The organism is Dehalobacter sp. CP, from assembly GCF_047652685.1.
Classification (GTDB): Bacteria; Bacillota; Desulfitobacteriia; order Desulfitobacteriales; family Syntrophobotulaceae; genus Dehalobacter.
Genome location: NZ_CP157399.1, coordinates 661,491 through 719,161, shown reverse-complemented (window position 1 = coordinate 719,161; position 57,671 = coordinate 661,491). Strand labels below are relative to the sequence as shown.

Here is a 57,671-nt window from a genome sequence, read left to right as displayed (position 1 = left end):
AAAGTTTTGGGCTGACATCATAACATATTCTAAAATTTTCCTCCATAACTATGCTCTGATCTTTCACCGCTATCATATTAAAGCCATGAGGAGGACCTTCTAAATAAACCCGATCGCATGGTATTAATTCAATTGGACTTTCCCCCATGTTCACGTTAGAATTATAATCTCTTATAGCATATATGTGGCCATATCCACACGATTTAAGAAAACAGACTATATCACTATTTTCTAAACCATTATCCCAGTTAACATAATTTTTATGGACTTCAAAAACTATCGTCGGAACAGAAGGATGCTGCTTTAATAGATTGGAAGCCCCACGTAAAACATTTTCTTCTGCACCTTCTATATCCAGCATTATTAAATCAACCATGCCAATACCTTCTCTTAGAATGTAGTCATCAATTGAAATTGTTTGTAATCCTTGGGCTGGTTCAGAATTTTTTTTGTCAAAGGATACCTTTTGAACAAATGCATAAGAATCTTCCCCTACTAAATTAAGTTGACTATTACTATCACACCACAACGGTTGATTCCAAGACCTCAAATTATTCAATTCATTTATTTTTGCATTGTGATTTAATCGTTCAAACTGATCGGAATTCGGCTCAAATGCGTGACAAATTCCACCTTTAGAAGAGAGCTCCTTGCACAAAATAATTGTCTGATCTCCGAAATAAGCGCCGCCTATAATTACATTGTTAGCTTTCTTAGACAAATGTATCAATAATTTTGTGGTTTGCGGCTCCCAAACATGATCTGGCAATTTTGGTTTAGATAAAATAAAATCTCTTGCGATTTTTGTCCTATAGAAGAAGTCGAAAATCAGACCATTTTGTAATTGCTTTCTTATTATACTATTACTACAATACATTTCATCTAGGATCGGACCAGTAATCTCTTCTCTAATATCTCCTTCATATTCAAGGTAGTCTTCAACTTTCCTACAAAGATCAATAACACTTTCTCTTAATAATTCATTTTTGGAAATCCGTTTAAATGCATCGTTTAGTTTCATAATAATATCTCCTTAATCGTTTAATTTTATATCGATATATAGATAACATTTTATCAATATATTTCTAAAATTTTAGATCTTGGATAATATTTAAAATACAATTTTTCTCAAAGGAGGCTTAGAATTGAATGCATCATCGTTGGCTGATATTGAAGATTTCTTAGTGCGTTCAAATACAGTCTTTACAATACAAGAATGGCAAAAATTCAGTATAAGGTGGTTAGTAATGTTATGAATCTTTCATTGGAGTACAAGGAATTCCAGCAGTATGTACTGCTACAACTATCTCATTTTTTCCCTGACAAAAAGACTGTTGACCTTGATAAATATCATAAAGCATTTGACTTAGCTCTAGATCGTATCGATTATTGTTTTAAGCATATTACTTTAAATTCATACTGTAACAAAGGTGAATGTTATCTCAATCATCTTCATTCCGACCAATATGCTGTATTTCTTTGGCTTTTGTCCAATTCGGTCTGGAAAGAAAACGGGGATGAAAATCTCGCGGCAAAACTTTTCTATTTGAACAAGTCCCTGCATAGTTTCAACTGTATGTATGACACAAACCTCCCCGATATTTTTTTGTTTATACACCTGATCGGGACGGTACTCGGAAAAGCAACCTACTCTGATTTCCTTGTTGTCACTCAAGGTTGTACAGTTGGTGCACACCATGGCATATATCCGCAGCTTGGCAAAGGTACATCTCTTTTGCCCAACTCCTCGGTTATTGGAGATGCGCATATTGGAGATTATGTTTCCCTTGGTATAAATACACTCGTTTATGAACAAGACATTCCCGATCGCCATGTTGTTTTCCGGGATGATCTAGGTGCCATCCATACCAAATCAAGCGACAAGCCCTGGTCACAGCAATTCTTCCATTTTGATTTTTCTTAAGCCTCATAATCTGGATAAGATGAATCCCTTACAGAGATCGATGATATTGGAAGCGGCCATTGGATGTTAAAAGACGTATCATCATACTTAAATCCGCTTGCATGGTCCGGATGATAATACTGCGTAATTTGATAAAAAACCTCTGTTTCGTCCTCTAAGGTCTGAAAACCATGTGCAAAGCCTTCAGGAACATAAAGCATGTTTCTGTTTTCCACAGATATTTCGACCCCAAGCCATTGTTTATAAGTTGAGGAAGAACTTCTTAGATCAACAATCACATCAAAGATACGGCCTTTTGTACATCTTACCAATTTTGCCTCTTCATATGGATGTGTCTGAAAGTGCATTCCCCGCAAAGTCCCCTTGCTATAGTTATAGGAAATACTGCACTGGGCCAGGTTTGGATTTAATCCTCGTTCTGAGAATTCCTGCGAACACCATGTTCTGGCAAAAAAACCCCTTTCATCGTGCAAAGGATCAATTTCGATTAAAAAGGCGCCCGGAAGTTTGGTTTCCTTGAAAATCATTCAGAACACCTCAATCCTGGGGATAAGAATGACAAATTTTGCCCCCCAGTTTTTTGCATAAGCCAACTGTTCCATGATTTCGTTCTTTAAATTCCAGGGCAAGATAACAATATAGTTAGGCTTCGTCTCCATAATTCTTTCCGGAGAATAAACCGGAATATGTGTTCCAGGCAAATAGAGTCCTTGCTTATAGGGATTAAGATCAACCGTATATTCAATCGTATCTGTTCCCATTCCGCAATAATTTAACAATGTATTTCCTTTGGCGGGTGCCCCGTAACCAACAATTGTGCACCTTTGTTCTTTGATCCCTTTAAAAAATTGCATAATTTCTTGTTTGATTTTTCTTACATCCTTAGCAAAACGAATATAAGTTTGAATATCATTTAAACCGGCATCCATTTCTTTCTGCAGTAATTTGGTGACGCTATTCATTTTCATTCTGAATACGTCTTCGCTATGTTTGACATATACCCGTAAGGAACCGCCATGTGTAGGAATTTCCTCGACATGAAATACTTCTAACTCAACATGTTCAAAGACTTTTTGTACAGTCAACAGCGAAAAATAAGAAAAATGCTCATGATAAATGGTATCAAATTGATTTTCATTAATAAGTTGTAAGAGATGCGGGAATTCGAGCGTAATCATACCGTTCGAATTTAAGAGTATCTTTAAGCCCTTGACAAAATCGTTCAAATCAGGAACATGTGCCAAAACGTTATTGCCAATTAGAAGGTCCGCTTTAACCCCCTTTTCAACCAGGTGTGTGGCTAAATTTTCACCGAAAAACTCTGTTATAATCGGAATTCCTCTTTTTTCAGCTTCCAAAGCCACATTTTTGGCTGGCTCTATTCCCAATACAGGTATCCTGTGTTTGACAAAATACTGTAAAAGGTATCCATCATTACATGCAATTTCTACCACTTGCGTTTGTTGATTGACTCCGAATCCGTGGATCATCTGTTCAGTGTATGTCTGAGCATGCCGCAGCCAGCTTTCTGAAAATGAACTGAAATACGCGTAATCTTCAAAAATCGCTTGAGGAGACTCAAATTCCTGCAATTGAACAAGATAACACGCATCACAAACATATGCGTGCAGCGGATAAAAGTATTCTCTCTTATTAAGATTTTCAGGTTTAATAAAAGCATTAGAAAGCGGAGATTCCCCCAGATCGGCGAAAGTATGAACCAATGGTTCCCCACAAGACCGGCATATCACTTTACTCAACCCTACTCTCCCCTCAATTTTTCATATTTCTGAATATATTCCAGACTTATTTGTCTTAAATTATCTCCGGACGCATAAGCCTGGTACCAGTCGACCGTCCATTTTATAGTGTCCAAAATATCAAGCTTTGTTTCCCAGCCAAGAAGCATCCTGGCTTTCGAACTATCCAACTTCAACACCTGTGTTTCATAAGGTGCTTTGCTTTGGTCATATTCATAGCGCAGACTGGTTCCCCATTCTTGCATCGCTAAATTCGTCAATTCCCCTACTGTTACCACATGACTGTCGGGAGGGCCAAAGTTCCATGGCTCCCCATACTTTATGCCGTTCATAAAGAGTTTCTCTGCCAACAGGATATATCCCGACAGAGGCTCGAGCACATACTGCCAGGGTCTTATCGCCAATGGATTTCTAATGACCGGTTTTGCATTATCAATGATCGCCTTCACGATATCAGGAACTAATCTTTCCTGACTCCAGTCTCCACCACCAATAACATTACCTGCCCGGACAGAAGCAACAGAAATCCCCAATTCGTTCAAAAAGGACTGGCGAAAAGAACTTGTAATCAGCTCACTGCACCCTTTGCTGCAGCTATAAGGGTCACGTCCTCCGATTGGATCGTTTTCTCTGTAGCTCCAAACCCATTCCTTATTTTCGTAGCACTTGTCGCTCGTAACATTGACGATTGCCCGTACGCTGTTGCACTCCCTGACAGCATCCAGAAGATTGACCGTTCCCATTATATTAATTTCAAATGTTTCCCTGGGGTTTCGATATGATTCCCTCACAAGTGACTGGGCTGCTAGATGAAAAATGATTTCGGGCTTAAAATCCGCGATTACTCTTTTCAAGTGTTTTATATCGCGAATGTTCCCAGAGACAGAAGCCATATGATGTTCCAGGTCAACTTGCGTAAAAAGATTCGGCTGGGTTGGAGGCTCGAGGGCATATCCTAAGATTTCTGCGCCCTTGTTTTGCAGAAGCAAAGATAACCATCCGCCCTTAAACCCGGTATGTCCGGTGATCAATACTTTTTTGCCAATCCAGAATTGATTATTCATTGCCAAGTCACCCACGGGGCCTGCCCACTGTTCCATAAGTCTTCGAGTCTTATCTTGTCCCTTAAAGTATCCATGGGAAGCCAAAAACCATCATGTTTAAATGCAAATAGTTTCTTTTCTTTGGCCAATTCCTCCAAAGGCTCGGTCTCCCAGGCTGTATCATCGCCGGAAATGTAGTCGAATATTTCAGGTTCGAGCACAAAATAGCCGCCATTGATCCAGCTGTCTTCCCCCTCAGGCTTCTCTTTGAATTTCCTGATTCTATTTTTATTCGTACTAAATTCTAGCATGCCATATCTTGCAGGAGGATTAACCGCTGTTAACGTAGCCTTCCCTCGCTGTTCAAGATGAAATTGAATCAACTCCTGAATATTTACATTACATAATCCATCACCGTAGGTAAAGCAAAATGTTTCTTGACCGACATAGTCCCGAATTCGCTTTAATCTTCCTCCAGTCATTGTATCTTGACCTGTATCAATAAGCGTTACTTTCCACGGCTCACTCGTATTGTTATGAATATGCATCTCGTTGTTTTTTAAATCAAACGTAATATCAGATTGGTGCAAATAATAATTTGCAAAATACTCTTTGATGACATATCCTTTATAGCCAAGGCAAATAATAAACTCATTAATACCATAAAAAGAATAGATTTTCATAATATGCCAAAGAACCGGATGCCCTCCTATATCAACCATAGGCTTAGGCCTTACTGTAGTTTCCTCTGATAGCCTTGTTCCAAGTCCGCCAGCAAGAATAACACATTTCATCGCTATTCCCCCAAATATTAAAATTGATATTCTACGCTAACCAAAGGCTTAAAAAATACCTGTTGGCTTTCATCCTCAATTTCACAACATCTCTGGCCTGTTCAGGAAAGACATCCGCTAAATTATCCATAAATACTTTGTCATCTCCCTCAACTTCATTCGTGTCAATGGTTACTTTCTTAACTTGAACGCCTAAAGCCATTAATTCTTTTTCCATACTGACAAGATCAAATACCTTGACATATCCGTTTTGGGCAATAGCTGTTTCCATTCCTGCCATCATACTTAATAACAGATCATAACGCATTGTATTATTTACGGATAAAATGATTTGTCCGTTTTCTTTTAATAACGTCTTCAAAGTTCCAATCAAATCAATAAATTGATCATAATATTGGGCTGGTTCCCCAATGACAACATAATCAAACTTTTCATTCGCGAATTTTTTGCTGATATCGCGATAATCTCCACAAATTGCGCTTTGACAGATCGACTCCAGATCGGTCATATATTTGTACGCTTTGCTAAATGCAAAAAGCTGTACATCCTGCTGTCCTTGATTTCTTAACTTATTTTTCAGCTGTAAGATTGTCGCACCGCATCTTGGATCAATCCCAAGAATTTTAATGTTTTTTTTCCCCTTAGCCTCTTCATAATCAACAAGATTAAGCAAATCAAAATCGTAATGAACATCTGTCCAGGCATCAAGATTATATTTATCTATAAAAAATTGACGGCTAATCTCCAAAGACTTGTTTTCTTTATGCCCTGCACCCGTGGTAATCGATCCAAAATGGAACGTGAAGGTATCAGCGGCAAAAACCAGTTTATATCCCGCTCTGCGAATTCTGAAGCTTATATCGTCATCGGCAAATTCGCCAAAGTAAAATTTCGGATCGTAATAGCCTACGAGATCTAGGACTTCTCTTTTCACAAATAACACTGTTGGCATCAGCCGAACGCGTTCTTCCCATTTATTCGCATCAGAATGATTAAATTTTTTCGCAAATATCTGCATTTCCTCAATATTCTTATACTCACCAAGGATCTGCTGAAAATTACTGATATTGCTTGCTCCTGGAGCTACATAGCCAATTTTCTCATCAGATTCCATGCATAAGATTAGATTTTTCAGCCAACCTTGTGTAAATATAAAATCATTACAGACACCGGCAATATACTTACCTTCAGCAGCCTTCAACCCAATATTGAACCCATTGACTGGTCCCACATTATTGTCCAGATGGATTTTTTTCTTATTGGGTAAGCTGTCAAAGTACTCCTTTGTACCATCAAACGAACCATTATTGACCGTAATTAATTCAAAATCAATTCCTTCAGAATATTGATAAATGCTGTCAATGGCTAGCTTTGTATAATCGAGATGATTATATCCCAGAATGACAATACTCACTAAAGGGTTTGCAGCATCATTGTACATAGATTAACCTCCAACATTTTTATCAAATCAACATGTTCTTACATTGGTTTCGCTGTATTGGTCAATTATCCTCCATATCAGCTTTAAATTGAGCAATTTCCGGATCATTCGGGATAATTTCCTCATAGCCCTGAATAATTTCCCTGGCCTCTTTGAACATTCCGTTCTGAATAAACTGTTTCAGATTGGCTTTCACAATCCGCGCATACTCCTGCATTTCAGCGCTGACTGCAGGCTGCGCCTGAACGTCTATTTTTTTCGTCAGCCTGTCCAAAAGCACTTCTATCCCTTTTTTCATGTCAGGATACTCAAGAAGTGCTTTTTTCAAGTACCTTACATATTGGGCCTGGTCGGAATTTTCTACGAAATGGGCTTTATCAAGACAGTAGAAGAATTTTTCTTCCTTATTGGCCAGAAGATAAGGTTTGTCATTTTCAAATAGTTCCGGCCTATAGATTCTCCTGATATAACCGATACCCTCATAGATGTATCTGTCCAGTACCTGATCGTACTTTTCTTCATCAAGGTTTTCTGCTTGAAGCATGATCCTCCGCAATATTTTGTAAACCCTTTGTTCTTCAAGGGTGGAATCTTTGTCCTGACTCTGCAGATAGGCATCACACAACACAGCAAAATCCAGATATTTTTCATTCAGATATTTGAAGAACAAATCCAGTTCCTGCTCCTGAATTTCAAGGTCAACACTATGTAAGGGGAGCTTTCTCTGCATAACGAAGTAGAACACATCGCCATAATAAAACCCAAGCTCATCAAGCGGAAGGCTCTTCATCTCATCCAAAAGCTGGTTAGGCACGTTCTCCTGCCCCCATAACCTGATTCTGTTTAACAAGCCATACTCCGTATCTTCACGTTGGAAAAGCCGGGCTGCTTCCTCCCGCTTTATTTCGTCCTCACTAAGCAATAAAGTCTCTAAAGCTAAACAGAAGCTTTGTCCCAAGTCTTTTTTAGCAAATCTGTTTATTTTATCGTAGAAGCATTTTATTTCCCGGTACTTTTTAAGACTTAGGTAAAGTGAAATTTGATGAGGGACAGCCTTTTCAATCAGTTCAATAGATTTAAGCTTCTCCAGTGCTTCCAGCGCATCTGTTTTCTGGTCTATTTCCTTATACATTACAGCTAAATCATAGTAAACATCGTCTTTATGAGAAAATGAATTTGAGATAATTCTCGGATCTTTCCCTCGAAACTGATCATAATTTTCCACATAGTATAAATACTTCTGGTAACTTGCAATTGCTTCCTGGTATTTTTTCAACATCCCCTGGGCTTTGGCGAGACAAAACCACAAGTCAATGGCCCATTCCCTGTATTTCAGACCTTCCTGCGCTAGTTCTACAGTTTTCTTATACTCCCCGCTATCGTTGTATAGCATAGCAAGGGTACTATATACATAGAAATAATCCACCGGGTTCAGGTTCTTTCTTTTGGCTGTTTCATAAGCTCTGACCGCAGGTTCCAGAGCCTCTTGATGGTTTTTAAACGTAGCAATCGTGTTGGACAAATAAAACAATAAGCCGACATTATCCGGATCCTCTTCGATAGCATGCCGCAAAATAGGCTCGTAAAGTTTGAGCTTTCGTTCCCTAAGCTCCGGATCATCGGCCGGATAACCATAATGCAGCAGCTGGGCGCCAAGGACTGCCAGCGGTGGTTCGAAGATCGGCTCTTCATGAATAACACCTCGAAAACCAAATTTTGCTGTTTTGCGAAATAAACGCGTGACTACGCCAGTCCCAACTTTACTGGTATTATTGGTTTGAAAAATATTATCGATCTGGATCGCCGCCGCATTAATATTCTTAGAAACTTTTGATGTGATAAATTGAACGATTGCTTCATATCCTCTCAGCTCTTCATCGGCATCCACAAACATAAACCAGTCCCCCCGGGCATACTGCACCGTTATATTCCTCATTTTCGAATAGTCATCTTCCCAAGGATGAAAGTATATTTTATCCGTGTATTTTCTGGCGATTTCCACTGTCTGATCCATTGAGCCCGTATCCACAATGATGAGTTCCGAAGATACTGCGTTTAAAAGTGGCTTAAGGCTTTCTAAACATCTTTCCAGATTTTTTTCCTCATTTTTTACCATCATACCGATGCTTAATTTCAAAACGACCCACTTCCTTTAGCAAATGTCAGTCATCAATTCTTAAATAATTTTTTCACTAGTTCCTGCCCCCAGGATATCAAAGATTTAGCGTTTACATGATACTAAATATAATATCGGCTATACTCCTGTCTTTCTGGAGAATAAATTCTGTTAAAAAGCAAATCAATACCCAGAATCAATATTTTTTAAATCCCTGGCTTCAGATCCGCAATACGGGTTAAAGCAGGTTTATATCCTTCTGATGTAGCTCTGGTATAATATTCTTTCGCCTTGACCATGTCACCGGTTGTTTCATAGTACACGCCCAGATTATAGGCTGCCAGGAAACTTCCCGTTCCGGTCATTGTACTGTACTTATCGGTCTCTCCCAGTTGAAGACAGGTTTTATACTCCCGTTCAATCTCCGGAAACAAGTGAATATATTTGTTCACATCTGAAAAAACAAGCTCCATATAGAAAAGAGCGCATACAAAATGAAAATCCGGATAATCGGCAAACTGCGCTCTTTCTTTTTCGATCATGCCGAGTCCTTTAAGTAGTTTCCCGGTGGCAAGAATATTGTAAAGATAGTCAATCACAACAAGATCTCTATAGCCTGCGTTTAGACCCAGAAATTGATAGCATTTTTTGAAATAGTTGTTTGCCGTCTGATATTGGCCGGATAATTTGTATTGCTTGGCTGTCTGGTAAAGAAGATAAGGGTCACAAGGATGATCGTCCAATTCGAGAAGCAATAAACGTAAATTTCGGCCCGTTTTGTCCGTTTCGTAGTAGCCGTCATGATTCACTTCGATTTCCGTATTGACCCGTGGAAGGTTTGATTTAATTTGCTCATGAACTCTGCCTTCAAAATAAATTCCTTTCGGGATCAACCTGGAAACCCAAGTGCTGGAAGTTCTTATTTCATGATCCTGCCTAATCTTACTGACCACTTTGATTCTGCCGATGGCCTCAGGCTGCTCGATAAAGTGCCGAATACTCTCTTTCGTTCCCTGTGTAAGTACTTCATCAGCATCGAGGATTAGATTCCAATCCCCTGCTGCGTAACTCAGCGCAAAATTCCGGGCCTTGGCAAAGTCATCCTCCCAAACATAATCGCATACTTTAGCACCATAAGCGTGAGCAATTTTTTTCGTATCATCCGTGGAACCCGTATCCGCAACAATCATTTCATCAACAAGATGTTTAACACTGTCCAAACATCTGGCTAAGACCTTCTCTTCATTTTTAACAATCATGACCAATGATAGCTTTCTCATCTTGCTCACTTAACTCCAAAAATTTATCTTTTAACGAGTAACCAAAAATTTTTATTAAAAATCAAACTCTCCAAAAAAGAGAGTTTTTTATCGTATGCTCTTTATTCTTTATCCCTGGGCAAATTCCCCTTTAGCATTTGTTTCAACTGCTCGGATAAATCCGCTTCCGGAAGTTTGGATGCAGCGGAAGCCTTCACATTTTGATTCTGCACTTCTTCATAGACTTCGCTACGCAGAATCTTAATATCTTTGGGTGCTTCAATGCCAATCCTGACCTGATCTCCGACTACCGCAACCACCACAACTTCAATATCGTCGCCGATCATAATTCTTTCATTGATTTTCCGTGATAAAACCAGCATCAGTCCACAGCTCCTTCTTCATCGTTTTTTGTAGCGATAGAATCCTGCTGTGTTGGAAACAGCGGCTGTCTGGATGAATGAATCTCCTCGTTCAGAATCAATTGAACCCCTTTACCAGTCCTCGGATTCAAAATAAGAGGAGCACGCAGGTTAACAGTGGACTGAACCAGATCATTGGCGTGCACCGTAATGATACTCCAAACATCCACCTGATCAGAGGTTCCAATCTCCAAAATCTCTGTTTCACGCGGGCTCAAGTCCACTTCAGGCAAATAGTCCGGGAAAAAGAGTTGTGACCGGACCAAGAAAAAAGCAATTTCCCGGTTGATGGCAGCTTCCAGCCGAGCCAGAAAAGTATCCTCTTCGATATTCAGGAAAAATTCTTTTAACTCTTCAAATCCCGGTATTCCATCAGGGAAAAAGATAACTGATTCAATTCCTTTGCCATCCATTGTCTATTCTTCCTCCTTGGTATGTTTCATACTCATCTCATTTTCTTTTTCATTCTCATTGTTTGATATCAATGGCTTGTCCTACCGCTTTGATTTCGAGGTAGGCTTGCTGCTCAATAAAAGAACGAACAAACGGATACTTGAAGCCGTCTATCGATACCTCGCCTAAATCGGTGGAATAGTGAACATCACCCTGCTGAAGATTAGAATGAACTTCAGCTGGGGTATACTGAATCTCAATGGGTGCAAGCGAAGCAATCGTGACCTCGTTCTCGGGCGGGACCATCGCTTGAAATACCACTTGTCCAATCGGCACATTATTTTCAATCTCGCCTATTTGACGCCCCATTTGAACGATCGTTTCCAGGTCCTGTTGGAATTCAGCATCGGCATTCGCTTTAAGGCTTTGGTGCATAAACCAGATCCCTCCAAACCCCATCGATTCGCGCATTGAGCTGGAGTCAATTTCGAGGTTCGGTTGTGATGTTCGAACCTGAACATTCGGATTAATTTGATCGATCTGTAAATTAGGCTGCTTTTTATTCAGTTCATAACTGGCATCATTAATATTCAAGCCGATCCTAGCAAACTGCTGGTTAATTTGCAGGGTAATCATACCGGCACCTCCCGGCAATCATTTTTTTGAAGAGAGCACGCTTTATCGGAGAAAATCAACCAAAGAAGGCTGGATAATTTGGGCACCGACCGACAACGCCGCCCGGTACGTATTCATGGTGGAGTTATAATCCACAATCGCTGCTGCCAGATCCGTATCCCGAAGGTTGGACAGGTTCGTCTGTGCATTGATAATACTGGTTTCAAGGTTGTTATTGATTGTTTCTACCCTGCTGATCTTCGCTCCGAGTTCTGCTCGGCCATCGATAAACGAGCTTAATAGCGAATCAAGATCAGAGATGGAATTACCGACTGCGGCGTAATCACCATTATTCAGTGCCGTTGAAAAATTATTCAGCGCTGTAAAAAAATCGCTGACCCCGGTCGCAGGATTGACGCCAAAAAGCTGCTGGCCATTGATCGAAATATCAAAACTGACATTGGCGCCCAGTTCGACGGACAGTGATTCGGTATTGCCTGTCCAAAGGCCCGTTCCCGGCCAGGGGGCTGTGTCCGTATTTGTTCCGCTGAAAATATAGCGCGAACCGACTTGGCTGTTGGCCATGACGCCGAGTTGTTCAATAATCTGATCAGCTTCCTTCTTAATTTCACCCAGATCTTCCGGGGAATTGGTCTGGTTGGACCCCTGGACCGCAAGCCCTCTTAACCGCTGCAGCATCGAAGTCATGTTGGCAGTTACCGATTCAACACTGGACATATAGTCAAGTGCCTGGCTGGCATTGTCCTTCCATTGCTTCATCGATGTAATATTTGTCTTCAGCCCTAGAATAGCCGTAATTTTGGACGGATCATCCGAGGGTTTCGATATTGCTTCGCCTGTGGAAATGTTGTTCTGGAGATCAATCATCTTATTGCTGGATTTTTGCAGATTTGACAAAAGGTTGCTGCTGAGAATATTATTCGTTATGCGCATCGCTTATTCCTCCTATTTCGTGACACCCATACCCAGAAGTGATTCCAGCATGGTATCCAGCACTGTCACAACTCTGGCTGCCGAACTGTACCCTTTCTGGAACCTGATCATATTGATCATCTCTTCATCCAAAGAAACCCCTGACAGCGCTTCCCTGGAATTACTGAGCTGCGTGGCAAGTACACTCTGGCCTTCAGCCATTCTGGTGCTTTGTTCCACGTCAGAACCAAGCTCTGCCGTTAACCCTTCGTAGTAGTCCAAGATTGAACTGGCTCCCAGCGCAGTGATGCTGGCCGGCACGGAAGCATAAGTCGTCAGACTGTCCCAGCCTGATGACAGTGACGAGATGGCCAGGGCAATACTGCTGTCACCGGACGAGACTCCCGTAGCATCCGCAATCCCGGTCGCAATGAGATTGACGTCATCCTGAATGTCTTGATTCACAATAATATTCGCGGCCGTTATCGGGCTGGTTAAATCCGAGCTGGTAAAGAAGTCCAGTCCCGTATCTGTCGTGAGTCCCTGACCTGACTGGTGAAGCGCATTGACTGAATCGGCAATAACTATAACCAGTGTATTCAAATTGCCCCTAAATTCGCTCAGATACGTATCCCGCATTTCGATGTCGGCCTGAAGAGAACCCATGCCGCTCCCGAGATCAACCTCAGCGGCAGTTTTTGTCCCATCTGCGGAAGCTTCCCACCACACCTCGCTAAAACCTGTGGCTGCATCTGTCGGAACCGGGTTTTCCTGCAGGTGATATGCTGAGCCGTTTGTGACGAGCACACTATCGGCAGCAGTAGAATTCCCAATTCTCACCGTATAATTTCCTACGGATCTGTCCGTAAAATTGGGATCCAAGGACTCCTCAACGGTAACCGGCACAATTTTGGATAGTTCATCAACAATTTGGTCTCTCTGGTCCTTTAAATCATTTGGGTTGTCCCCTCTGATCTCAGCATTCCGGATTTGATTATTCAGCAGCTGTATCTGATTGGAAAATGTATTAATCTTCGTGATCGTTGTATCAACGCTGTTATTAAGGTCATTCTGCAAAGAAGTGATCTGCTGATCAATATTATGAAAAGTTTCCGTGAGCGATACTGCTTTTTCCCTGACAACGATACGAGAGGCACTTTCCTCCGGAGAATTAGCCAGATCACTCCAGGCATTCCAAAATTCCGACATATCGGAGCTAAGGCTGTAATTCGAAGTTTCATTAAAAAACTGCTCAGTCAGACTTAAGGTTGCTTCCTTTCCAGACCAATATTCGTATTGTGATGTTTCCCTGCGGTACTGCTGGTCGAGATAGGCATCTCTCACCCTTGTGATATCCCTTAAAAAAGAACCCGTACCAATGCTCAAATCCTTGCTGTTAGCAGTAATCGTCAGCGGTGTTGTTGCCTGCATATTGGCGATCTGTCTCGAATAGCCCGTGGTACTGGCATTGGAAATATTTTGACCGGTTGTATCGATGGCCGCCTGAGATGTAATTAAAGCTCTATAGGCCGTTTCCAGTCCCATAAATGTTGAGTACATACCCGTTACTCCTTTTTCATCAAGTCCTTGAGCTTATTGTAGAAAACCTTGTCGTGTTTGAATCTTATGAACTAAAAGTTAGATGCTCTTATTAATCAGATTATTTTGACTGAATTCATTTTTTACACCTTTATTTGAAGGATTTGAGTATGTTGTATGCTTTTGTCCCGTTAGAAGTCTCAGTGTAAAATCGGCAATACTCAAAGCACTTTTAAGCAATTTGGCATTGATCTCATGTAAATTTTTAAGTTGGCTGATGACTTTTTCGAATTCCTGGCCAATCGGCTCAAAGCCCGGAGAATATTGAATCAGATCCATTAAGGTAATATCCTCTGCTTTCTTGCCAACCTCTTTACCAAAAAATTCCGCCCAGTAAAGTCTTTCCTCTTCCAACTGTCCGACTTCGAGCAGAATTTTTTCTTCCTGAGCGGTGATGCTTTCTATTCTCTCAATAACATTGTCCACGAGCGCTTTCTGCTTTTCCTGTTCTAATTCGACCAACTGCCGATAGAAAGCAATTTGCTGTTGTAGGTTATTTTCCAGACCTGCTACATATTCTGCCACTTATTTTCCCTCCATCCCGCTTGGAGAAAGAATTCCTTCTGCAATAGAAGCTGCATCAAGATTAAATTCACCATTGGCGATTTGTTCCGAGATTGCCCTGACCCTATCATCTCTGATGTCCGGCATTTCTTTCATCTTTTGCAGCAGCTTTTGAAAAACTTGCGCATTTTCAGATACGGCCAACTGATCCTTTTCTAAAACCGTATTGACCTTACCAGGCTGCGATACCCGGGTCGCAGCCTGGACACTACCGACGGGGGAAATCGAAGTACCATCTATTTTCATCACATTCACCAACCTGACTGTTTTATCTTTTTTAGTTTTATACAGTTTTCTTATCGTCCAGCAGCCCAGTAATCTGAACAACCTCCATGGATCATTAAGGCCGATTATCTCTTAATATCTCTTAATCTTTCCTAATATCACGATATTATGCCCATTTATAAAGTTTGGAATAATCTTTCTCGTGTCATTATCCGGCAGAATGCTGTATAATATTGGTTGGCTCAATAAAAAACGATCAGAAGCCCTAATGTTTTCGGTTAAGAATTACGTTATTAATAGTGTATAAACGTATGAAGGATTATCTGCAAAGCAGTCATTAATGAAGATTACACAGGAGGAACATCGGTCAATGGATATAACTACCATCTTGGGGCTTGTCCTGGGATTTTTCGGTATCTTATTCGGTTTTGTCTTAGAGGGCGGGCATCTTGGTTCTTTGTTTGCTGTATCTCCCATATTTATTGTTGTTTTCGGCACACTGGGCGCTACGGTAATCGGTATCCCTTTAGACGAGCTTAAGAAATTGCCCAAATGGGTAAAGATTGCTTTCATGAATCAATCCTTCGGTGTGGAGAAAGCCTATTTCACCCTGGTTCATTTTTCCGAGAAAGCCCGTCAGGAAGGACTTTTAAGCCTTGAGCAGGAATTGGAAACCGTCGATGACAAATTTACCAAACAGGGCATGCAGTTGGTTATTGACGGTACAGACCCGGAAATCACCAGAAGCATCCTGGAATCAAATATTGCTGTTTTGGAAAACAGGCATAAGGTTGGGATCACCTTTTTCGAGTCCGCAGGCGGTTACAGCCCGACTTTGGGGATTATCGGAACAGTTATGGGTCTGGTTCACGTTCTTGGCAATCTGACGGATCCCGACAGTCTTTCCGGTTCGATTGCCGCAGCCTTTATTGCTACCCTCTACGGTGTTTGTCTGGCTAACCTGGTCTATCTGCCGATCGCAGCCAAGCTGAAAATAAAAAACCAAATGGAAGTACAGACCATGGAAATGATTCTTGACGGGATTATTTCGATTCAATCCGGAGAGAACCCCGCGATCCTGAAAGAAAAACTCAAAACTCACCTCGGTTATATGCCCGAGAAAGAAACTAAATTTGAAGGTGCATTTGAAGCCAGTGAAGTGAATTATTAATAAAGTACTAAAAGCATTAGAACAGAAGCGGTGATAAAATGAGAAGGCATAAAACACAAGATGGCCACCCCCCTGGTCAGGAACGGTGGCTTGTCACCTACTCGGACCTCATTACGCTATTAATGATTTTTTTTATTGTGATGTATTCGATGAGTCAGGTTGACGCCAGTAAATTCAGGGCAATGGCCCAATCCCTGAGCATAACGCTTGGTGGTGCGGCACCTTCTGCGGTTAACCTGTCGGAAACACAGGCCGGGGATTCTTTCATTGAAAGCGGGAGTACTGAAGATTCAACTTCGACAGGCCAGGATGACCAGCAAGGAATCGAGCAGGAGACCACCCCTTCAGAAGGAACCGGTCAAGGAGATACGGACTATCAGGAAAACCTTACGATCGAGGGCATCAAAGCCAAACTGGACCAGTTTGCGAAAGAAAATGGAATTGAAAATAAGCTCGTATCATCCATTGAGGAACGAGGCCTGGTCATCAGTATTCAGGACACCTTGCTGTTTAACAGCGGCTCGGCAGAAATATCAACGAATTCACGGGCCATCCTGAAAAAAATCAGCACGGTCCTGTCCGCCTCACCGAATTTTATAAAAGTAGAAGGACACACCTGCAACCTGCCAATCCATACCGCAGAATTTCGAAGCAATTGGGAACTGTCCGTACTCAGGGCGACCAATGTCGTCCATATTCTTGTCGACGACGGTGAGATCGATCCCCTTCGGCTGTCAGCAGCAGGGTACGGTGAGTACCGCCCGGTCGCCGATAACAGCACAGAACAGGGAAGAATCACCAACCGCAGAGTCGACCTGATTATCCTGCGTTCCAAGTATGATCTGCTCGAACCGGGCAGCAGCAGTAGCAATACGGCCACAGGTGCCGACAGCAACGGAAACAGCAGCAACTAGCAGGTCGATTCTAAATGAATGATTACCGCTTTAGTAAGCCAGGCTTTTGATGGCCCTATAGATAATATTGCACGTCATTTCCAGTTTTTCTTCGTTGACTGCGGATATTTTGTCTTCCGGCGTATGATTGTTCACCAGCCACTCCTTGCCCAGAATGGTTACCGCAGGGATGCCGGTGCCTGTAAAGGATATTTCATCGCTATGATGGCTGCCGCCAGAAACATGCTCAAGGACCGCCCCATTTACCCTACCTGCTTCTTTCATGGTCTCAATCAAAGTCTGAGAGCTTTCACCGGCTGACCAGAGAATATACTCTCCTACGGCACCATTGCCGACCGTATCAGCGTTAATAACCGCCTTTATTTCGGAGAGCGGGATCAGAGGATTCTGTATAAAATATTTGGAGCCCAGAAAGCCCATTTCTTCAGCGCTCCAAAAAGCCACTGCAATATTGATTTTAGGCGCAAAACCGTCCTGTGCTTCCTTCACCAGCTGACGCATGACTTGAAGAATGCAGCCTACACCAGAAGCATTGTCATTCGCACCCGGATAGACTTCCCCGTTATAAATACCAAGATGGTCAAAATGGGCAGAGAGGATAAGTGTCTGTTCCGGGTTACTCCCGGTAATACCAGCTAAGATATTGGCCACCGGGACCCGAAGTGTATCCGTTTCATCAGGTCGAAAGAGCGCTCTGCCGTCAATCATCTTTTCTTTCATCGAAGGAATTGAAAAGAGCTGCCAGTAGTTGTCCGCGCTAAAAGACTCCAGCAGCAAGGCCTTGAATTGTCCTTCCAGGTAAACAAGTGATTTGGTCTCTCCCGCAGTTCCCGCCCGGCGGCCTTCGAGATTGGCATGAGACAAGTACTGGACATCTTCGATGGCTTTTCTGGAAATCGCCTTGGTTGAGGGCACCCAAACAGTGCCTTCGCCTGAAGCAAACTCAATACTGGAAGACGGAATTCCCAGAAGGCTTCCGAGTTTCTGCCCCCAGGCCCCAGGCAGGACCGTCCAGGGGATAACAAATGCTGCCATTCCGGCTGCAACTTTTAGAAAAGTCCGGCGTGATTTCATATTTTATAATCCTTTCACGGAGGGAGTAACATGTCACTGAAAATCAACAGTTCCACCCAAAAAAATAACTTTGGGATTGACCTTCATCAAACTTCAGAAAAAAAGGAAAGCAGCTTCAGCAATATTTTATCACATTCCCGTCAACTTCAAAGCCAGGAAATGCAACTTTTTCTGGAACGTCTTGAAAAGCAGGGGCAAAAGCTCTCTGAGAACAGATCTTTGGAAAATCTGACGGAATTTAAAACCATGGTCAAAAGTTTTCTTCAGTCAACCTTTGGAAAAAGCAGAAATATGCAGGAGGAAACCTTTTGGGATTACCGAGGCCAGCCGAAAGTCATGGCCAGGGTAACGAAGATCAACAAGGCACTGGAAGAATTGGGTGAACAAGTACTCTCTTCTCAGTCTGAACCTTTAAAAATCCTGGAAAAAATCCATGAAATTAAAGGACTTATTATCGATCTATTCACCTGATATTAAAAACGAGTTGGTCTTTACAATATTTTGGAAAGTTATTTAAAAACGTTGTACCAGCGAAAGGAGTAATAAAAAGAATGATGAACAGCACTGGCATGATTACGGATTATCCTAGATTCGTTAAATCTTTCCAAAATGTCAGCGGTCTTGACTTGAACTATTATAAAGAAAACCAGATGAAAAGGCGAATCCTGAACTTCATGAGCACCAGGGGGTATCAGGAAGATTATACGGACTTCCTGAAAGATCTCAGTCTTAAACCTGACCTCTACGATGCGTTTTTTAAACATCTGACCATCAATGTCACGCAGTTTTTCCGCGATGTCAAGCAATGGGATGTCTTTAGGGAAAAAATTATCCCCGACCTGTTAAAGACCAGATCTTCCTTGAAAATATGGAGCGCGGGCTGCTCAGCAGGCCAGGAAGCGTGTACCATGGCGATCATCATGGCAGAATATTTTCCTGGAATAAACTTCAGTATCCTAGGAACAGATATTGACATCAACGTCTTAAAGCAGGCCCAGTCGGGTATTTATGACGAGCGTGATTTCGCCAGCACCCCCCCCCATCTTCTCGATAAGTACTTCAACAAGTCTGAAAAGAAGTTCCAGATCAAAAACACGCTGACCAGGAATCTGACTTTCAAGGCGCAGAACCTGCTTACCGACAAGTTTGACCGAGGCTTTGATCTGATTGCCTGCCGCAATGTCGTGATCTATTTTACCGATGAAGCGAAGGATGTGCTGTACAAAAAATTTGCAGACTCCTTGAACCCGAAAGGGATACTTTTCACAGGCTGTACAGAGCATTTATTCGGCCAAAGCCAGCACGGCCTTAAATCCGTTTCCTCGTTCTTTTATCAAAAATTATAAAAAAGCTGCTCCCCTCTAAAATCTTACTAAACCTTAAACGAGAGCACAAACCGAATAAGATGCTGCTAATAGTTTACAAACTCTTGGCAGCATCTTTTTGAATTCATCCCAGCGGGTTTATGCTGTCAGGTTTATCCCACCAGGCTCGGTTGTCCCGATACCATTGAATCGTATCCCGAATTCCCTCGTTAAGATGATACCGGCATTGCCAACCCAGCTTCGTTTTCAGCTTCGTGCTGTCCAGCGCGTATCTCCAGTCGTGTCCGGGCCTGTCGGCTACCTGAACCAGCGCATCCGCCGGTTTACCCAGCATGTTCAGTATGGTCCGGGCCATCTCTAGGTTCGATGTTTCCTCCCCGCTCCCAATATTATATACCTCTCCTGGTTCCCCGTCCGAAAGTATCTCCGCAAGCGCCGCACAATGGTCCAGTACGTGGATCCATTCACGTTTATGGGACCCATCCCCATAGACAGTCAGCGGCATATCCTGTAAAACCTGAAGGATACTATGCGGAATAAATTTTTCTTTATCCTGATTGGGTCCGTAGTTATTGCAGCACCGGGTCACGATCACCGGAAAGCCGTAAGTTCTGGCAAAAGCCCTGGCCATTAAATCAGCAGCTGCTTTGGAAGCCGAATATGGGCTGTTTGGACGAATCATGGAATGCTCCGAAAACTGTTCTGCCTCATTATCAAGACTTCCGTATACTTCATCGGTGGAAACCTGAATAAAGCGTTTTCCCGTAAAGCCGTTCTTCTCCCAATGTTCCTTGAAACAATGAAGCAGCGTTAAAGTCCCCATCAAATTGCTTCGGCCGAAAACCAGAGGATCGGTAATACTTCTGTCCACATGCGATTCGGCAGCAAAATTAATCACATCATCGGGGTCACATTCCTGAATAATGCGTTTGACCTCTTTCGCAGTACTGATATCCCCCTGCGTAAAATAATACCTTGGATGAGCTGCCAGGTCTTGAAGATTTTCCACCTTTCCTGCGTAAGTCAGTTTATCAAAATTAATGACGATAACATCCTGGTTGCGCTGCAAAATATATTTAATAAAATTGCTTCCGATAAAGCCTGCGCCACCGGTAACCATAAGAACTCTCATATTCTACACCTCAAATTATATTTTTTCGGCCAGCTCAACTGGCAAACTAGAGATCGATCTGACAGTGGTCCCCAAGAAAAAAAGTACTGACTAAAGAGCTGTTTTCGGGGCTGCCTTGAATGGAAACCTGGTTTCCGATTAAGCTTCCGCTGATTTTCTTGGAGACATTGGCAAGTTGCGTATCCTCTAGGATAATACAATTTTCGATCTCACATTCTGTAATCCGGGTTCTCCTGCCCACTGTCGTATACGGTCCGATAAAGCTGTCCGTAATGACAGCATCATCGTCCAGATGAACTGGCCCCTGAATAATACTGTTCCGAATGGTCACATTGTTTCCCATTTGAACTTTTTCGGCCAGCGCTGCATCAAACATCAAGCGATTTGCTTCAAGAATGTCGTCTAATTTTCCTGTATCCTTCCACCATCCCCGGACCAGATCGCAAGTGACCCTGGCCCCGTTTTTCAATTGATTTTGGATTGCATCGGTAATCTCAAGTTCTCCCCGGCGGGACGGTTTGATTCTGTCAATCGCTGCAAAAATGCTGTGGTCAAAGGCATAGACCCCTGTGATGATCAAGTTACTGATATACTTCTCAGGCTTTTCGTAAAGCGCTGTTACAAATCCGTCTTTCACCACCGCAACCCCGAATTGGGAAGGATTGCTGACCGTATGAAGCAATACGCTGGTGTTGGCCTTTTGCTGGTAGAAATTTTGAATGAAGCTATCCAGCTCCATATTGAAGATGTTGTCTCCAAGGATCATCACAAAATCATCGCGGCCAAGAAAGTCGGCCGCAGTCCGAACAGCATGGGCAAGCCCCAGGGATTTATGCTGATGAATATAGGTGATTGCCGTGCCCCACGCTTCTCCGCTGCCGACCGTTTTTTTTACTTGTTCCTGCGTATCCCCAACGATAATCCCAATATCATGGATACCTGCCCTGGCTATCTTTTCAATAAGATAGATCAGTACTGGTTTGTTGACCAAGGGAAGAAGCTGTTTCGCCTTGGAATAGGTCAGCGGTCTGAGCCTTGTTCCTGTTCCTCCGCTTAAAATCAGAGCTTTCAAATTATTCTCCTGCCTTTAACCGGTAAGATTTTCTATAAAGAGAGGGTTGTCTTTCTAATATAATATTGCGCAAGAACCGCAATGGTGTAACCACGGACAACTCCTCCCATATAATAAAGTGATAGTTGCCCTATCAGAACCTAAAGGGATGATCAAGTAAAAAGACGATTAAGTGGAGGGAGATATAGGAATGGTAGCGCCGCTCCTAAGCTATGTAACCTTTAACCGCCTGGGCCAGACAATCAGGAGCCTTTCAAGTGTCCTTGAAACGCCGGAAAACTTTGAATTAGCAATTGTTGATAATAATTCCACAGACGGGACCTGGAAATATATCCAAAGTCTGAAGGATAGTCGGATTAAATTCAAAACAAGGCTACCTGTCAATCTAGGGCAGGTCTACGCCTCAAATCTGAATCTGTCTAAGAGAAGAGATGATCAATATTTTATCGCTGTCGATCAGGATGTTGTGATTGAAAGCAAAAATTGGCTGACCTACATCCTAAGGGTGTTTAAAAGTACTCCGGATATCGGCTTACTCAGTATTCATGCCGGTTTTCCGCCCCCAAATATGCCCCCTACTACCCCTGTCATCAAAAATGATTTGGTTTATCTGGAATTGACCAAAAACAGGTCTGATTATTTGCAGGATTATATTCCCGGCAGCATCCTGGCCTTGAGCCCTAATCTTATCTCTAAAATTGGCTTTTGGAGTGAAGAAAATAATTTTGGCAGCAGAGAGCTGTTTCTAAGGGCTAATCATTTTACAGCGTTTAAAACAGGAATTCTGATGAACGTGAACATTTCTATCCCGCAACAAGTAACTTGCGGCAAATGCCCCGGTCAGTCCTTCTGCCGTCTGTCAAAAAACGGAGAGACCAAAACCGGAGAAACCTGTTTTACCATCTACGAAAAATTAAACCAAAATAAATTATTTCGAGAACAATACCGCTGGAAATTTGACGAAACAGTTAAGGATCTGCAGAGCGGTGCCCGTTCCCCATACTGCACTTCATTATTCAGCTGTAACTCCACTGCGGAGGAAAACTACAACCTTGACTGGGCAACCGAAAACTTTCAGTTCTATGCATCCAAAGCCAACTGAATATTTGCCAGGGGAGAAAAAAATGTTAAACAATGATGATTTTTCTGAACCGGTCTATGTTACCGAACCTTTGCTTCCAGACTTGGCGGAGACTTACAGCATGCTCGAAATAATATGGCAAAGCAGGCAGCTCAGCAATAACGGGAAGATGGTCCAAGAACTAGAAAGAAAACTGACTGCTTTCCTGGGTGCCCAATATTTATCGGTTTTTGCAAATGGCACGAATGCCTTGCAAATTGCGTGCAAGACCCTGGATCTGTCCGGGGAAGTCATCACGACACCGTTTACCTTTGCCGCTACGGCCAACGCGCTGGCCTGGAATCATCTTACGCCAGTCTTCTGCGACATTGAAGAAGCCACGTTTAATATTGACGCCGACCGTATCGAGTCCCTGATTACGGATAAAACAACTGCCATCCTGCCGGTACACGTTTTCGGCCATCCGTGCGAGGTCGAAAAGATTGACCGGATTGCGGCAATGCACAACCTGAAAGTACTTTATGACGGCGCCCACGCTTTTGGTGTGAAAATAAAGGGTAAGCCAATTGGCGCCTATGGAGATATCACCATGTTCAGCTTTCATGCCACCAAAATCTTTCACACCGTCGAAGGCGGCGCACTTATCTTTCGGGATCAGGACCTCCAGCAGAAAGCCAAGTGTTTGAGAAATTTTGGTCTAAAAGAAGACTACAGTGTGGACGAACCCGGTATAAACGGTAAACTGAACGAATTACAAGCCGCTGTCGGCATTTTGCTCTTAAAAGAAGTGGAAGCTGAAATAGCCCAAAGGAAATATCTTACCAACCAGTACCGGCAAGTGCTGGCTGATGTCCCAGGCATAACCGTCTCCCAGGAGGCTGAAGAAATTACAGCCAATTATCCGTATTTTGTTATCCGGGTTGATCCGACTGCGTACGGTATCTCCCGGGACGATCTCTATAGCCGATTTTCAAGCTTCAATATTTTTTGCCGAAAATATTTTTACCCGCTCTGCAGCAATTTCAAGTGTTTTAAAGGTCTTCCTTCATCCTCCGCAGACAATCTAGCCACAGCCAACAAAGTCGCGGAAAGTGTTCTGGCTCTGCCACTTCACGGAAGAATGTCAGCGTCCGACGTTCAAAAAATAGGCGGCATTATCAGAAAAATAAGAAAAGAAAAATAGAAGACAAATAGACTGAGACAAAAAATCAATAAATGAATTGAGCGTGTGATCATTGGCCATAAAAGATCTCGTCATTTTTGGAGCCGGCGGCTTTGGCCGGGAAGCTACCGAACTCGTCGAAGATATCAATACAGAAAAAAAGCAGTGGAACCTGCTGGGCTATATCGACCAAACTCCAGCCAAACAAGGAAAGGTTATCAATAACTATCCTGTTCTGGGTAACCTGGACTGGCTCGAAAAAAACACAGGGCACCCTCTCTGGATTGTATGTGCGATCGCCAGACCGACGGATAAATACCGTCTAATCGCCAGCCTGTCCAGTTTTCAGCTATATTTTGCCAACCTGATTCATCCCGCTGCCCGAATAAGCCGCTCCGTTCAATTGGGCTGCGGCAATATCATCTGCTGGAATAGTTTTCTGTCGACGGATGTCAGGATAGGCAGTCACGTAGCCTTAAATCCAGGCTGCAGGATTGGTCACGATACGGCTGTCCAGGACTACTCCTCTTTATACTGGGACATCACCCTGGCCGGAAACGTGCAGGTTCATGAAGGTTGTGAAATCGGTTCCAAAACTGTGGTGATTCCCGAAAAAGAGATTGGCAGGTGGAGCATCATCGGGGCTGGCGCTACCGTCACCCACGATATCCCGGAATACTGCACGGCCGTCGGCGTCCCTGCCCGACCGATTAAACATTTAAAAAATTTGGTTGAGACCCATTCACCTAAAGGACTGATGATATGAAGGAACTTTCTTCTATTTTGATCAAAACTGCGATACAGCTTGTTATCGAAGCCATTAGTCAGGCCCAAACCTCTGCCCCGCAAAAACGCGTTAGCCCCTTCCCTGTTCAGGAAGCCGCTGACACTCCTGCTGTGGAAATTTCTCAACAGGCGGTTCCAAAAAACATTGACTGGGAAGAATTAGACGACGCCACCATCCTTCAACAGATTCTGGATCCTGGGATCCTGGAAGAAATCATTGAACCTTCTGTACAGAACACGATAGACAGTAGCTCCCCTCCTCCTTTTATCAGCTATGTTACCTTGAATCGTCTCGGGCTTACCATGCAGAACCTAAACAAGATTTTGGATTCGGACGAAGATTTTGAAATGCATATCATCGACTGCAACTCCAAAGATAATACCTGGAATTATATCAAAAGCCTTCAGGACAAAAGAATTAAATCCAAAACACGCTTTAAGGTTAACCGGGGACCGATCTATGTCCTGAACTACAACCTCAGAAAAAGAAAACCCAACCAGTATTTCTTCACGATTGACAGCGATGTCTATATCAAGACCAAAAACTGGCTGACCAGGTATATGGAAATATTTGAAGCTTTTCCGGAAGTGGGTCTCTTAGGAATCATGCGGGATAACCCTTATCCGAGATTTCTCCCTCCCGTCATTCCTCAGGTCAAGAATGATCTGTCCTATCTTCAGCTGAGAAATGCCGGCATTGATGTAATCATGGATTTTATTCCGGGATGTCTTCAGGGGTTACGGCCCGAGCTCATTGACCGGATCGGTTATTGGAATGAGGAATGCGGGTATGGCGATGCTGAATTATCACCAAGGATTGTGCATTATACACCTTTCAAAGTCGGCTTTGTCACGACCGTGGAAATTGATATGACCCAGTTCATCGGCTGTGACAAGTGTCAGGCCCAAAACCTCTGCACGCTGAACAGAAGCATAAAGACCTGCTTTATGCTGGCCAAGCAAGCCAACAGTAACGAAAGCTTTGCCAAAAAGGCTAAATGGAAATACCTCGAAGTATTTCAAGAGCTAGCCGATGGAAAAAGAACAGCCTATTGCGCCTCACTTTTAGACCCTGCATCCCGGGAAGGGAATTTGTACCATGATGCCTGGGCACTCGAGAATTTTGAATATTATTTGAGAAGATCGAATTGATCTTTACAAAATATGAACGGAGATGCTATACTTCTTTTCTAGACACAATCCGGTTGATCAGGATTTTTTAGATTTCAATTAAAATATAATATGGTTTTTAATGTGTTGAGGCAAACTTCACGAAAGTGAAGGACGCTAAAGTCATGGGTCTAAATCAGGGAATTTGAAATGCATGCAATACAAAATGAATGGAATCCAAATGCATTTCCAGGATATTCTGACAGGATTGCCAGACTACAAGGATTTTGAACTTCTCAGGGGAGAGCAGTTCCTTTTATGGATCTGCTCTTTTTATTTCAACTATTTTGTATATTCTAACCGGTTAGGCCAATAAAAATTGACCACACTAATGATGGAGGTGTACGATTCATGACCTTGATTCTGACCCTTGTTATTTTTGTAGCTACGTATGCACTGATCGTAACGGAGAAAATCCCGCGGGCTGTCGCCGCGGCCCTCGGTGCCTGTCTCCTGATTCTTTTGGGTGTATTCCCGCAGGAAACTGCTGTGGAACACATCGACTGGAATACGCTGGGCTTACTTATCGGCATGATGATCATTGTCGATCTGACCAGACGTTCCGGTGTCTTCGGCTTTCTGGCTATTTGGGTCGCCAAGAAAGTCAAAGGCAATCCAATCAGACTGCTGATCTCTTTGGCTATACTGACTGCCGTTTTATCGGCTTTTCTGGATAACGTGACGACTGTTTTGCTGGTCGTTCCGGTTTCCATTGTGATTGCTGAAACCTTGAAATTAAACCCAATACCTTTTTTGATTACCCAGATTCTAGCCAGCAACATCGGGGGAACCGCGACCCTGATCGGTGATCCGCCGAATATCATGATTGCCGGACCGGCAGAGCTTACTTTTATGGATTTCATGGTGAACCTGGCACCTGTGGCGATTGTGATCTTGGCTGTTACCCTATTGGGCTTTTATTTTCTTTATCGCCAAAAGCTAAAGACCGACAAGGAATCCATCACCCTGCTGCTGTCGCAAAATGAATACGACTATATTAAAGACTGGGCCCAGCTCAAAAGAAGCCTGGCCGTACTCTCTCTGACCATTGTCGGTTTTATGCTGCACGCCGTCATCCATGTTGAGACCGCTACGATTGCACTGGCCGGAGGCATGCTGCTCATGGTGCTGAGCCACGAGGAACCGGAAGAAGTATTTCTGGCGATTGAATGGCCGACGATCTTCTTCTTTACTGGATTATTCGTTTTAGTCGGAGGATTGGTCGAAGTCGGCGTCCTGGACAAGATTGCTGAATGGAGCCTTGGGCTTACCGGCGGTGTGCCGGTCGTCATGGCGATGCTGATTGTCTGGCTTTCCGCTATTTTTTCAGCTTTCGTCGATAATATTCCATTCGTGGCCACCATGATCCCGTTGATTCAAAAAATCGGGGTCCTCGGTGGGCTGACACCGGAACAACTCCAGCCGCTGTGGTGGTCTCTGGCTCTGGGCGCCTGCCTGGGCGGAAACGGCACCATTGTCGGTGCCTCGGCCAACGTCATTGTCTCAGGGATTGCCGAAAAAAACGGCTATACGATCAGCTACAAAAAATATTTCCTGATCGGATTTCCGTTCATGCTTCTATCCATTGTGATCGCCTCGGCGTATATTTTGCTGCGGTACTATTAGATTCTTTCTCTCTCTTCAAAATGAGTATGAAGCAATCTGTGGGCAGTGTCACTGAAAGGCTGTCCCAGATATTCCTGATAAATTTTCTGGATTTCTGAATTCTCATGAGATTTTCTGATCTTTTTATTTTTATCTTCCTGATAGATGGCTTCCTGACGCTTGCGGACAATTTCAAAATTGCCGTGATGGTAGGGCTGCCCACCTCCGGCAATACAGCCTCCGGGACAAGCCATAATTTCAATGGCTTCGTACTGATTCTTACCGTCCCTGATTTCCTCGAGCAGAGTCCGGGCGTTTCCGAGCCCGCTGGCAATGCCTATCCGTAGCATCTTGTCGCCGATTTGAACTGTGGCCTTTCGCAAGCCTCCATCTCCCCGGAGCTGCTCGAACTCAACTTTCTGTAATTCTTCACCGGTCAGCCACTCATAAGCTGTCCGGAGCGCAGCTTCGATGACCCCGCCGCTGGTTCCGAAGATCACTGAGGCACCTGTGGTTTCACCCAATGGTTTGTCATATTCACTCGAAGGCAGATTGATAAAATCCAGACCGGCTTCTTTGATCATTAGGCCAAGTTCCCGGGTCGTGACGACAATATCGACGTTATTATGCTCATCCTTAGTTAGTTCCGGACGCTTGGCCTCAGCTTTCTTGGCTATACAGGGCATGACGGAGACCACTACAATATTGTCCGGGTCAATGCCATTCTTCTCGGCATAATAAGTTTTAACGATTGTACCGAACATAATATGCGGTGACTTGCAGGTGGAAGGCACTTCCAACAATTCAGGGAACTGATGCTCAATAAATTTGACCCAGGCCGGACAGCAGCTCGTGAGTATCGGAAGTGTTTTATTGTTCTGCAGACGGTAGATCAGTTCTGAGGCTTCTTCCATAATTGTCAAGTCCGCTCCAAAATCCGTATCGAAAACTGCGTTAAATCCGATACGCTTTAAGGCGGTTACAAGCTGGCCGGTTGCAATCGTCCCCGGTTCCATATCAAATATTTCTCCGATGGCTACGCGGATAGCCGGAGCAGTTTGGACAATCACATATTTATCCGGATCATTTAAAGCTTCCCATACTTTATCGGTATGATTAATTTCCGTAAGCGCTGCTGTAGGGCATACCTGAACACATTGCCCGCAGTAAGTACAAGAAGACTCTACCATCGGAATATTAAAGGCAGGGCCAACGAAGGCTTCAAATCCGCGGCCGATCCCTGACAGGATACCGCAGGTTTGGACCTTATTGCACATCGTTTCACAACGCCGGCAGTAAATGCACTTGTTGGCGTCTTTGACGATCGCCTCACTGGATACGTCCTTCGGATAATTCATCCGTTCACCTTCCCAGCGGATATGCCGGACCCCTAATTCTGCGGCTAAGGCCTGAAGCTCACATTCTCCGTTTTTGGGACAGGTAAAGCATTCATTGGGATGATTCGATAACAGGAGTTCAACCGCCATTCTTCTGGCTGTAATTGCTGTAAGCGTATGCGTGAGTACTTCCATTCCATCCGTAATGGTGGTTACGCACGCCGGGACAAGTTTATTCCGGTTTGTCTTCTCATCGATTAGCTCAACCATGCAGACCCTGCAGGAAGCCGTCTGATTGACCATTTTGATATCATGCAAATCCAGATGACATAAAGTTGGAATCCGAACTCTTGCTTTATGGGCGGCTTCCAAAATGGTGATGCCTTCAGGGACCCGTAGATATTGATGATTAATTTTAAAATCAATCATTTTTTTAGCAGGATGCGTTTGTTGAACGTGGGTCATGGTTAGCCTCCTTATGATTTCAGACCAATTTTATTCTTTGCTTGATAATGGCCTTCCCCTCGAGGATGGTCGATGTCTTTGATCAGGGCCAGGTATTCGTCCCAAAAATATTTCATGGTACTGATGACCGGGCTGGGCGCAGTCTGACCAAGCCCGCAGAGCGAACTACCTTTAACCATGTAAGCGAGCTGTTTGATGGCATCTAAATCCGCCATCGTTCCTTTGCGGCGGGTAATTAGATTCAGCTTTTCATATAACCGCTTGGTACCGATCCGGCAGGGGGTGCAGCGGCCACAGGATTCATCCATCGTAAACTCCAGGTAAAACTTGGCGATATTGACCATATTATCGGTTTCATCCATGATGATCATGCCCCCTGATCCCATCATGGAACCGATACTGAGCAGGTTATCATAGTCTAAAGGAATGTCCAGGTGTTTCTCCGGGATCACGCCTCCGGACGGTCCCCCTGTTTGAACGGCTTTGAATTTGTGGCCGTTGGGGATACCTCCGCCAATTTGAAAGATAATTTCTCGTAAGGTTGTTCCCATGGGGACTTCGACCAGGCCAACATTCTTGACTTTACCGACCAGCGCAAAAACCTTGGTCCCTTTACTTTTCTCAGTGCCAATGGAAGCGAACCAACTGCTCCCTTTGAGGATAATCGGAGAAATATTGGCAAACGTCTCCACATTGTTTACACAGGTCGGACAGCCCCAATATCCTTCTTCCGCAGGATAAGGCGGTTTAAAATTTGGCTCACCGCGTTTTCCTTCACAGGAGTTAATGAGCGCTGTTTCTTCCCCGCAGACAAAAGCCCCGGCTCCATATTTCAACTGGATATCAAAGGAAAAAGACGTGTTGAAAATATTTTCGCCCAGGAAGCCCAATTCTCGGGCCTGCCGCAAAGCAATTTGTAGCCTAGAAATTGCCAACGGGTATTCGGCCCGAATGTAAATGAATCCAGTGGCGGCGCCAATCGCATAGCCACCGATCACCATGGCCTCTAAAACGGAATGAGGATCGCCCTCCAGGATGCTCCGGTCCATGAAGGCCCCGGGGTCACCTTCGTCTGCATTGCAAATAATATATTTGTCCTTGTTTTCTTGATTCTTTGTAATTTCCCATTTGAGACCTGTGGGGAATCCTCCGCCGCCGCGGCCTCGCAGCCCGGATTTTTTTATTTCGTCTATGACCTGATCCTGGGACATTGTTGTCAGCACTCTTCCCAAGGCCTCATAGCCTCCGACCGCAATATAATCCAAGATATTTTCCGGGTTAATCAGACCGCAATTGCGCAGGGCAATTCGGTACTGTTTCGGATTTTTTGCTGTTTCTGACATCATAGCCTCCAAACAAATTTACGTACTTTGTAATCTGCGCCCGCTTCTACACCCGGTCAAAGTTTATTTCCAATGAGAGATTTTCAACTGCTTTGCCGTGTTTAATATGCTGCTCCATAATTTCCAGAACCTTGTCTTTGGTTACATTGCCATAGAGAACCGGTTGTTCGCCCTGTTTATTTACCTGAACAGTTGGTTCCGAGTGACAGCAGCCAATGCAACCAACTGGAACAACTTTAGCATTGGTTATGTTCTGGGCAGTGATCTCATCCAAAAAAGTATTGTAGGTCTCCCTTGAACCTGATGAGATGCCGCAGGTGCCCATCCCCACAAGAATTTTGATTTGTCCTTCCGGCTTTTGGCCGCCTTGTCCTATATTTATATTTTTTTGGTATTCTTCTTTAATTCTTCTTAAGTCCTCCAACGAACCAACCTTCATACCTGTATCTCCTTCCGGCGGTATGATTCGAGGATGGTATCCAGGTCCTCTTCTCTCACCCGGCCAAATACTTTGTCATCAATCATCATAACGGGAGCCATGCCGCAAGTGCCGATGCAACGAACATCTTTCAGACCGAAAAGACCGTCAGGTGTAATTTCATTGGATTCAATACCAAGCTTTTCTTTCAGTCTTTCCATAATTTTATCCGCCCCTTTAACAAAGCAAGCAGTCCCCATACAGACACTGATCGTATGTTTTCCCCTTGGCTTGGTTGTAAAGTAGGAATAAAAGCTGACGACTCCGAATACTTCCGCTCCCGAAATTCCTAATTTCCGGGCAATAAAAAGTTGTACATCCCTCGGTAAATAACCGAAAATATTCTGGGCCTTATGTAAGATTTCAATCAGAGCGCTTTTCGTTGTTGGTAAACTGTTAATAAAAGCTTCCAGTTCCTCGAATTTTTCTCTGGGCAGATTTTCATTGGTTGGTTCCATAACATCGATTGCCTGTGGCTTAGTCATAGCAGGTACACGATCCTTTCCGATAACAGCAATGATTTTTCTGATCGTTTCAAGACGTGGTTATTTTCAGGGCAAAGAACTATTCAGTAATAGTTTGGAAAAATAGCATAGATTTATTCAGACAAGAGCGCGGGCATAAAATAATGCAATGAACTTCTGCATGTTCATTGCATTTCTGGTCAGCCATTATCTTGTTTTCTTCATTACTCATATCGTCATTCTCAAATTACTTACATTATTATAGAACGTATTACTCATATACTATCCGTATTCCGTCTATTTCCCATTATACTGACACAGCGGATAGAAAGATCTGCTCTCCAAAGATCATTGCGGTAAATATTCCGAGGGACAGAAACGGTCCGAAAGGAATCTCTGATTTCGGCGATCTTTTTTTGACTGTGATCAGTAACAGCGCAGTAAGACCTGCATACAACGAACCAAGGAACAACGCCAACAGCACCGGCGGGCCCATAAAAAGCCCTGCTGCAGCCATCAGCTTGATATCTCCTCCGCCTAGGCCATCGGGGAAAAACAAGCTCAGAAGAAAAAGCGGTACGGAAGCCGCAAAAAAACCAATGACCCAAGTATACCACACAGCTCCAAAATACACGCTCTGATAAACGCCGTGCAAAACACTTAATCCCAACAAAAAAACGACCAGCTTATTCGGAATCACCCTTTTCTGCCAGTCAATAAACGACACGACAATCAGCACAGACAAAAGCATTGCCAGAAAAACACTTTCCAGGCTCAGTCCATTGGTAAACCAGACAATCAGGTACAAGACCCCGTTCAGCAGTTCGACTGCGGGATAGACCGGGGAGATCGGGCCCCGGCAGTTTTTGCAGCGCCCCCGCAGAAAGAAGTAGCTGAAAACAGGGATGTTCAGATACCACGGAATCAGCGTATCACAGTGCGGGCAATAGGATCTGCCACTGACAACGCTTTTTCCTATTGGAATCCGGTAAATGCACACATTCAGAAAACTGCCGATGACCAAACCATACAGCAGCACAATGAAAGAAATGATAATATTTCCGATCAAGACAGTACCACCTTTTTAATGTTGGAATTAATTAAAGGCCTAATGCGGATAAACAATCTCAGCCACAGTCCAGGAGATAATCAGCAATCCTACGAGTATTGGCAGAAACACCAGGATCGCTCTTTCCTTTCTCCCAACAATTGCCGCAATTCCGGCAATAAAGCCTGCTAATCCCAATGCAGCTACTGCAAACGTCGGCAAAGGCAGTGCGCCCATCATTTTCAGCATGATCAATACAATAAAAGCAATGCTCAGTCCAGCCGACCATCGGCCGGAACGGGATTGGGGCCATAACTTTGTCTTCATATGATCGTCCCTTCCTGTCACTTAATACCTTCGACCTTATTATTGTATATGCTCAAAAATTATTTTGATCGTTTTTAATCATTGATAAATAAGCTGTTTATCATTTAGCTGTTTAACTATAGAACTTAACTTTTAAAAGAGATGTTTAGCTAAAAAACACGTTCACAGCGACGCCCCAAAAACTCAGGATATAATTCACGCCAATCAGAATCACCAGAAAAACCAGGATCGACCGTTCTTTGTTCCTGATAACAGCCTTCAGTCCAATAACGGCCGCTGCGATGCCCGCGGCAAAGATCAGAACGGTAATGACAACCTGCAGGGGATTATGCGAGATCAGTTCTAAGCCGGAGTACCCTTCCTTGTATGGAAGTACGGAACCCACGACAAACAAAATCCAGCTGACAATCACCAGAATGAAGGATTTTCTGCCGGACTTGCTTTTGGGTAAAATCGTGATTCTCATGACATTCACCCCTTTTTATAAAGAAAACTTGGCTGATGCCAAGTCTTTGGCGGCTGCTTAGTTGCACTTAGATATACCAGAAAATAATTATACTTTCTGATATACCCATAAAACCTACCTTGTTAGCGATTAGAGTTGGTGGCTTCAATATTAATATACCATGGCTTACTGATATCACCTATAGGCTTTCCGTTTATTCCCACTCGACAAGTTTTTCTAATTACTAAACATATTTGTTTAACTTCTATTTAACTTAAGCTGCTTTTTTCTTTGTTCTATCCGGATTATTTTTCGCTTCTGGAATTTTCAGTATCAAAATAGTATCATTAGTAGCAATATTTATACTATGCTCGCATACTTTAGATTCAGCAATCGTTATGGCAACGCTATGTTCACAGTCGGTAAAAGTGTTGGTATACACACATCAAAATACTGAGACAACAGCTTATGTATACACTATATAGCATTATAACGTCCCTTTCTCATTCTGGCAAGACGGGCCTAGCACATGCCGACGGAGATTTTCTGCAAGCCGGCGATGTGAATAATCTGGTGTTCCGAACGCTGATGTAATAAGAGCTAGGCTTAGTAGAATGAGAGGTGTGCAGTGAAATTATCGGTTTGTCGTTAGTTGTCGAGGTTCCTAGAGATCATTGAAGCCATCAGCTTCAGCACGCGGGTTCGATTCCCGTATCCTGCTCCACATCATCTGCACAGATAATACAATGAATCCCACCTCCATTAGATTAGAGGCGGGATTTTTGTTCTCTTGTGTTTGCAAGGGGTTAGCTGGTTGTGTTCCTCAACTCAAAAATACCTTTAAAAAACGCAAATCCACTTAAATAAAGCTTCTAACATTGGAAACATATCTCCAATGCGAAAGAAATTATGTTAAAACAGCAGAGAAACTTTTTATCCACCGTAACTATCTCTTATACAGAATTGAAAGAATCAGCGAGTTAACAGGGCTGGATTTGGATTCTCCCGATATCAGGCTTCATATTCTAATGTCTTATCGGATCGAACGATTGAGTAAAATGAGCTAAAGTGTATTAAACCGCAAAAATCCGTAGAAACAAAACTCTTGGTAATAACTGTATGACGCCCCGGAATTGATGATTCCGGGGCGTTATTCCCATGATAAGAACGATATCAGCTCCATAGAACCCTCATGCCGGTTCTATGATCACCATTATTACTGCTTTTTTAGCCAAGCAGCAGCTTCCTCAAAGCTTGCACAATAATGAAAATCGATTAAAGACTTGGTATATGTTCCCAATTTGTTTAAAACTTGCTTCTGTATAATATTTTGAGGTAAAATTTGTGCTATCTTAGTAAACCCGGCTCTGGCTGCTTCGGGAATGTAAACTTCTTCCAGCCATTTTTGGTCGTCTGGTCTTATTGTTGTAAAATTTCTGTTATCTGTTAAACATTTTTTTGCTCGGTACTTTAAGCCACATTCTATGGTTTTTTCGAATGCTTCCCTGAGCTGCTCGCTGCTCATATAACCCTTAAATATTACTACAACAGCACGATTAACTTCATCCCAAGATATTTCAACATACTTTTCTGAAAAATAGATCATAACAAAACCTTCTTTCTTACCAATTCTGTTGCTTTAGATTTGCCAGGGGTATGGCATACCTCTGGCAAATCTATGAAGGTTGTTTCCGCGTTTTAGTCAGTAACTATTCGTTTACTGTCGCATGCTTCGGTTTCGGCAAAGGATTGACAAAGATAAATACAATACTCGCTACTGCAAGTCCAATCATGCACCATACCATCGGCATCGCAAGCATATCTCCGGTAACAGCACCGACAAAAGAGATAAAGTAACCTGAAAAGAAAGCAAAGATATTGACGGCAGCCAACAAGACAGATGTACTGAGCGCGACTTCCTGGGGACTGGCAATCATGCCGGCGATCATATAACAGGCCGGCAATACGATAGAGAATGAAGCGCCGACTATACCCATGCCTATCGTAACGATAACGATATTTCCGGAATAGATGACCAGCGCATAACCAACCGCACCGAGCAGCAAGCCTAACGCCACGACATATTTCTTAATGGCTTTGAACAAAGGACCATAAACAAAGCCGCCACCCATACCGCCCAGGGTGAATACCGACAGCACCATACCGGCAACAGCAGGACCGCCTAAATTATTCTTTTGCAGAAATCCGGATATGAGGATGGCGGACGGGAATATTAAAATGATATAGATGCCGAGTAATAATGCTGTCAGCAAAATGCCTCCGCGAATTCTGACCTTTGGTTTCTCCGCTCCCGCAGGCTGTTCAACCTTGGGCGGTTCTGTCAGGAAGATCAGAACAAGGATCAAAGAAAGAATACCCAACGCGTGTGAATAGAAACTGTATTGCCAGCCGATTTCAGCCAGTGCGCCGCCCGCAAACTGCATGACGATCGCGCCCAAATTCATGACCATTGATCCGATTCCCAACATGGTTGCTCTTTTGTTACCCTCGTAGACACTGAGAACAAGCGCATTGCCCATAGGTGTAATGAAGCCGAAGCCTATACCGAATATAGCCCTTTCGATCAGAATGACGGTCATACTATTTGCAAATACAGGCGCAAGACCGCCTACAAGATAAAATAACATACCAATGATTATTATAGTTTTGTATTTAACTTTATTCCCTGCCAACGCACCAGCGATCAATGATGCCGGAATCATCAGCAAAGACGGCAACGTTGATATTAAGGCTATTGTCGACATGGGCACGTTGGGAAACGCCGCCGAGATACTGGCCAGTGCTGCCGAAACATTACCGGCCGACATGGTAATGACATATACCGACATAATTGCAAATGCGACGATAAACGGACTTTTCTTTTCTTTTTCTGATAGCATAATTTTCCCTCCATTTTATTGTTACATATATTTCAATGTAATTCTTGTTAGCTGTCAGCAATCTTTAGAACATACGGTATTTAAGCCACTCATCCCTCAATGCGCCCAATCGATCATCCCCAACGAAGACGCTGTTGCCACGTTCGTTAATAATTGAAGGCCATAAGAAAAATCCTGGTTTTTTGTACTCAGTCAAGCAACGCCTAACCTCAGCGCGGATCATCTCTTCGTCTGCGCCAATATAGGACGGGGGTCCCGACGAATCCCAACCGCCTTCAATTGCAAGCTGTCCCCGGTATTTATCAAGAATCCCGGCCAGATCATTCATTGGCTGCGCAGACTGCCAGACTCTCACACCTATTTCGACCATATCCGGAATAATCTCTTCGCATTTCCCGCAGTCATGAATATTGAAAAGCACGCCTCGCTTCGTCACAGCCTCCGCCATTCTTGCCCAATAAGGTTTTATAAGCTTTCTAAATGTCTCCGGGGACATGAACAATCCGCGCGCTGTAGCATTGTCATCTCCAAGACAATAAATATCCGGGTTGTAAGCATCGATTAATTTGTTAATATAGGCGATCTTATATTCGGTAACGGCTTCAAAAAAGTCCATGCACGCCTGCGGTTCCATCACAAGAGCGCAAAGTGCTTCTTCAAAGGTCATAAAAGACACCAGCCGCTGAAATGGTCCTAAGCCATCCATAATTTCAACGAGTTTCTCTTCCCCGCCACTCGGCGGCCTCCTATTTTTTTCCGCTTCAGCCATAGCCTTAAAGTCCATAGAGGCGACATCAGGGATTTTTACGTGTTTTTCCCATTCTCTAACGTCGTCAAACAACATAAATCCTGGCTTTGGTATACTGCCTTCTTTCGTTGCTACCCAAGGAACGCCAAAAATATCAGTACCATTTCTCATTAACGGCGCTTCCTGATCAAGAGAAGCCATACCGGCTAATTGAACATCTTCGTGAGAAAGCGGCACATATTCCGGCTTTCCGCCGTAGATAGATTCCAGCGCATTCTGTTTTGGGGTCATCATAATTTTCCCTCCGTCATATTAATTCTATTGTCGATCAGAGTTTCGAGTACCTTTTCGTCTAAATCACACGGATAATAGGTGAAGCGTTAACGGAGACAGTGAGTGCGTTAACGGCATCGACAATTCTCTGTTTCCCAAATTCGACGGCTAGAGCGATATCGCTGATTTTCGAAATATGTCATTCCTCCTTTGATTTTTCAGGCAATTTTTTTCCTGCAAGTCTAATATGTTTGCTGCATGACGTTATGATTCGCCATCCAGCATTACCTGTAAAATATTAGCACCAATTTCCTCTATACCACTTACGCAATAATAAATCGCATTTCCATTGATTTCACGCGCGTCTTTCTCCACCGCTTCCGCTTCTTCCGGACTCACAAGATCCGTTTTGTTTATAAGTACTGTATATGCGCGCTCAGCTGACCAATAATCAGATTCTCCAACGGAATGCGCAGCCGCTGCCAGCGGCCTGCATCAATGATTACAGTAATCTGAGCATTAACTCTAAGGTGTGTAGGTAGGGCCTCCGAGACATTACTCGGAAAAGCGACACCAGTTGTTTCAATGATAAGCCATTCAGGATCAAGTTCATTTTGTATTTCCCGAATCCCCGAAATGAGATCATTTGCCAATGAACAGCAGACACAGCCCGAAAAAATGTCTTTTACTTTATATCCGGTCGACCTCAATAATTGATCATCAATGCCAACTTGTGAAAAATGCGGATATTCAGTATAATTTAATAATAACCCGGTGTTGGCTTATATGCTATATATCGAAACGACAATTGTTGAGGTGTCTTTCATTTAAGAAACTGTATCGCGCGTACAGTGAATATCGGGAGGCTGTATGAAACTGAATATTTGGATGCTCGCACAATGGCTGAAGGAATATGACCCCATTCTGACCGTGACTGGCGGCGCTGATGAAATCGAGGGAATGCAGTTTTTGTCCAGTTTTGCCCCGAAGGGCCGTCGGCATATCTATATCGGCAGGGCAAAGGATTTTTTGAGCGGGAATACGTCCGAAGAAGTTTTGCTGACACATGGCAACGACGTCATCAGTTTACGGTCCTTGGATATGGACGAGATATCCAGCAAGATCATCGATTGCTTTGAGTTTTATAACAATTGGGAAAGTATGGTTTTTGAGAGCGCGCAGCTGGAGCATCCCGAGCAGCGCATAGTGGACGCCTGCAACAACCTGATTGGCCCGATCTTAATTGTAGACCTGAAGCTGAATCTCATTGCATATTCCAAAAACTATAAACCCGGTGAAATCAACCAGTTTTGGGACGAGTATATCCAATTGAACAAGTCCTCCCTAAAATCCATACACATGATGAATTCCAGCAATTCCATAAAGCTGATTCCCGTTCGGCATAATCGACTCGTATATGAGGAACCCGTGGCTGCGCCTTACTCCTACGGAATCATGGTCAGCTACTGCGATAAAGACGACAACCTGATTGGGCAATGCGTGTTATGCATGAATCACCCGATCACGCCGCGTGAGCTATGCCTGGCCAAAACGATCGAAGCTGCGCTTGCCTCGATCGCTCAGAACACGACTGGCAGCACTTTCATTAATTTCGCACAGTCGATCATATTCGAAGCCTTGTCCTCAGGGAGCCTGGCGGAATACAACCAAAAAAAGCTCATTGCACTGATGGATTGGGATGAGGATGTCTCTTATCAGGTGACCATTTGCAAAATAAACGGAGCGCCAACGAACGGCAACCTTATGACGTATCTCAGTGGCCTGAGCGAGTGCTTTAAAAAGACGATCGGTCTTATTTTTCAGGAACAGCTCGTTTTCTGTCATCAGGCGGACGCATTTGCAGAGGACCAGCTGTTATCGACAATTCCTGGTGCGATCCCGTTATTTGTAGGTGTGAGCCCCCAATTTGTCAACCTTGGAGAGGTGGCGATTTACCACAGGCAGGCATCAATCGCGGTAAAACGAGGAATTGAACAAAACAAAAGCTTGACACACTTTCGCGACTGCGCGATCGATGTGCTCGTTTTCGAACCGGACAGGGATTTCTGCCGCCATTGCGTCCATCCTGGGGTCCGGTACCTAAAGGATTACGACGACAAATATGGGACGTCGTATAGCCTGACGCTGCGCAACTACCTGCAGTCTGAGCGCAGTTATTTATTGACGGCTCAGCAGCTGTTTATCCACCGCAACACTGCTGTATACCGCCTTGAAAAAATCAATGAATTGTACCGTTTTAATCTGGATGACCCAGAGGAACGGGAGCATATTCTATTCTCCTTTCGCTTGCTTGGATACTAACGGATGATTTTGCTACGGTCGGGGACTGCGCACAGGCCCGCAATCTCGTGTTCGCAACTGGGAAGGTTTCTTCGTTGCGTTGCATCTGTAATCTTCTGACTTTTGCAAATAAGCGAGGACAGTCAGAGTGACCGTCCTCGCTTATTTGCATATTAAACACAATTGTGATGGAATCTCCGAAAACAGGAATTATCAGACGGCAAAATCACCCAAGAAGAATATGCCGAGTGGAAACTCAACTGGCCTGACACCACTGATGATTGCTGCAAATTCCAGCCCAAGAAAAATTGGAGAAAAACATAAAAACGTCCTCTGGAAATTCGTCGTTTCCAGAGGACGTTTTATCCTTCTGTAATTTGTAGGTGGTTACGAAGTTAGTATCAAATCAGCATCAACACTGATTTCGCCCTTTAAAATAATCAGTATTCTCAAGGCTTCCTGGACTTCGCGCCATTATTCCCACTCAATCGTTCCGGGGGGTTTAGAGGTAATGTCATAAACCACGCGGTTCACACCGTGGACTTCATTGACGATCCTGTTCGAGATGACTTCGAGCAGTTCGTACGGCAGCTTTGCCCAGTCGGCCGTCATCGCATCGTCACTCGTGACCGCCCTTAAGACGATGGGATAACCGTACGTGCGTCCATCTCCCATCACGCCGACACTACGGATAGAGGGCAACACCGCAAAGTATTGCCATACCTCCATGTGGAGTCCGGCTTTAATAATCTCTTCCCTGACAATTGCATCCGCTTCTCTTAAATAATCCAGCTTTTCCGGCGTGATTTCGCCGATGATACGGATTGCAAGCCCCGGGCCTGGGAATGGCTGGCGCCAGACAATCTCTTCCGGCAAGCCAAGTTCCAGTCCGACTTCCCGGACTTCATCCTTGAAAAGCATCCGTAAAGGTTCAATCAGTTCAAACTGCATATCTTCAGGCAGCCCGCCAACATTGTGGTGCGTTTTAATGGTTTCAGCTGTTTCGGTGCCGCTTTCTACAATATCCGGATAAAGCGTACCCTGTACCAGAAAATCAATCTGGCCTAACTTACGGGCTTCATCTTCGAACAGCCTGATAAATTCATTGCCAATCCGTTTGCGTTTTTCTTCCGGTTCGGAAATTCCTTTCACCTTAGCCATAAAACGTTCCGAAGCATCGACGAAATCCAGATTCAGGTGAAACTTTCCAATAAACGTATCCTTGACCTGCTCCGATTCATTCTTGCGCATAAATCCATGATCGACATAAATACAGGTTAGCTGATCCCCGATCGCTCTATGAACAAGTACTGCGGCGACAGAAGAATCGACCCCGCCGCTTAACGCGCATAAGACCTTTTTATCTCCGACTCTCTTCCTGATCTCCTGTACCTGGGATTCAATAAAGGATTCCATGGTCCAGTTGCCTTGGCAGCCGCATACCCTGTACAGGAAGTTTTCAAGCATTGCCTGTCCTTCCGGGGTATGTTTGACTTCCGGATGAAATTGAACGCCGTAAAAGTTCTTTTCCGGACAGTAGATTCCCGCAACCGGCGTATTGGGAGTAAAGGCAGCCCGGATGAAACCGGCAGGCAGTTCCAGAACTGAGTCCCCATGACTCATCCAACACTGACGAGCACCTTTGAGTCCGTGCCAGACCCCTTCATTATATTCAATCGTGATTTCTGTTTTCCCATATTCATGGGCCTGTGGTCTCTCCACACGTCCGCCAAGCTGTACGGTCATCAGCTGCATGCCATAACAGATTCCGAGGATCGGTATCCCCAGTTCATAGATTGCAGGATCAATGAAAGGCGCGCCCTCCTGATTAACACTGGCAGGACCTCCCGAGAAAATAATTCCTTTCGGGGCCATGGCTTTAATCTTTTCTATAGGGGTCTTATATGAAATCATCTCTGAATATACTTTTGCTTCTCTGACCCGGCGCGCAATCAGCTGATTATACTGTCCACCAAAGTCAAGAACCAACACCAGTTCATGTTCCATTTGCATCATCCTTTCAACATTTCAGTACTGAGAATTATGATATGATTTTTCTTAACTGGCAGTAAAATGGAGCAATCTCTTTTGATTTTATTTCTCATAAACCTCGGGCTTCAAAACGCCAATATACGTTAGGTTCCTGTACATTTCGTCATAATCAAGCCCATAGCCGACTGCAAACTCATTTGGTATCACAAAGCCATTGTAATCAGGCTGAATATCGACCTGTCTCCGCTCCGGCTTGTCCAGAAGCGTGACAATCTTGAGGCTTAAGGGTTGTCTCCTGAGAAGGTTTTCCTTCAAGTATTTCAGCGTAAGCCCTGTATCAACAATATCCTCAACAATCAGGACGTGTTTGTCTTCGACACTGGTTTCCAGATCCTTCAGCAGTCTGACGGCTCCTGAAGAACGGTTGGAGCTCCCATAGCTTGAAACGGCCATAAAATCATATCTCAACGGAATTCTGATTTGTCGGATCAAATCTGCAAAAAAAGGCACAGCCCCTTTAAAAATACCAATGGTCAGAAGATCCTTGCCAAAATATTCGTTGGTAATCTGTTCACCCAGTTCGGCCACCCTTTTTTTTAGCTGTTCCTCGGTTATCAGCACCTTCGCAATCTTTCTTTCCATTTCTACCACTCCATTAAGCTATTACCACTGAATTATATCACAAGTTGAATAGGATAAAAAAGAAGGTACTGCAAAAACTGCATACGAACAGCGTTTTTGCAGTACCTTCTTTTATGAAGCCAAACATTTACTCTGCCGTTTCAGGCGGCTGGATTGAAATCTTTCTTCCGATATCCTTAAATTCCAGGATCAGGGTCATCGGTTCTCCGGTTTCTTTGTTTTGCGCTCTCACTTCAACCTGCGTTACAGTTTTGGTGCTTCTGGTGATATAGAGCGTGTACTCAAAACTGGTCCATAGGGTTTCCATCATCTGATTCTGTACACTTGGTTTTAGCGTGCATACCCAGCATTTCTTGCTGTTTAGTTCTTTCTCTCCTTTAAGCATCACCTCACCGATCTCTTTCAACTGCAGACTGGCCAAAGGGTTAAGCTCCACCAGAAAGACTTTTTGGGCAACTGATACATCGCTGAATTTTACCCACGCTTTGCTGAAAGGGTCCTTGTTGTAGAGAACATCACCCACCTTAATCATTTCAACTTTGCTTCCCGCCAGCTGACCCTGAATCTGAATGTTTTCACCGCTCTTATAGCCGGTAATCCTCGTCAGTAACCGCGCTTTGCCATCCACTGTCTGCTGCTGCGTTAAAGCATAAGAAAATGAATTGGCTTTGTTCAGGTTTTCCAGGCCCAGGATAACCAGCTGCTGCGGATCGGGCTGACGCATTATGGTAATCATTCCTCCAATGACGAACAAAAAAATGATGATGGAACCAACAATAATTTTCTTTTTCATGCCTTGCCCTCCTGGCGGAGTTCTTACTTAATATTATGACCGGCTAAATCAAGGTATTACTGGTAATTCCTGTTTAAGCTGAATTATTGATTATACGATTGCATATTGGCAAATTCGAAATCAATGGATCAAATGCCGGGAGCCGCCATATCCACACCGGAAATTTGATGTCGGTGGCCGTTGTCTACGGTCGTGTAGAAATCCCAATTATGCGCATGCCATCCATTCTTTAGCGGAATTGAAGCGCTCGAAACAGCTTTGTAGTAATGCGTATGTCCATGCTCATACAAAACAAAATTTTCTGAATGATGAACATGACTATCACCGGTTGGAATAGCTATTCCCGAAATATCCAAGCATTGATGAGAATGCCCGTAATCGCAGGATGTATGCGTTGAACTTCCATGATTATGGTTTGGCGGGCTTTTCGCAGTTTTCACCATAAAAGATAACCTCCTCTTTCGATAAAATATTTTCAGAGGAGATTTTTTGAGCATATTCTATTCTTCCATTTTTAACCAAATAAGTATTTAAGGTGCCCTCCCGCTTTTTATATGACTAAATTAGTAGGCCAAGTTCCTCTGCAAAGTTTTTTTGCGAGGAAAGATTATTTGGCCATTCCTGACCTGTCCCCGAAAACAACGAAGATACCCAAAGACGTTCACCGAACTCTCTAAAAAGACCATCCATCTCGGGCAGTCTACTTAATTCTTAAGACAAACATTTTAAGTCTAAACTTGTATAACTAGCATATATACTACTACAAATATATTTAGAATAATAAATTTCTAAAGGTAAAGCAACCAATTCTTCTTGAGAGGAGGAATTGGACTATGACAAAACTCTATCAGACAATGATGATCATTTTTGGTTCCTGTTCCCTTCTTGTAAGCCTGATCGCTTTGATTATCCAAATAATTAAACTATGTATCTAATTAAAAACTTGCCTAGATCTAGCCTTATGTGTAAAAAGTAGCCGCCTACAAATCAAACTACTTTTTACACCAAGCAATATGGTTGCTTTACCCATCTATAGGGAAAATTCCTTATAGATTTTTTGTTCACAATTTTATTTTATGAGACTGATTAACCATTTATGATAAGGCATAAAAAGAAAGAGGCCTCCCAAAAGTTCAGCAAACTAATGAGAAACCTCTAACCGAAAGATTTATTTTACTCCCGTATTATCTCAGGAGAACATTTTTATCCTCCCAATGTTAGCAAATTGTTGGCACAAGTTATATTCGTATCCCTAACGCCTTGATATTCCAAAGCATCTTGGCGTTTTCTTACATCATGCCACCCATGCCGCCCATACCACCCATGCCGCCCATGGCAGCTGCCGGATTTTCTTTCTCAGGCAGGTCGCAGACGAGGCACTCTGTGGTTAAGAGCATAGCGGAGATCGAAGCTGCGTGCTGCAGAGCCGAACGGGTTACTTTCGCCGGGTCAACGATACCGGCTGCAATCATATCCTCATAAACTTCAGTCATCGCGTTGAAGCCTACGCCCCTAGAGCTGTTGCGGACTTTTTCCACAACGACGGAACCTTCGAGACCAGCATTATTAGCAATCTGTCTGACAGGCTCTTCCAGTGCTTTACGGATAATAGCCACTCCGGTTTTCTGATCGCCGGATACGTCAACGTTATCAAGTGCAGCAATTGCATCCAGATAAGTTGTGCCGCCGCCGGCAACAATGCCTTCTTCGACTGCGGCGCGAGTAGCTGCCAGAGCGTCCTCAATGCGCAGTTTCTTTTCTTTCATTTCAGTTTCGGTAGCCGCTCCAACCTGGATGACAGCAACGCCGCCGGCCAGTTTAGCCAGACGTTCCTGGAGTTTTTCTTTGTCATAGTCGGAGGTTGTTTCTTCAATCATTTTCTTGATGGATTCAACACGGGCACTGATAGCCTGTTGGTCGCCGTTACCATCAACGATGGTCGTTTCTTCCTTGGTTATTTTGACCTGACGACAGCGTCCGAGCATATCCAGCGAAGTATTTTCCAGTTTGAGGCCGAGGTCTTCAGTGATGACCTGTCCGCCGGTCAGAACAGCAATGTCTTCGAGCATCGCTTTGCGGCGGTCTCCAAAACCGGGAGCCTTAACGCCTACGGCCGTAAAGGTTCCGCGGAGTTTATTGACAATCAGGGTAGCCATAGCTTCGCCTTCCAGATCTTCAGCGATGATCAGGAGCGGTCTGCCAGCCTGAACTACTTTTTCCAGAACAGGAAGGATATCTGCAATCGCACTGATCTTCTTGTCGGTGATCAGAATGAACGGATCGTTTAAGATAGCTTCCATTTTATCGGTATCGGTGATCATATAGGCGGAAACATACCCGCGGTCAAACTGCATTCCTTCAACAACTTCCAGTTCAGTGGTCATGCCTTTGGCTTCTTCAACAGTGATAACACCGTCTTTGCCGACCTTTTCCATAGCCTCGGCAATCAGACTGCCGATCGTTGTATCGGAAGCGGAAATCGAAGCAACCTGAGCTATGGCTTCTTTGCTTTCTACAGTCTTGGCATTTGCTTTAACGTCAGCAACAATCGCTTCTACAGCTTTTTCAATACCGCGTTTGATTTCCATCGGATTGGCGCCGGCAGCAACGTTCTTCAGACCTTCACGAATAATGGCCTGAGCCAGAACGGTCGCTGTGGTCGTGCCGTCACCGGCTACATCGTTCGTCTTGGTAGCAACTTCTTTAACAAGCTGTGCTCCCATATTTTCAAACGGGTCTTCCAGATCAATATCTCTGGCGATCGTCACACCATCATTGGTGATTAACGGAGAACCAAATTTTTTATCCAAAACAACATTGCGGCCTTTGGGTCCCAATGTAACGCGGACAGCTTCCGCAAGCTTATTGACACCACGCTCCATGGCATGGCGGGCATCTTCGTTAAAAATGATTTGTTTAGCCACCTAAATGTTCCTCCTTTAATTCTATCAAAAAATACTTTCGAATGTTATCTGATAAGTAATACTAGGCTGTTACTTAGCCAATGACTGCCTGAATATCGGCTTCTCTTAAAATTAAATATTCGTTTCCGTCATATTTAACTTCAGTGCCGGCATATTTAGAATAAATCACGCGGTCGCCGACGTTAACTTCCATTGGGATTCTTTCACCTTTTTCAACTTTTCCAGGACCTACGGCAATCACTTCGCCTTCCTGAGGCTTTTCTTTTGCGGTGTCGGGCATAATGATCCCGCTCTTAGTTCTTTCCTCAGACGGAACCGCTTTAATAATTACCCTGTCAGCCAACGGTTTGAGTTTCATAAAATAATTTCCCTCCTTGAAACCTTTATATTTTTATATTCCGCTTTATTGTTAGCACTCAATCAAGATGAGTGCTAATACCTAGGTATAATAATATGCAACGTCTGGTAGTATTGCAACCCCATCCACGCATAACTACGGACGATTAGAATTGATTATCACTTATTTTCTTCATCAATCTTTAAATTGCTATAACGCTTAATAAATACGTTATATAGAATAACCGTAATTTTCCTTATTTATTCATTACTGTTAGCAGATTTTAATCAAGAAAATTTTCTCCTGTACGGATCCGGCGGAAGTACTCAACAGCGGTCACCCAGATGACGCCGTCGCCAAATTTACCGGTTAGGGCATTCTCCCTGATGGTTTCCTGAACGCTTTCACTTTCCGGATCATTGACAATGATTTCGAGTTTGACTTTGGGCAGCAGCCGGACGGATACTTCCGTTCCGCGGTAAACCTCGGTGATATTCCCTTTCTGCCTTCCCCAGCCAAGTACCTGAGATACGGTAATCCCGCTGATTCCCAAATTACTGAGCGCCTTTTCCACTTGGTCAAGTTTATTGCTGCGAATTACTGCCTCAATCTTTTTCATTCTAACCTCCCCAAAGCATTATTGGATTTTTTGTAAAATGAGTTCCCACTCCTGAGGCGTATTGACATTCAGGAAACTTTCCTCGATCATTTCCTTCAGCATGCTGCCTTCCATCTCCTCAGAAATATTCACGATCTTATGCCTGCATTCATCAGCAATATCAAAGAGACGCAGTTTGTCCTCTTTAATCCGTTTCTCGACAACTTTAAGCACATTTTTGTGGTAAAAGGCGTGCAGAGGATGTAGTCTGTCCCGAACATACGGGAAAACCAACTTATAATCCTCAATCCGTTCATAAATATAGGCAATGGCTTCACTGTTTAAGAACGGCATATCACAGGCAGCCACGAAGACATAGTCATACTTAGCCACCGGAAGGACGGAATACAGCCCGCCCATCGGCCCTTTACCTTTGATTTGGTCTGCAACCGCCTGATAACCGTATCCAGAATATTGTTCAGGCTCCCTGCAGCTGATCAGGACTTCACTACAGATACTGTCCAGCACTTCCAGATTTCTTTCCAGAAGCGGTTTTCCGCCTATCTCAAGGAATGCCTTGTTCTGGCCCATTCTTTTGCTTTCTCCTCCGGCAAATAGCACTCCTGTGATCTCCAGCTTTTTCTTTTCCACGCCCATCTACCTTCAAACATATTTAGACGTTACTATTTAGACATTCCCTGCGAAATACCTTCTAATACTTGTAAACCCTAAAATAATTATAATGGTATATCAGGTACTAAGTCTGTACTTAATAATCTACCATATTTTCAGTGGAAATTACATAAATTATTTTCCTCAATAAGCTGGAAGATCTTAAAAATTAACTATTTTATGTCTTAGAAAAATAGATTCAAGTTTGATTCCTCAGACTTGGCAAGCATTGTGGCAACGCCGCCGATTTCTACGCCATCAATCAGTTCTTCCTTTTTGATTCCCATCACATCCATCGACATGGAGCAGGCTACGATCTTAATACCCATTTTCATCGTATTGTGCAGCAGTTCTTCCAAACTATCAACATTTTTCTTTTTCATGACGTACTTGATCATTCTAGCACCCATGCCACCCATATTCATATTGGAGATAGGCAGTTTTCTTGGTCCGCGGGGCATCATGATGCCAAAGGCTTTCTCCAGAGAATCCTTGCTTACCTTAGGTGCGTCATATTTCTTAAGAATATTCAGCCCCCAGAATGTGAAGAACATCGTCACTTCTTTACCCATGGATGCCGCGCCGGTCGCAATGATAAATGAGGCAAGGGCCTTATCCATATTCTGCTCGAATACAATCAGCGTCGCGCCCTTGGGTTTTTCCTCCACTGCAACGTTTACGTTTACCTGCGGCTGGTCGGTAGGCTTCATGCTTCCTTTGCGCAGATAGGCTTTCAGATAATCCCCGTTTAATTCTGTTTTAAGCAGCGTATTGCCGGTCTTACTGCACCAGGCCTCAATATCCCTCGCAAAGCCGGGATCCGTAACCAAGATTTCCAGGACCTGGCCTTCTTCTAGGATTTTCATATTTTCAAATACCTGTTTGATCGGTCCGGGACACTGTAGACCACAACAGTCGATCACTTTATTCGCTCTGATTTTGGCTTCCGGGGATTCGGTAAAAGCTTTTCCGGTATCATCAACTTTTACCGCTCCTTTATCCTTCTTTTCAACCGCCCAGTAAACACTGGCATACGTCCGGAAACCTCCGTCAAGGTTAATCGGGTCATAACCATGTTGTTGAAGGATTCTAGCCGCAATATATCCCCTGAGGCCAATCTGGCACGTCAGGTAAACCGGCTTATCTTTCGGCAACTCCCCAAGTCTCTTTCTGAGCTCCGGAAGCGGGATATTGATTGACTCGTTGATCTTGCCCAGTTCTACTTCTTCAGGCTGCCTGACGTCAACCAAAATGTTTCCAGCAGCGACAATATTGTCGATTTCATGGTATTGAACAGTCTTGACCATATGATCCAGCAAATTGGCCGCAGCATACCCAATCATATTGACCGGGTCTTTCCCGGAGGAATATGGCGGTGCATAGGCCAGTTCCAGATCCTGCAGGTCATAAACCGTTAAATTGCCTTTGATAGCCGTCGCGATCACATCAATTCTCTTTTCTGCACCCTTGCGCCCGACGGCCTGCGCACCAAGTATTTTGCCGTCTTCAGTAAAGACCATCTTCATATCGAGCACTGTCGAACCCGGATAGTATCCGGCATGGGAATTCGGGTGAATATGAATGACCCTATACTGTATTCCCATTTTAGCTGCTGTTTTTTCATTGATACCTGTAGAAGCGGCCGTTAAATCAAATACTTTGGCAACTGAAGTTCCTAAAGTCCCGCGGTAAGGCTTACGGCTGCCATACAAATTATCGGCTAGAAGCCTACCCTGCCTGTTTGCCGGCCACGCCAGCGGTATATTTGTCGGAAGTCCTGTAACATAGTTTTTGACTTCAATTGCATCACCGATTGCATAAATATTTTCATCACTGGTCTGCAGATATTCATTAACCCGGATAGCTCCTCTTTCGCCGATCTCCAGACCGGCCTGAACGGCGAGCATGCTTTCCGGACGAACGCCGATAGCCATTACGATTAGATCTGCTTCAATCTCCTGGCTGCTCTGAAGATAGACCTTTGATCTTTCCAGCTTCACGACACTGTCCTTCAGAATCAGCCTGACACCTTTTTCGCGGAGATGCGTGTGTAGAAGGCTCGCCATTTCATAATCCAGTGAGGGTTGCACCTGATCAGTGGCTTCAACCAGACACACATCAAGGTTACGTTCTTTCAGATTTTCGGCCATTTCAAGGCCGATAAATCCGCCGCCTATAACGACCGCTGTTTTAGCCTGGTTTTGATCAATATAACTGTCAATGGCTTCGGCATCGGGAATTGTTCGAAGCGAGAATACCCTCGGGTTGTCGGTGATGCCCTCAATCCCTGGAACGATAGGACTTGCTCCGGGCGAAAGAATGAGTAGATCATAGCTTTCCTCATAGACGACACCTGTGGCGAGGTTTTTTACCTGAATCTTTTTATCCTGCCGGTTAATCGCGGTTACTTCTGATTTTATCCGGATGTCCAGATTGAATCTGTTGGTTATTCCTTTAACGGTCTGGACAAGAAGTTTATCCCGTCCTTTGATCGCGCCTCCAATATAATAGGGCAGTCCGCAATTCGCAAAAGAAATATGTTCACCTCTTTCGAATATAACGATTTCCGATTCTTCATCAAGTCTTCTTAATCTTGCAGCAGTGGTTGCTCCTCCAGCGACCCCACCGACAATCACAATTCTTTTATGCATTAGATAACGACCTCCTCGACCCTATATTATTGTTTATTTTTTTAGTTTTATTGCTTAATAATTCAAATTCAAAATATTTAGTATTGTTCGAAAAACATCAGGTGGATCAACCTTTTCACTAATGGATTCTGAACCGAGTAAAAGACCTCGAGTCCTTCGCGTCTACCCCTTATAATTCCCTTATTTCTCAACGCAGATAAGTGCTGAGAAATTGTCGACTGCGGAATACTCAGACAATTCTGCATGCTCATTACATTGCTTTCCCCATTTTCCATCAGGCCTTTGACAATGCAAAGCCGGACAGGGTGGGAAAGTACTTTTAATATATCCGCCTTTTCTTCGAAATAAACCGGATTATCCTTATAAGTCAACAAGCAAATCCCCTCCATATTCTTATATTTGTATATTAGGATATATCAATATATCTGTCAATTCTATCACTACCGTTATTCATTCTTTTCTTTCCTCTATCCGTAAATTCTATCTTTGAGATGCTAAAAAACCACACCTCCTACTGAAGATGCGGGGCGAATCATCATAAACGGGTCTGCTTCCCTATCCGAAACAGCTTATTCCTATGCAGCCTGCGCCAGCATGGGTTCCAATCACAGGACCCAGCGAAAATATCATAATTTCTTTTGGCGCATATTCTTTGAGAATGATCTGTTTAAATTCCTCCAGACTCTCAGGTGCTGCAGCCTGCGCAATACAAATTCTCTTATTATTTAAATCCACATGGTTGTTTTTTAGGTTCTCCAGAATCCAAAAGAAGGCTTTCTTTCTTCCTCTGGCTTTTCCTACGACAATGACCGCTCCGTCTTTAATAGAAATAATTGGCTTAATACCCAGGATACTGCCGGCAAATGCACTGGTCGCTGATAGTCTTCCGCCTTTTTTCAGATTCTCTAGATTGTCAATAACACCATAGAATTGAACCTGATCTTTCAGAATCTCAATTGTTCTAACAATATCCTCCGCACTTTTACCTGCAGCAGCCATCTCGGCTGCCTCAACGACCAATAGTCCAAGTCCGAAAGTAGCGCTATTAGAGTCGATTACATAGACTCTGCCCTTATTCATGATCTCCCTGGCCATTACAGCGGAATTATACGTTCCGCTCAGCTTGGAAGAAATAAAAATACCGATGATTTCATCGCCTTGGTCTACATGTTTGGTAAATTCCTCGACAAACTCACCCGGATTCACCTGGGCTGTCGTCGGCAGTTCTTTATGCCTTGCCATTTTGGCATAAAACTCTTCGTTGGTAATATCAACGCCGTCTCTATATTCCTCTTCCCCAAACAGGACTTTCAACGACACGACAGTAATGTTATATTTCTCTATCAAATAGCCGGGGAGATCACTTGTACTGTCCGTAATAATCCTAACTGACATTCTTTCCAACCTCCCGTGTCTGTGCAGCTTGCTCTGTTATTTTTCTCTTCTTTTCAAATTGTACTTGACCTTAAAATACCCGTTAATATTTTCGAGAGCCGAGACAAGTACTTCCATTTCCTCATCCGAAAGTCGGGAAATGGTTGTTTGGATCATTTCATCATGAAACCCGGCATGATGCTTATAAGCCTGTACACCTTTGTCGGTAAGAGAAACTAGCACAATCCGTCGGTCATCATCACTTCTGATCCGGTTCACATAGCCTTTCTGCACAAGGTTGTTAGCCGAAAAGGTCAGAGTCCCAATCGTAATGTCCAAGTCTCTGGCTACAGAAGACATGTTGCGCTTAGTGAGGCCAATTGCTTCAATCACATGTATTTCTGTGATAGAGAGGTCGCTGAATTCATTCTCCTTAAGGGACAGTTCTTCGATTTGGAGAATGTCGTTGAATAGTTTTACCAGGAGTTCATTTAAAGTCCCATAAAGATTATTCATAAAGCACCACTTACCATCATACTTCTTTGTTTGACGCTCAAACTAAATTAGTTTTACTATATGTCAGGCCAATGTTTTTGTCAATTCGAAATATATTTTTTAGGAAGAATTTTTAGAAAAATAAAACCCCTTGGATCATGAACATACCTCAGACAAGCCGAATAATATAAAAAGACAAGTCGATGCTGTGACACAAGAAGAAAGGGGACCATACAATGCTTCAACAGGTTATCCGTACGCAGGAAGTAGATTCGTCAGAGTCTTTCCCTGTCCTCAGATTGATCGGGGCAATTGCTGCCGCTGGTCTTGGGTTATTTTTAGTTGCCTGGCCTTCAATCGTTAACCCAATCGCGATTCTGGCCGGTCTGATCTTGCTGCTTCTCGGAGTCGTCATTTTCCGTTTGAGTTTCTAAAGGGATATGCAGTTTTTGCGGCTGTCCAAATATTTTTGGGGCAGCCCATGTTCCTCTTATCTTATTAAAGCCCTTTGGGCCCTATCTTCATCTTAAGAGGAGGAATTTCAATGTCATTGCTTTTCGATCAACGGTTGGGCGGCTGTTGCTGTAATCGTTACCCTTTCCCCCCTGGACCACCTTTGCCCCCTATTCCGCCTGTTCCACCACATCCACCTGTTCCACCGATTCCGCCAGTCCCCCCACCGCCTGTTATTGGTTTTATCCCGGGATTGATAGCCGGAGTTGTTTTAGCAAGTTTATTCCTTATTATTAACTTTTTTATCTTTTCTCCGGTATTAATCATCGCCTTCGTCATCTTGCTTATTGCATTGATCATTTTAGCCCTCAGATAAGCGCAGTTTCGGAATAGGGAACACAAACAGCAGCGTCTGGTCTTACGGAGGATTCCTTGCTAGGAACCCTCCTCTTTTAATATACACAAACCATGCCAAAGAAAGGACATTTTAAAAAGCGCCGGATTTGCAAGCAATTCAATAAATGACGGTCCATTCGTGGCCGTCAAAAAACTCTGGTATGTACGTCAGGTACAAAACCAGAGTTTGAATAACTGCACTAGAACTTTACTTGAAGTGTTTCGAGAACCTGATTGATCGGATTAATAATTGTACTTTGATTTGAGCCGGCAAATAGCAGACCTACAGCCCTGTTTCTGTGATCTACAACCAAGGATCCGCTGTCGCCCAGTTCAGACATTTTGGAAGCAATGATCTGTTTTTCAAATAACAGAATTCTACCTTCTCCATAATTGACTTTTACTGTTGAATTAATTGCTCTGATTTTGCCAATCGTTAGTCCTGTAGTTCTCCCTGATTTTTTTACCGTCATGCCAGGTGCGGCCTCAGTCACACCCGTAACTTTACCGATCTCCAATATTCCTGGGCTCACAGCGGCGGCACTTACCGGTTTGGCCACAGCGCAGTCCACGCAATTCGGATTAGGGTAAACATTTAATGCCGCATACCTTGCAAGATAACCGATAGCCTCATTTGAACCATCTATTCCTGCCGGTTGAGTAATTAGATCGTTGATCGAGGCCCGGGCATTGCGCATCATCGATGTATTGACCAAGACATGATTATTGGATAAGATCAGAGGATGGCTGCTTTTTTGATCATAGACTAACGCTCCAAAGGTTCCGGCTCCCCCCTGATAATGACCAATACTGACACCCGGGACTGCAGGTCTGACCAAAGAAGTCCTGCTGACCGCCGAAGAACCTCCCCGTTCTTTAATTAGCCATCTCCATAGACTCAGGAAGTCACCGGCATTTATTCTTTCTTTGGTTGTAGCTTTTGCATTAAAATTGGAAGTCAGGTTTTTGTGCAGGGTTTTGGGGAAATTTTTCGCGGGATTCCCCACGAGGTTTCGAAGGAAAACAACGAACCCTTGTGCTGCTGTGCGCCTGCCACTGGCTTCATTGTGAGCAAAAATTTCCCCAATTTCGATTACATCGGTGAGTATATTATTAATCAGATTTGGTACACATTCATTGTCCCTGAGTTCCGAGCGGGGAATCTTTTTCTCGACAAAAACAAGTAATGCTTCCGTTCCCGTCGGATGACCATTGGTTTCTTTAATCCCGTTACCAAAGCCTATGACTCCGGGCATTGCCAACAGTTCTTGCAGCTGATCGTTCATTGGACACCTTTCCTTTTTTCCATATCCTATGAGAGAAAAGGACAATCGGTGACAGGCTTCCGTTACTTCTCAACAATCTCTGAACTCAATCTTGCGTAACGGGCTGTAAGCTGTTCTGTCAGATTACTGCCCAGGATTTCTGTGATCAATGGGTTGACCAGGTTTAACAAATAGATCTTGGTCTTTTTGATGACAAGGTTTGGATCACGGAATTCTTTTTCTATCAGGCAGTTCTCCGTCAAAAGGTACTGGATAAAATCTTTGACTTCAGAAGCCGTTCTTCCTAGCTTGGTACTTAAATACGACCGAGCCCTGGTGGAAGCAACATAGGGCAATCTCATCTGCATCTCAGCAATCAATTCGATTCCTGTCGGAAAATCATCAACCGGCATATACTTGGCAGAATCCTTATTGAGAAGATTAAAGAAAACATCCAGACTTTCACAGTAAGGAATCAGCAAGTGATTGATTTTGTCTTTGACACCGATGATTCGGACTTCTTTCCCCCAGGCACGGATTCTTCGGATAATAGGCAGGAAATCGCCATCACTTGTAAATAAAAGAAACAGTTCTGCGGCTTTCGGTCTGGTCACCAGAATTTCCTGAACCTCCAGCATCAGTTCCGTATCGGCTGCATTTGCACGGATTTCGGTGTTCACATAGTTATTTTTCCCATAGACATGACGCGTGAAGATGTTTTTCTTTTCAAAGGCAGTTTGGGTCCTCCAGAATTCTTCCTTGTCAAAATTTGCATACAAATAGACGGCTTTTAGATCCACTCCAATATGATCCGCATAGTCCTCCAGGAGCTGAATAAACTCCTCGGGCATCAGCCTATAGCCGTATTCGTGAAGGCCTTCCCAGATATTTTCGTAATCAACAAATGCTATTGCCTTCAATGAAGATACCCCTTTTGCTCATTGTTCCTCTATCAATATATGTCTGCCTCGGACAAGGAGTGACAGGCTTATGTTTATCAAAAGTCTATGATTTTCTTTCTACAAAAAATAAGGTCTTCCCTCAGATTTAAACTCTGAAGGAAGACTTTTTTAGTTGGTGAGAAATTTTGTATTTTTTGCCTTTCATGCATATTCTTTAATATTTACCTTGATGATGCAATAATTAGCAACTGCCCGTATTGTTTTACTTCGAAATTCTAACTGCACACACCTTGTATTCGTACGTACCCGAGACCTTATCGCAAGCTGCGTTCGTCAAAACGTTGACCGGGGAGTCCACATAGTGGAACGTCATGAAGATCATTCCGGGCGGAACTTTGTCCGTTACCCTGACCTTTGTATCCACTTCGCCCCGGCGTGAGGAGACCCTGACCTTCTCACCGTCACAGACATTTAGGTTCCTGGCATCTTCAGGGTTGACCTCGGCGAATTCTTCTGCCGAATAAGCACTTAACACGTCTGAATAGCGCGTCGAGATGTTATAGTGGCTCAGTTTGCGTCCGGTACTGAGCAGGAAAGGATAATCCTTATCCGGCAGCTCATCCGAAACTCTGGCTTCAATTGGCATAAACAGCCCATTGCCCCGCGTGCAGCCATCCATATGCAGGATCGGGGTACCCGGATGGGTTTCACAGGTAACCGGCCACTGCAGGCCATGCGTTCCGAGACGTTCGTGCGAAATACCCGCGTACTGCGGCGCCAGTGAAGAAACTTCATTCATGATGTCTGCCGTTGAATGATAGTTGAAATCAGAGCCCATTCTGTTGGCAATGGCACTGATAATCTGCCAGTCTGGTTTGGCTCCTTCAGCAGGCTCAACCGCTTTGTTGACCATTTGCACGCGGCGTTCGGTATTCGTAAATGTTCCGGTTTTTTCCGCGTAGCTCACGCCGGGAAGCACGACATCGGCCAGTTTGGCTGTCTCGGTAAGGAAGATATCCTGGACAACCAGAAAGTCAAGTGCCTGTAATCCCTTGCGTACATGGTGGGCATCCGCATCCGTTGAAACCGGGTCCTCACCCATGATATACATTGCTTTCAGCTTCCCTTTAAGAGAGGCTTCAAACATATCCGGGATCATGTACCCTTTGTTCGGGTTTAAAGGTACTCCCCAGACTTTTTCAAATTTGTCTCTTGCTTTTTCGTCTTCCACTTTCTGATATCCCGGGAAGAAGTTCGGCAGCGCGCCCATATCACAGGCTCCCTGGACATTGTTTTGTCCCCGCAGCGGATTGACGCCGGAATTTTCTTTGCCAAGATTGCCGGTCAGCATGGCCAGGTTGGCCAGGGACATCACATTGTCCGTACCGGTGATATGCTCGGTAATGCCCAGTGTATAGAAGATCTGGGCACTTTCGGCTGTAGCATAGATCTCCGCGGCCTGATAAAGCAGTTCCTCCTGAACCCCGGTAACCCTGCTGACATACTCGGGCGTATATTTGGGAAGGATCACCTTCAGTCCTTCATATCCTTCCGTTCTTTTTTCAATAAAGGAACGATCTTCCCATCCCTGACTCAGAATGATATGCATCAGCCCGTTGACCAGCGTGATGTCTGTTCCGGGCCGCAGCCGCATCCAGACTTCGGCAAACCCGGTCAGCTCGATTCCCCTCGGATCGGCCACAATCAGTCTGCAGCCGTTGAGTACTGCCTGCTTGATCTTGCCGCCGATGACGGGATGAGCTTCAGTCGTATTGGAACCGATCACAAAAATAACCTTAGAATGGGGTATTTCACCAATTGAGTTCGTCATAGCTCCCGAGCCAAATGAAGTGGCCAGACCGGCCACAGAGGGAGCGTGTCAGGTTCGGGCGCAATGATCGATGTTATTGGTTCCGATCACTGCGCGCATCAGTTTTTGCATCAGGTAATTGTCTTCATTGATACAGCGTGCTGAGCTTAAAGCACCTAGCGAATCAGGACCATTTTCGGCCTTGATTGCCGTGAATTTCTCTGCGATAAGATCAAGGGCTTCGTCCCAGTCCGCTTCGACCAGTTCACCGTCTTTTCTGATCAACGGAGCTTGCAGGCGGTTCGGACTGTGGATCGTATCATATCCAAACCGTCCTTTCACACACAGTGCCCTGCCATTAACCGGTGCATCGGAACTTGATGTTACTCCGATCACTTTGCCGTCCTTGACGTTAAGGTCAAAATTGCAGCCTGTTCCGCAGTAAGGACACGTGGTCCGAACCTTTTTGATTTCCCAGGGACGTCCTTTGCCGATCATTTGTTTTTCAGTCAGTGCGCCAACCGGACAAACGGCCAGACATGAGCCGCAGAATACACAATCCGAGTCACCGTACGGCAGGTTAAAAGCAGGCCCGACCTGGGTTTCAAAACCGCGTTTGGAATAATCCAGAACATTATTGACCTGAATCTCGGCACAA

At 43.9% G+C, this 57,671-nt stretch carries 58 protein-coding genes, 1 pseudogene and 1 riboswitch (2 of these 60 cut by a window edge); of the genes and pseudogenes, 13 read left to right on the top strand and 46 right to left on the bottom strand.

The annotated features are described in order from the left end of the window. A protein-coding gene (locus AAH944_RS03630) for an FkbM family methyltransferase (protein ID WP_415536559.1) crosses the window boundary here: on the bottom strand, positions 1 to 1,021 show its 5' portion. It extends 44 nt beyond the left edge of the window; only the first 1,021 of its 1,065 coding nucleotides appear in the window; it begins with the start codon at positions 1,019 to 1,021; the stop codon falls past the left edge of the window. A 231-nt stretch (positions 1,022 to 1,252) separates the two neighbouring features. On the opposite strand from AAH944_RS03630, the gene AAH944_RS03625 reads away from it, so the two are divergent. After that, positions 1,253 to 1,924, top strand: coding sequence for a hypothetical protein (locus AAH944_RS03625; RefSeq protein WP_415536557.1), 672 nt, complete (start codon positions 1,253 to 1,255; stop codon positions 1,922 to 1,924). Here the strand turns inward: AAH944_RS03625 and rfbC are convergent. The 14 genes from rfbC to flgM all read right to left on the bottom strand — a co-directional run bounded on the left by rfbC (position 1,921) and on the right by flgM (position 15,190). Next, positions 1,921 to 2,451 carry a dTDP-4-dehydrorhamnose 3,5-epimerase gene (gene rfbC / locus AAH944_RS03620; RefSeq protein WP_415536555.1) on the bottom strand — a complete coding sequence of 177 codons (531 nt, stop codon included), beginning with the start codon at positions 2,449 to 2,451 and terminating at the stop codon, positions 1,921 to 1,923. The genes AAH944_RS03625 and rfbC overlap by 4 nt on opposite strands. Beyond that, a complete protein-coding gene (locus AAH944_RS03615; protein WP_415537754.1) occupies positions 2,452 to 3,675 on the bottom strand; it encodes a methyltransferase domain-containing protein in 1,224 nt (407 codons plus the stop codon). Positions 3,676 to 3,686: 11 nt separating this feature from the next. Further along, entirely contained in the window at positions 3,687 to 4,748 is a 1,062-nt protein-coding gene (gene rfbG / locus AAH944_RS03610) for a CDP-glucose 4,6-dehydratase (RefSeq protein WP_415536553.1), read from the bottom strand. Further along, positions 4,745 to 5,521, bottom strand: coding sequence for a glucose-1-phosphate cytidylyltransferase (gene rfbF / locus AAH944_RS03605; RefSeq protein WP_415536551.1), 777 nt, complete (start codon positions 5,519 to 5,521; stop codon positions 4,745 to 4,747). Before rfbF ends, rfbG begins: the two co-directional genes overlap by 4 nt. Before the next feature lie 31 nt (positions 5,522 to 5,552). Then, positions 5,553 to 6,962, bottom strand: a complete 1,410-nt coding sequence (locus AAH944_RS03600; protein ID WP_415536549.1) for a glycosyltransferase — start codon at positions 6,960 to 6,962, stop codon at positions 5,553 to 5,555. Positions 6,963 to 7,023: 61 nt separating this feature from the next. After that, the gene (locus AAH944_RS03595; RefSeq protein ID WP_415536547.1) at positions 7,024 to 9,099 is read right to left on the bottom strand and encodes a glycosyltransferase; all 2,076 of its coding nucleotides are present in this window, start codon (positions 9,097 to 9,099) and stop codon (positions 7,024 to 7,026) included. Positions 9,100 to 9,284: 185 nt separating this feature from the next. After that, a complete protein-coding gene (locus tag AAH944_RS03590) occupies positions 9,285 to 10,358 on the bottom strand; it encodes a glycosyltransferase (RefSeq protein ID WP_415536546.1) in 1,074 nt (357 codons plus the stop codon). Positions 10,359 to 10,459: 101 nt separating this feature from the next. Further along, complete coding sequence (gene csrA / locus AAH944_RS03585; RefSeq protein ID WP_415536544.1) at positions 10,460 to 10,720, bottom strand: carbon storage regulator CsrA; 261 nt, start codon at positions 10,718 to 10,720, stop codon at positions 10,460 to 10,462. After that, entirely contained in the window at positions 10,720 to 11,172 is a 453-nt protein-coding gene (locus AAH944_RS03580) for a flagellar assembly protein FliW (protein ID WP_415536542.1), read from the bottom strand. Before AAH944_RS03580 ends, csrA begins: the two co-directional genes overlap by 1 nt. A gap of 55 nt (positions 11,173 to 11,227) precedes the next feature. Then, positions 11,228 to 11,788, bottom strand: coding sequence for a DUF6470 family protein (locus AAH944_RS03575; RefSeq protein ID WP_415536540.1), 561 nt, complete (start codon positions 11,786 to 11,788; stop codon positions 11,228 to 11,230). 42 nt (positions 11,789 to 11,830) lie between these two features. After that, positions 11,831 to 12,721, bottom strand: a complete 891-nt coding sequence (gene flgL, locus AAH944_RS03570) for a flagellar hook-associated protein FlgL (protein WP_415536538.1) — start codon at positions 12,719 to 12,721, stop codon at positions 11,831 to 11,833. A gap of 12 nt (positions 12,722 to 12,733) precedes the next feature. Continuing rightward, positions 12,734 to 14,260 carry a flagellar hook-associated protein FlgK gene (flgK, locus tag AAH944_RS03565; RefSeq protein WP_415536536.1) on the bottom strand — a complete coding sequence of 509 codons (1,527 nt, stop codon included), beginning with the start codon at positions 14,258 to 14,260 and terminating at the stop codon, positions 12,734 to 12,736. Positions 14,261 to 14,338: 78 nt separating this feature from the next. Further along, positions 14,339 to 14,824: a flagellar protein FlgN gene (locus AAH944_RS03560; protein ID WP_415536534.1), complete on the bottom strand. Its 486-nt coding sequence runs from the start codon at positions 14,822 to 14,824 to the stop codon at positions 14,339 to 14,341. After that, positions 14,825 to 15,190, bottom strand: a complete 366-nt coding sequence (flgM, locus tag AAH944_RS03555; RefSeq protein ID WP_415536532.1) for a flagellar biosynthesis anti-sigma factor FlgM — start codon at positions 15,188 to 15,190, stop codon at positions 14,825 to 14,827. 268 nt (positions 15,191 to 15,458) lie between these two features. On the opposite strand from flgM, the gene AAH944_RS03550 reads away from it, so the two are divergent. Together AAH944_RS03550 and AAH944_RS03545 are read left to right on the top strand one after the other, a co-directional pair. Then, on the top strand, positions 15,459 to 16,259 hold the full coding sequence (locus AAH944_RS03550; RefSeq protein WP_415536530.1) for a flagellar motor protein: 801 nt from the start codon (positions 15,459 to 15,461) through the stop codon (positions 16,257 to 16,259). A 38-nt stretch (positions 16,260 to 16,297) separates the two neighbouring features. Beyond that, complete coding sequence (locus AAH944_RS03545; protein ID WP_415536528.1) at positions 16,298 to 17,173, top strand: flagellar motor protein MotB; 876 nt, start codon at positions 16,298 to 16,300, stop codon at positions 17,171 to 17,173. 30 nt (positions 17,174 to 17,203) lie between these two features. Here the strand turns inward: AAH944_RS03545 and AAH944_RS03540 are convergent, their stop codons facing one another. Further along, a complete protein-coding gene (locus AAH944_RS03540; protein ID WP_415536526.1) occupies positions 17,204 to 18,247 on the bottom strand; it encodes a M28 family metallopeptidase in 1,044 nt (347 codons plus the stop codon). 30 nt (positions 18,248 to 18,277) lie between these two features. Here AAH944_RS03540 and AAH944_RS03535 point away from each other — a divergent pair, with 30 nt between their 5' ends. Beyond that, positions 18,278 to 18,718 (top strand): YaaR family protein, encoded by a 441-nt coding sequence (locus AAH944_RS03535; protein ID WP_019225323.1) that lies wholly within the window; start codon positions 18,278 to 18,280, stop codon positions 18,716 to 18,718. Between the two features lie 80 nt (positions 18,719 to 18,798). After that, the gene (locus tag AAH944_RS03530) at positions 18,799 to 19,593 is read left to right on the top strand and encodes a CheR family methyltransferase (RefSeq protein ID WP_415536524.1); all 795 of its coding nucleotides are present in this window, start codon (positions 18,799 to 18,801) and stop codon (positions 19,591 to 19,593) included. A 103-nt stretch (positions 19,594 to 19,696) separates the two neighbouring features. On the opposite strand, the gene rfbB is transcribed toward AAH944_RS03530, so the two are convergent. Both rfbB and AAH944_RS03520 read right to left on the bottom strand, forming a co-directional pair. Further along, positions 19,697 to 20,704: a dTDP-glucose 4,6-dehydratase gene (gene rfbB / locus AAH944_RS03525; RefSeq protein ID WP_415536522.1), complete on the bottom strand. Its 1,008-nt coding sequence runs from the start codon at positions 20,702 to 20,704 to the stop codon at positions 19,697 to 19,699. Positions 20,705 to 20,750: 46 nt separating this feature from the next. Beyond that, the gene (locus tag AAH944_RS03520) at positions 20,751 to 21,776 is read right to left on the bottom strand and encodes a glucose-1-phosphate thymidylyltransferase (RefSeq protein WP_415536520.1); all 1,026 of its coding nucleotides are present in this window, start codon (positions 21,774 to 21,776) and stop codon (positions 20,751 to 20,753) included. Positions 21,777 to 21,948: 172 nt separating this feature from the next. Between AAH944_RS03520 and AAH944_RS03515 the strand changes: the two genes are divergently transcribed. The 5 genes from AAH944_RS03515 (at position 21,949) to AAH944_RS03495 (ending at position 27,601) form a co-directional block, all read left to right on the top strand. Further along, complete coding sequence (locus AAH944_RS03515) at positions 21,949 to 22,878, top strand: glycosyltransferase family 2 protein (RefSeq protein ID WP_415536518.1); 930 nt, start codon at positions 21,949 to 21,951, stop codon at positions 22,876 to 22,878. Between the two features lie 22 nt (positions 22,879 to 22,900). After that, on the top strand, positions 22,901 to 24,040 hold the full coding sequence (locus AAH944_RS03510; RefSeq protein ID WP_415536516.1) for a DegT/DnrJ/EryC1/StrS family aminotransferase: 1,140 nt from the start codon (positions 22,901 to 22,903) through the stop codon (positions 24,038 to 24,040). Between the two features lie 52 nt (positions 24,041 to 24,092). Beyond that, positions 24,093 to 24,785, top strand: a complete 693-nt coding sequence (locus AAH944_RS03505; RefSeq protein WP_415536514.1) for an acetyltransferase — start codon at positions 24,093 to 24,095, stop codon at positions 24,783 to 24,785. After that, the gene (locus AAH944_RS03500; protein ID WP_415536512.1) at positions 24,782 to 25,957 is read left to right on the top strand and encodes a glycosyltransferase; all 1,176 of its coding nucleotides are present in this window, start codon (positions 24,782 to 24,784) and stop codon (positions 25,955 to 25,957) included. The genes AAH944_RS03505 and AAH944_RS03500 overlap by 4 nt, the downstream gene beginning before the upstream one ends. Positions 25,958 to 26,056: 99 nt before the next feature. Continuing rightward, positions 26,057 to 26,199, top strand: a riboswitch (cyclic di-GMP riboswitch). A gap of 127 nt (positions 26,200 to 26,326) precedes the next feature. After that, positions 26,327 to 27,601, top strand: a complete 1,275-nt coding sequence (locus AAH944_RS03495; protein WP_415536511.1) for an SLC13 family permease — start codon at positions 26,327 to 26,329, stop codon at positions 27,599 to 27,601. Here the strand turns inward: AAH944_RS03495 and AAH944_RS03490 are convergent. From AAH944_RS03490 to AAH944_RS03460, 7 genes are all read right to left on the bottom strand, one after another. Then, the gene (locus AAH944_RS03490) at positions 27,598 to 29,382 is read right to left on the bottom strand and encodes an NADH-dependent [FeFe] hydrogenase, group A6 (RefSeq protein ID WP_415536509.1); all 1,785 of its coding nucleotides are present in this window, start codon (positions 29,380 to 29,382) and stop codon (positions 27,598 to 27,600) included. The genes AAH944_RS03495 and AAH944_RS03490 overlap by 4 nt on opposite strands. An 11-nt stretch (positions 29,383 to 29,393) precedes the next feature. Continuing rightward, positions 29,394 to 30,725 (bottom strand): complex I 51 kDa subunit family protein, encoded by a 1,332-nt coding sequence (locus AAH944_RS03485; protein ID WP_415536507.1) that lies wholly within the window; start codon positions 30,723 to 30,725, stop codon positions 29,394 to 29,396. 46 nt (positions 30,726 to 30,771) lie between these two features. Continuing rightward, a complete protein-coding gene (locus tag AAH944_RS03480; protein WP_415536505.1) occupies positions 30,772 to 31,164 on the bottom strand; it encodes a (2Fe-2S) ferredoxin domain-containing protein in 393 nt (130 codons plus the stop codon). Next, on the bottom strand, positions 31,161 to 31,688 hold the full coding sequence (locus AAH944_RS03475; RefSeq protein WP_415536503.1) for an NAD(P)H-dependent oxidoreductase subunit E: 528 nt from the start codon (positions 31,686 to 31,688) through the stop codon (positions 31,161 to 31,163). Before AAH944_RS03475 ends, AAH944_RS03480 begins: the two co-directional genes overlap by 4 nt. A 286-nt stretch (positions 31,689 to 31,974) precedes the next feature. Next, positions 31,975 to 32,736, bottom strand: coding sequence for a prepilin peptidase (locus AAH944_RS03470; protein ID WP_415536501.1), 762 nt, complete (start codon positions 32,734 to 32,736; stop codon positions 31,975 to 31,977). Positions 32,737 to 32,775: 39 nt separating this feature from the next. Continuing rightward, positions 32,776 to 33,042, bottom strand: coding sequence for a hypothetical protein (locus AAH944_RS03465; protein WP_415536499.1), 267 nt, complete (start codon positions 33,040 to 33,042; stop codon positions 32,776 to 32,778). 145 nt (positions 33,043 to 33,187) lie between these two features. Next, positions 33,188 to 33,508, bottom strand: coding sequence for a hypothetical protein (locus AAH944_RS03460; protein ID WP_415536497.1), 321 nt, complete (start codon positions 33,506 to 33,508; stop codon positions 33,188 to 33,190). Between the two features lie 857 nt (positions 33,509 to 34,365). Between AAH944_RS03460 and AAH944_RS03455 the strand changes: the two genes are divergently transcribed. Next, positions 34,366 to 34,554, top strand: coding sequence for a helix-turn-helix domain-containing protein (locus AAH944_RS03455; RefSeq protein ID WP_415536495.1), 189 nt, complete (start codon positions 34,366 to 34,368; stop codon positions 34,552 to 34,554). Positions 34,555 to 34,703: 149 nt separating this feature from the next. Here the strand turns inward: AAH944_RS03455 and AAH944_RS03450 are convergent, their stop codons facing one another. The 5 genes and pseudogenes from AAH944_RS03450 to AAH944_RS03430 form a co-directional block, all read right to left on the bottom strand. After that, the gene (locus AAH944_RS03450; RefSeq protein WP_415536493.1) at positions 34,704 to 35,093 is read right to left on the bottom strand and encodes a hypothetical protein; all 390 of its coding nucleotides are present in this window, start codon (positions 35,091 to 35,093) and stop codon (positions 34,704 to 34,706) included. 103 nt (positions 35,094 to 35,196) lie between these two features. After that, positions 35,197 to 36,387, bottom strand: coding sequence for an MFS transporter (locus AAH944_RS03445; RefSeq protein ID WP_415536491.1), 1,191 nt, complete (start codon positions 36,385 to 36,387; stop codon positions 35,197 to 35,199). A gap of 64 nt (positions 36,388 to 36,451) precedes the next feature. Continuing rightward, the gene (locus AAH944_RS03440; RefSeq protein WP_415536489.1) at positions 36,452 to 37,429 is read right to left on the bottom strand and encodes a uroporphyrinogen decarboxylase family protein; all 978 of its coding nucleotides are present in this window, start codon (positions 37,427 to 37,429) and stop codon (positions 36,452 to 36,454) included. 243 nt (positions 37,430 to 37,672) lie between these two features. Beyond that, positions 37,673 to 37,807, bottom strand: a complete 135-nt coding sequence (locus tag AAH944_RS03435) for a hypothetical protein (RefSeq protein ID WP_415536487.1) — start codon at positions 37,805 to 37,807, stop codon at positions 37,673 to 37,675. Positions 37,808 to 37,821: 14 nt separating this feature from the next. Continuing rightward, positions 37,822 to 38,136: pseudogene (locus AAH944_RS03430) on the bottom strand (GTP-binding protein); the annotation flags it as partial. A 142-nt stretch (positions 38,137 to 38,278) separates the two neighbouring features. On the opposite strand from AAH944_RS03430, the gene AAH944_RS03425 reads away from it, so the two are divergent. Next, positions 38,279 to 39,730: a PucR family transcriptional regulator gene (locus AAH944_RS03425; RefSeq protein ID WP_415536485.1), complete on the top strand. Its 1,452-nt coding sequence runs from the start codon at positions 38,279 to 38,281 to the stop codon at positions 39,728 to 39,730. A 453-nt stretch (positions 39,731 to 40,183) separates the two neighbouring features. On the opposite strand, the gene guaA is transcribed toward AAH944_RS03425, so the two are convergent. The 12 genes from guaA to AAH944_RS03365 all read right to left on the bottom strand — a co-directional run bounded on the left by guaA (position 40,184) and on the right by AAH944_RS03365 (position 52,208). Further along, on the bottom strand, positions 40,184 to 41,716 hold the full coding sequence (guaA, locus tag AAH944_RS03420; protein WP_415536483.1) for a glutamine-hydrolyzing GMP synthase: 1,533 nt from the start codon (positions 41,714 to 41,716) through the stop codon (positions 40,184 to 40,186). Positions 41,717 to 41,803: 87 nt separating this feature from the next. Further along, on the bottom strand, positions 41,804 to 42,343 hold the full coding sequence (gene hpt, locus AAH944_RS03415) for a hypoxanthine phosphoribosyltransferase (protein WP_015043658.1): 540 nt from the start codon (positions 42,341 to 42,343) through the stop codon (positions 41,804 to 41,806). A 127-nt stretch (positions 42,344 to 42,470) separates the two neighbouring features. After that, complete coding sequence (locus AAH944_RS03410; RefSeq protein WP_415536481.1) at positions 42,471 to 43,136, bottom strand: hypothetical protein; 666 nt, start codon at positions 43,134 to 43,136, stop codon at positions 42,471 to 42,473. A gap of 128 nt (positions 43,137 to 43,264) precedes the next feature. After that, positions 43,265 to 43,579, bottom strand: coding sequence for a YmaF family protein (locus AAH944_RS03405; protein ID WP_415536479.1), 315 nt, complete (start codon positions 43,577 to 43,579; stop codon positions 43,265 to 43,267). Positions 43,580 to 44,425: 846 nt separating this feature from the next. After that, positions 44,426 to 46,060 carry a chaperonin GroEL gene (gene groL, locus AAH944_RS03400; RefSeq protein ID WP_019225298.1) on the bottom strand — a complete coding sequence of 545 codons (1,635 nt, stop codon included), beginning with the start codon at positions 46,058 to 46,060 and terminating at the stop codon, positions 44,426 to 44,428. A gap of 73 nt (positions 46,061 to 46,133) precedes the next feature. Continuing rightward, on the bottom strand, positions 46,134 to 46,418 hold the full coding sequence (gene groES / locus AAH944_RS03395) for a co-chaperone GroES (RefSeq protein ID WP_015043663.1): 285 nt from the start codon (positions 46,416 to 46,418) through the stop codon (positions 46,134 to 46,136). 262 nt (positions 46,419 to 46,680) lie between these two features. Continuing rightward, the gene (locus AAH944_RS03390; RefSeq protein WP_415536476.1) at positions 46,681 to 47,016 is read right to left on the bottom strand and encodes a P-II family nitrogen regulator; all 336 of its coding nucleotides are present in this window, start codon (positions 47,014 to 47,016) and stop codon (positions 46,681 to 46,683) included. Positions 47,017 to 47,034: 18 nt separating this feature from the next. After that, positions 47,035 to 47,652, bottom strand: coding sequence for a molybdenum cofactor guanylyltransferase (locus AAH944_RS03385; RefSeq protein WP_287895898.1), 618 nt, complete (start codon positions 47,650 to 47,652; stop codon positions 47,035 to 47,037). 200 nt (positions 47,653 to 47,852) lie between these two features. Continuing rightward, on the bottom strand, positions 47,853 to 50,318 hold the full coding sequence (locus tag AAH944_RS03380) for a CoA-disulfide reductase (RefSeq protein ID WP_415536473.1): 2,466 nt from the start codon (positions 50,316 to 50,318) through the stop codon (positions 47,853 to 47,855). A 77-nt stretch (positions 50,319 to 50,395) separates the two neighbouring features. Next, the gene (locus tag AAH944_RS03375; RefSeq protein ID WP_415536470.1) at positions 50,396 to 50,692 is read right to left on the bottom strand and encodes an ArsR/SmtB family transcription factor; all 297 of its coding nucleotides are present in this window, start codon (positions 50,690 to 50,692) and stop codon (positions 50,396 to 50,398) included. Between the two features lie 181 nt (positions 50,693 to 50,873). Then, positions 50,874 to 51,713, bottom strand: coding sequence for a DegV family protein (locus AAH944_RS03370; protein ID WP_415536468.1), 840 nt, complete (start codon positions 51,711 to 51,713; stop codon positions 50,874 to 50,876). A gap of 36 nt (positions 51,714 to 51,749) precedes the next feature. Beyond that, positions 51,750 to 52,208 (bottom strand): MarR family winged helix-turn-helix transcriptional regulator, encoded by a 459-nt coding sequence (locus AAH944_RS03365; protein WP_021315348.1) that lies wholly within the window; start codon positions 52,206 to 52,208, stop codon positions 51,750 to 51,752. A gap of 215 nt (positions 52,209 to 52,423) precedes the next feature. On the opposite strand from AAH944_RS03365, the gene AAH944_RS03360 reads away from it, so the two are divergent. Then, entirely contained in the window at positions 52,424 to 52,621 is a 198-nt protein-coding gene (locus tag AAH944_RS03360; protein ID WP_015043670.1) for a hypothetical protein, read from the top strand. A gap of 157 nt (positions 52,622 to 52,778) precedes the next feature. Here the strand turns inward: AAH944_RS03360 and AAH944_RS03355 are convergent, their stop codons facing one another. The 4 genes from AAH944_RS03355 to fdhF all read right to left on the bottom strand — a co-directional run. Next, the gene (locus AAH944_RS03355) at positions 52,779 to 53,000 is read right to left on the bottom strand and encodes a hypothetical protein (protein ID WP_025206043.1); all 222 of its coding nucleotides are present in this window, start codon (positions 52,998 to 53,000) and stop codon (positions 52,779 to 52,781) included. Between the two features lie 236 nt (positions 53,001 to 53,236). Further along, positions 53,237 to 54,322: a hypothetical protein gene (locus tag AAH944_RS03350; protein WP_415536466.1), complete on the bottom strand. Its 1,086-nt coding sequence runs from the start codon at positions 54,320 to 54,322 to the stop codon at positions 53,237 to 53,239. 62 nt (positions 54,323 to 54,384) lie between these two features. Beyond that, positions 54,385 to 55,221: an NYN domain-containing protein gene (locus tag AAH944_RS03345; protein WP_415536464.1), complete on the bottom strand. Its 837-nt coding sequence runs from the start codon at positions 55,219 to 55,221 to the stop codon at positions 54,385 to 54,387. Between the two features lie 244 nt (positions 55,222 to 55,465). Continuing rightward, positions 55,466 to 57,671, bottom strand: partial view of a formate dehydrogenase subunit alpha gene (gene fdhF, locus AAH944_RS03340; RefSeq protein WP_415536462.1) — the 3' portion only. It continues 470 nt past the right edge of the window; the window shows 2,206 of its 2,676 coding nt (coding positions 471-2,676); its start codon lies beyond the right edge, outside the window; its stop codon occupies positions 55,466 to 55,468.

Bases quoted from the DNA above. Each gene is read 5' to 3' on its own strand.
- AAH944_RS03625 (WP_415536557.1), top strand. From the start codon at position 1,253: ATGAATCTTTCATTGGAGTACAAGGAATTCCAGCAGTATGTACTGCTA.
- rfbC (WP_415536555.1), bottom strand. From the start codon at position 2,451: ATGATTTTCAAGGAAACCAAACTTCCGGGCGCCTTTTTAATCGAAATT.
- rfbG (WP_415536553.1), bottom strand. From the start codon at position 4,748: ATGAATAATCAATTCTGGATTGGCAAAAAAGTATTGATCACCGGACAT.
- rfbF (WP_415536551.1), bottom strand. From the start codon at position 5,521: ATGAAATGTGTTATTCTTGCTGGCGGACTTGGAACAAGGCTATCAGAG.
- AAH944_RS03600 (WP_415536549.1), bottom strand. From the start codon at position 6,962: ATGTACAATGATGCTGCAAACCCTTTAGTGAGTATTGTCATTCTGGGA.
- AAH944_RS03590 (WP_415536546.1), bottom strand. From the start codon at position 10,358: ATGAGAAAGCTATCATTGGTCATGATTGTTAAAAATGAAGAGAAGGTC.
- csrA (WP_415536544.1), bottom strand. From the start codon at position 10,720: ATGCTGGTTTTATCACGGAAAATCAATGAAAGAATTATGATCGGCGAC.
- AAH944_RS03580 (WP_415536542.1), bottom strand. From the start codon at position 11,172: ATGGATGGCAAAGGAATTGAATCAGTTATCTTTTTCCCTGATGGAATA.
- AAH944_RS03575 (WP_415536540.1), bottom strand. From the start codon at position 11,788: ATGATTACCCTGCAAATTAACCAGCAGTTTGCTAGGATCGGCTTGAAT.
- flgL (WP_415536538.1), bottom strand. From the start codon at position 12,721: ATGCGCATAACGAATAATATTCTCAGCAGCAACCTTTTGTCAAATCTG.
- flgK (WP_415536536.1), bottom strand. From the start codon at position 14,260: ATGTACTCAACATTTATGGGACTGGAAACGGCCTATAGAGCTTTAATT.
- AAH944_RS03550 (WP_415536530.1), top strand. From the start codon at position 15,459: ATGGATATAACTACCATCTTGGGGCTTGTCCTGGGATTTTTCGGTATC.
- AAH944_RS03545 (WP_415536528.1), top strand. From the start codon at position 16,298: ATGAGAAGGCATAAAACACAAGATGGCCACCCCCCTGGTCAGGAACGG.
- AAH944_RS03540 (WP_415536526.1), bottom strand. From the start codon at position 18,247: ATGAAATCACGCCGGACTTTTCTAAAAGTTGCAGCCGGAATGGCAGCA.
- AAH944_RS03535 (WP_019225323.1), top strand. From the start codon at position 18,278: ATGTCACTGAAAATCAACAGTTCCACCCAAAAAAATAACTTTGGGATT.
- AAH944_RS03530 (WP_415536524.1), top strand. From the start codon at position 18,799: ATGATGAACAGCACTGGCATGATTACGGATTATCCTAGATTCGTTAAA.
- rfbB (WP_415536522.1), bottom strand. From the start codon at position 20,704: ATGAGAGTTCTTATGGTTACCGGTGGCGCAGGCTTTATCGGAAGCAAT.
- AAH944_RS03510 (WP_415536516.1), top strand. From the start codon at position 22,901: ATGTTAAACAATGATGATTTTTCTGAACCGGTCTATGTTACCGAACCT.
- AAH944_RS03500 (WP_415536512.1), top strand. From the start codon at position 24,782: ATGAAGGAACTTTCTTCTATTTTGATCAAAACTGCGATACAGCTTGTT.
- AAH944_RS03495 (WP_415536511.1), top strand. From the start codon at position 26,327: ATGACCTTGATTCTGACCCTTGTTATTTTTGTAGCTACGTATGCACTG.
- AAH944_RS03490 (WP_415536509.1), bottom strand. From the start codon at position 29,382: ATGACCCACGTTCAACAAACGCATCCTGCTAAAAAAATGATTGATTTT.
- AAH944_RS03485 (WP_415536507.1), bottom strand. From the start codon at position 30,725: ATGTCAGAAACAGCAAAAAATCCGAAACAGTACCGAATTGCCCTGCGC.
- AAH944_RS03480 (WP_415536505.1), bottom strand. From the start codon at position 31,164: ATGAAGGTTGGTTCGTTGGAGGACTTAAGAAGAATTAAAGAAGAATAC.
- AAH944_RS03475 (WP_415536503.1), bottom strand. From the start codon at position 31,688: ATGACTAAGCCACAGGCAATCGATGTTATGGAACCAACCAATGAAAAT.
- AAH944_RS03465 (WP_415536499.1), bottom strand. From the start codon at position 33,042: ATGAAGACAAAGTTATGGCCCCAATCCCGTTCCGGCCGATGGTCGGCT.
- AAH944_RS03460 (WP_415536497.1), bottom strand. From the start codon at position 33,508: ATGAGAATCACGATTTTACCCAAAAGCAAGTCCGGCAGAAAATCCTTC.
- AAH944_RS03450 (WP_415536493.1), bottom strand. From the start codon at position 35,093: ATGATCTATTTTTCAGAAAAGTATGTTGAAATATCTTGGGATGAAGTT.
- AAH944_RS03445 (WP_415536491.1), bottom strand. From the start codon at position 36,387: ATGCTATCAGAAAAAGAAAAGAAAAGTCCGTTTATCGTCGCATTTGCA.
- AAH944_RS03440 (WP_415536489.1), bottom strand. From the start codon at position 37,429: ATGATGACCCCAAAACAGAATGCGCTGGAATCTATCTACGGCGGAAAG.
- AAH944_RS03425 (WP_415536485.1), top strand. From the start codon at position 38,279: ATGAAACTGAATATTTGGATGCTCGCACAATGGCTGAAGGAATATGAC.
- guaA (WP_415536483.1), bottom strand. From the start codon at position 41,716: ATGGAACATGAACTGGTGTTGGTTCTTGACTTTGGTGGACAGTATAAT.
- hpt (WP_015043658.1), bottom strand. From the start codon at position 42,343: ATGGAAAGAAAGATTGCGAAGGTGCTGATAACCGAGGAACAGCTAAAA.
- AAH944_RS03410 (WP_415536481.1), bottom strand. From the start codon at position 43,136: ATGAAAAAGAAAATTATTGTTGGTTCCATCATCATTTTTTTGTTCGTC.
- AAH944_RS03405 (WP_415536479.1), bottom strand. From the start codon at position 43,579: ATGGTGAAAACTGCGAAAAGCCCGCCAAACCATAATCATGGAAGTTCA.
- groES (WP_015043663.1), bottom strand. From the start codon at position 46,418: ATGAAACTCAAACCGTTGGCTGACAGGGTAATTATTAAAGCGGTTCCG.
- AAH944_RS03390 (WP_415536476.1), bottom strand. From the start codon at position 47,016: ATGAAAAAGATTGAGGCAGTAATTCGCAGCAATAAACTTGACCAAGTG.
- AAH944_RS03385 (WP_287895898.1), bottom strand. From the start codon at position 47,652: ATGGGCGTGGAAAAGAAAAAGCTGGAGATCACAGGAGTGCTATTTGCC.
- AAH944_RS03380 (WP_415536473.1), bottom strand. From the start codon at position 50,318: ATGCATAAAAGAATTGTGATTGTCGGTGGGGTCGCTGGAGGAGCAACC.
- AAH944_RS03370 (WP_415536468.1), bottom strand. From the start codon at position 51,713: ATGTCAGTTAGGATTATTACGGACAGTACAAGTGATCTCCCCGGCTAT.
- AAH944_RS03365 (WP_021315348.1), bottom strand. From the start codon at position 52,208: ATGAATAATCTTTATGGGACTTTAAATGAACTCCTGGTAAAACTATTC.
- AAH944_RS03360 (WP_015043670.1), top strand. From the start codon at position 52,424: ATGCTTCAACAGGTTATCCGTACGCAGGAAGTAGATTCGTCAGAGTCT.
- AAH944_RS03355 (WP_025206043.1), bottom strand. From the start codon at position 53,000: ATGATCAATGCAATAAGCAAGATGACGAAGGCGATGATTAATACCGGA.
- AAH944_RS03350 (WP_415536466.1), bottom strand. From the start codon at position 54,322: ATGAACGATCAGCTGCAAGAACTGTTGGCAATGCCCGGAGTCATAGGC.